Below are 57,671 nucleotides of genomic sequence, written 5' to 3' on the forward strand. Positions count from 1 at the left end.
GCTTTTCGGAATAGAATATTCTTTAATGACTTCATTTTGGGTCATTTCACCGGAAAGAATTCTTTTCATAATAAAATCTTTGATTTCCTGAGTGTAAATGTTTTTCCTGAAATAAGGCGTTTTTTCGGACTTCTGCTGGTTTTTGTTGATGGCAGAAGGAGGTGCATATAAAATTAAATGTGAGCTGTAAAGTCTGAAAAAATCATATTCCAATAATTTGCTCCATCTTAGAAGAAGATCCGTATCCATCGATTTGCTGTCATACATTACCTCGATTGCTCCTTCATCTTTACCTAAAAATTTACATATCCTTTCTATTGTTATTTCATTTTCATCTACCCTTTCCTTAATAAACTTTCCAATATGGATTTCTTTATATAACATTTTATTGAATATTATTCTTTTGTTTAAACTTATGTATCAAAAAAACGAAAATAGGTTTTATATATTATCTTATGTGTTGGGAAATGATTCACTTCAGTTTGAAATTGTTAAGAAATAGAAATTATGATGTAAGAATGTTAAATTGCGTTTAATAAGATGATGAGTCTTAAAAAACGGATATGTAACTTACCAAATAACTTAAAAACAGGTGGGTAGGAGTCACCTTAATGTACTTGGGATATATTCTTTATTTTCAATGGGTTTTCTCTTCTTCTCCTTCAAACTTCTCTTCCTGCCATTTGTGTAAATAATATATGACCTATTAAGGTTTTTATACAATTCTATGAGTTGAAGCTGTAGATAAATTGATATACAGCTTTTTACGCGTTGAATTCTTTAATTAGTACCAAATAATTGCTTATTCGGTTTCAAATGTAAACAAAAATAAGATGTAAAAAGAGATAGAAATGTAAAAATCATACTTTATATGCTTATTTTAATTAAAATTAACATATTATAAGAACTAATGTGTGAATTGCTTACATGTCATAGGTTTCACCATAGAAAAATGATAAAAAGAAAAATTGTATACCATAGGGACAGTCCATACCTTTGCAAATCAATGAAAAATACTATAGGCTTATTCGACTTTTCGAAGAAAATAAATTATAAAAATGAACTGCTGGCCGGTTTTACGGTAGCGATGACGATGATTCCCGAATCTCTTTCATTTGCTATCCTTGCCGGTTTGTCCCCGCTTACAGGGCTTTACGCCGCTTTTATGATGGGACTGGTAACAGCTGTTTTGGGAGGAAGACCGGGAATGGTTTCCGGAGGAGCTGGTGCAACCATTGTTGTATTGATTGCTCTCATAAAGTCTCATGGCATAGAATATCTTTTTGCTACTGTAGCACTGGCCGGAATACTTCAAATGCTCGTAGGTGTATTTAAATTGGGGAAATTTGTGAGACTGATTCCACAACCGGTTATGTATGGATTCCTGAACGGATTGGCCATTATTATCTTTATGGCGCAGGTGGAACAGTTCAAAACTACAGACAGCAGTGGAGCTGTAAACTGGCTGCAGGGAATGTCTTTGTATATAATGGCTGGTTTAACTGTCTTGACGATCGCCGTAGTCTACTTTTTTCCAAAGATAACGAAAGCAGTTCCTGCCTCTCTTGTAGCCATTATTATTGTCTTTGCTGTAGTTCTTGGATTTGATATTCCAACCAAAACAGTAGCAGATATTGCTCATATCAGTGGAAACCTTCCTGGTTTTCACATTCCGCAGATTCCTTTTTCTCTGGAAACTTTACAAATTATTTTTCCATATGCTTTAATTATGGCCGGAGTAGGTCTTATCGAATCTCTTCTGACATTATCCATGGTGGATGAAATCACAAATACAAAAGGAAGTGCAAATAAAGAATCCGTAGCACAGGGATTAGCCAATATTACCAACGGTTTCTTTGGTGGAATGGGTGGTTGTGCAATGGTAGCGCAGACTTTGGTCAATCTTAATGCAGGTTCAAGAGCGAGATTGTCAGGAATAATAGCATCGCTTCTTATTTTAATAATCATTTTGTGTGGAGCACCTGTCATTGAAAAAATTCCCATGGCTGCTTTGGTAGGAGTCATGATGATGGTAGCAATCAGTACTTTTCAATGGGTATCGATCAGGATTGTTAATAAAATGCCGAAATCAGATATTTTTGTTGGGGTTACTGTAGCTTTAATTACTGTGATTTTACATAACCTGGCTTTAGCTGTTTTAATTGGTGTTATCATCTCAGCATTGGTTTTTGCCTGGGATAATGCCAAAAGAATCAGGGCAAGAAAGCATGTAGATGAAAACGGAGTTAAATACTACGAAATATATGGACCTTTGTTTTTTGGTTCAGTGACAGCATTTACAGATAAATTTGATCCAATGAATGATCCAGAGCAAGTGATTGTTGATTTTAAAGAAAGCCGTATTGTGGATATGAGTGCGATAGAAGCGTTAGGTAAGCTATCTAACCGTTATAAAGAACAAAATAAAACATTACACTTAAGGCATCTCAGTGAAGACTGCCGGAAAATATTGAAAAATGCCGAAGCAGTAGTGGAAGTGAATATTCAGGAAGATCCAACTTATAAAGTGATGCCGGAAAAATAGGGCAGGAATCAATAGTGAATTGTTGTAGCATTTAGAAATTGACAAGCACAGCGAATTGACGATTGACCATTCACAATGTCACAGTCAATAGTGAATCTTGCTTCACAAATGAATAGTGAATTATTGTAGTATAAAAAATTGACAAGCGCAGCGGATTGACAATTGATCATTCACAAACAAGACAAGGACTGTAAGAAAAATCTACAGTCCTTGCTTGTTTAGGTGATTAATGTATTCGCGATAAAATCAGGCACTAAAGCATAGTGTGATAATCTCATGCTGATGGAAGCTCTTCCGCTCGTCAATGTTCTCAGATCAGAAATATATCCGAAAGTTGAAGCTAACGGAACTTCTGCTGCAAAAATCTTTCTTCCTGATTTTTCATCAATAGAAGTGATAATTCCTCTTCTTCTGTTGATATCCGCAGTAACAGCACCCGTGTATTCCTCAATACTTTGAATCTCTACCTGCATGATAGGTTCCATCAGTTTGGGATTACATCCTTTTGCTGCCGCTTTGAATCCTTCTCTTGCGGCAATTTCAAAATCAAATGCAGCAGAATCCTGAGCGTGGAAAGAACCATCCAGAAGAGTGACCTTCATGTTTTCCAGAGGATATCCCTTTAAAGGTCCGTTTTCCATAGCTTCTCTGAATCCTTTTTCAACAGAAGGAATAAATTCAGTGGGAATAACTCCTCCTTTGATCATATTGATAAATTCCAATCCATGTTCATGATCATTTCTTGGTCCAATTTCAAAGCTGATATCAGCAAACTGACCACTTCCTCCGTTTTGTTTGGAAAGCTTTTCTCTGTGAACTTTGGTTTCCGTTAAGATCTCACGGTAAGAAACTTTAGGTTTTCCCCGATTAATTTCAATACCATGATTCAGACGGATCTTTTCCAAAGTGACCTCAAGGTGAAGCTCTCCTAATCCACTTAATAAAGTTTCTCCGGTTTGAGCGTCTCTTTCAACCACCAAAGAAGGATCTTCCTCCTGGATTTTTGCCAGTACCAAGCCAAAAGATTTCTCGTCGCCATTGGTTTTCGGTTCAATAGCTATCCTGATAACAGGAGTTGGAATTGTAATCGCTTCCAATAATATCGGTTTATCCGAAGAAGATAAAGAATCTCCGGTTTTGGCATCCTTTATTCCGGTTAAAGCAACAATATCTCCTGCTTTAGCTTCTTCCAACGATAACGTTTTATCCGACTGCATTTGTAAGATTCTTGAAATCCTGAAGGTTTCACCCGTTCTTACATTCAATAAAGTATCCCCTGATTTTATTGTTCCGGAATATACACGAAGCATAGCCAGCCTTCCCATATGTTTATCAATCAATACTTTGAAAACAAGCCCTGAAAAAGCAGCAGCTTCATTTCTTTCCAATGTTATCATTTCCTGTGTGTGAGGGTCTTTTCCCTGCAGGTCAGCAAGCTGATCAGGAGCCGGAAGATAAGTTACGACAGCATCAAGTAGAGGCTGGATTCCTTTATTTTTAAAAGCAGAACCACATAAAACGAGAACAGCCGATCCGGATCTGCAGACTCTTTGTATAGCTTCCGAAATCATTTCAACGGTGATGTTTTGTTCATTATCCATAAAGATTTCAAAGAAAGTCTCATCGTATTCTGCAAGCGTTTCCAGTAAGGTTGTTCTGTACTCATCTGCCTCAGCAATAGAATTGTCAGGGATTTCTTTTTCCACAATGGTTTCTCCGTTTTCATCGGCCCAGTATAAAGCTTTCATTTTGATAAGATCAATAACGCCTTCAAAATGTACTTCAGCTCCAATCGGAATCTGAAGAGCCATAGGAACAGCATTCAGTTTGTTTCTTATATCATTGAGAACCGCAAAAAAGTTTGCCCCAACTCTGTCCATTTTATTGATGAAACAAACTTTGGAGATTCCGTGTTTTTCTGCCTGAAACCAAACATTCTCAGTTTGTGGCTGAACACCGGAAGAGGCACAGAAAACGGCAACAACGCTATCCAGAACCCTTAGAGAACGTTCCACTTCCACCGCAAAATCAATGTGTCCCGGAGTGTCAATAAGGTTGATATTGTACACATTATTATCTTTTTTCCATTGGGTAGAAATTGCAGCAGAAGAAATCGTAATCCCTCTGTTTCTTTCCTGAATATCTTTATCCATGGTGGTATTTCCATCATCTACATTACCGATTTTATGAATGAGTCCTGTGTAATAAAGAATTCGTTCCGATAAAGTTGTTTTTCCCGCATCTACATGTGCTATGATCCCTATATTTCGTGTATTGTATTTCATTTTGTTTGATTTAAGTTGTTGATTTTTAGATCTGTATTTTGAAAAGGGTCTGAAAAAAATGAGCACAAAATACACTCCGGTCTCATAAAGCCGGTAAAACATTTTTTGTATTTTGTATCAAAGAGAAATTTTCAGAGATCTTAACAAATAACAGAAGTTTTTTGAATTGTTAAAGTCTGAAAATAGGGCAGCAAAAAAGACCTATCCGAATAGATAGGTCTTCAATATATTTTTGGGTATAAAAGATCTATAGACTATTCAGATAAATATTCAGTGCTGCCAAAGAACACAGCTCTGACAGGATTGCTTAACGTTATAATATTTATCATTTTTGTTGACATTGTTGATTGTTAATCGGTTGCGAAATTATAATTTTTTTTTGATTTCCAAAGAATTTTTGAAAATATTTTTTTGTGGATTGATATTAAACACTTCGTCAATCATCTTCTGTGAATCTGTCAAAATTGTGAAATTTCATAAAAATATCTTAAAACAGATATCGAAGGTAATGCTTTTATGATAAATATTTTATCTTTGGGAAGAATAGTATTATAAACACTTGTTGATGATTAAAAAAATTTAAATCTTTTTCAAGAAGCTAATAAAAACTTTTAACTTAAAACCTATTGAAAACAGATATCGACATCCATAAACACTGTCATTTTTCCTTTGACCTGTGGCTCACTTTAATAAAATCTCATCCTGAATTTAAAACAAAAAGAGTTGAGCTGTTCTCCTCATTTTTCAATGTAGAAAAACCGATGAATGAAGTTGCGAAAACCGTAAAATATTATGATGATCTTTGCAATACCATTAATGAAGTGACAGGAGGGAATATAGACACTTTTGAGATTTATCTGATGATTCTTGGTTCTCTGGATGTAGATGTAAAACTTTTGACTAAAGAAAAGCTTAATGAGTTTTATAGCAAAAGTGAAGAATTGTTTCTGGAATACAGGCCAGTTGTGATTTTTGAAAATATTCACAATTTTTTTGAGGATATCAAAAATCAGGGGAAGACTATTAATATTCTGAGCAACACAGGGTTCATCAAGGGAAAAACCATGAGGAAATTTCTGATCCATGAAAAGCTGGATCAGTACATAGATTTTCATATCTATTCTGATGAAATTAACTGTTCCAAACCGAATCCGCTCATTTTCCAGGAAGTGAAAAATAACATCAAGGATCAGGATTTGCCGCTGCATCAGATCCTGCATATCGGAGACAATCTGGTAGCAGATTATCAGGGAGCAAAAGACTTCGGTTTCAGTGCACACTTACTTAAACACTAAAAATAAACATGAATAAAAGATACAGCTTACACCACATTCATTCGGCGGATGAGTTTACTTTCTCACCTGCGGAATACAGCTATTTCAAGTATGGCGATAAGTCGTATGCTGAAAAATTTGCAAGAGAATTATTCGACGGATTTATTTCTGAAAATGAGGAGCTTTTTAATACTGATAAAGAGATTGTAGTGCTGCCAAGCCCATATATGGCGATTCCTACAGCTTCCAACTTTTTATGCTTTTACTTTAAGAAACATCTGGATTTTTATCTGTTTCAGAAAGGAAAGAAGTCGAGTATTTTATCTAAGATCAATCGTAATCACACTTATATTACAGATTATGGGAATCTGAATTTTGAAGATCGGAAAAATCTGATCGCAAATGATACTTATTATATTGATAAGGATTTTTTGAGAGGAAAACTTTGTATTTTTATAGACGATATAAAAATCACGGGAAGCCATGAATATACAGTCAACAGAATTCTGAATGAATATAGTGTAGAAGCAGACTTTATATTCATGTATTACGCTGAACTGATGAATTTTGACCTTGATCCTAAAATTGAAAACTTTTTCAATTACTATGCCGTGAAAAATGTAAAACATGTTGCAGAAGTGATGAACAAAGAAAGTTTTCAGTTCAATACAAGGATTGTAAAATATATTTTAGGCCTGGATTCAAGTAATTTTGATTATCTTACGTCTAAAGTAAAAAAAGAACAGATGGATCTGCTTTTGGAGCTGGCTATCAGCAACAATTATCATTTAATAAAAGAATACGAAAATAACATCAATACTTTAACACAAACGGAATTATATTATGGCTATTAACTTACAAAAAGGACAAAGAGAAAATATTAACGCACCTAAATTTACTGTAGGTTTAGGATGGGATATCAATAATACTTCTACAGGAACAGGATTCGACCTTGATGCATCTTTATTTTTGCTGGGGGACGACAAAAAATTAGTTTCAGATAACCACTTTATTTTCTATAACAACCTTGAGTCTCCGGACAAATCTGTAATTCACACAGGAGATAATCTTACAGGAGAAGGGTCAGGTGATGATGAGCAGATCAAAATTGATCTTACAAAAATTGATGATGCGATCAAAGAAATTACAGTAGTGGTAACCATTCACGAAGCAGATTCAAGGAAACAAAATTTTGGACAGGTAAGAAATTCTTTCATCAGAATTTTCAATACAGATACGAATGAAGAGATCTTAAAATATGAATTAGACGAAGATTTCTCAATCGAAACCGCTGTAGAATTCGGAAGAATCTACAACAGAAACGGAGAATGGAAATTTGAGGCTGTAGGTGCAGGACAAAGAGATGGCCTTGACAAATTTGTATCAATTTATCAGAAGTAATCATGGACAATAAGGAAAATCAACCCATAGATCCACTAGGATCAATAGAACCTCTTAAAACCTTTGAACCTACTCCAATGGTTCCGCCAACACCGGCTCAGCCTGTCCAAAACGCAGCGCCGGCGGTTCTTGTAGACAGAGAAGGAAATGTAAATCTGACGCAGCTGCAGTCAGAAGAACGTCAGAAATATGAAGTTCTGGCGAACTCTATTGATGAAGCTAATCCTGGTTCCATCGTGAATTTTGGGGCGGAACTTCAGAAAACATTAACCAACCAGAGTGACAGCTTCTTAGGAAACGTAAGAAGATCCAACTCAGGTGAAGTAGGAGGGCTTATCAATGATCTTTTGGTAGAGCTTAATTATGTGGATGTTGAAGAGCTTAATGGAAATAAAGTGAAAAGTTTCCTAAGTAAATTACCATTCATGAAAAAGGTAATAACTCAGGTAGAGAACTTGTTTACAAAATATGATAAGATCATCAATAATATTGAGCAGATCTCTTATAAAGTAAACGCAGGAATCATTACTTCCACAAAAGATAATGCCGTACTTCAGACTATCTTTGAAAGCAATGTGAATTCTATCAAGCAGATTGAAGATCTTGTGATTGCAGGAAATCTAAGAATGGAAAGAGCTGCAGTAGAACTTGCTCAGATGGAAACTGCCCCTCAGAATTTTCAGGATTATCAGATTGCTGATAAAAGAGATTTTATCGCACGATTAGACAGAAGAATGGCTGATCTTAAGGTGGTGCGTGTGATCATGATGCAGTCGCTTCCACAGATCAGGCTCGTACAGAATAACAACGTTTCTATTGCTGAAAAAGCACAGACTATTCTTACCACTACACTTCCTGTATGGAAAAACCAGCTTTCACTTGCTGTGGCGATGTACAGACAGCAGCAGAATATTGAGATCCAGCAGAAAGTGTCTTCTACTACAGAAGAGATCTTAAGAAAGAATGCGGAACGTCTTGGACAGAATTCTGTGAATGTTGCCAGAGCGAACGAGCAGACTATCGTATCTGTGGAAACATTAAAAGAAACAACATCAATGCTTATCAATACATTGAATGAAGTGAAACAAATCCAGAAACAGGGAGCAGATAACAGAAGAAAACTGGATCAGGATCTTCAGACATTGGAGCATGAACTTAAAGCGAATGTCAGAGGTTAATTTATAGAATACTAAGGTGGGGGATGATGCAGCAACCATATTGTCGCAAAGCAAAAGAAGATTAACAAAGCTTAAGCTTCTTGCTAATTTTTTTGAACATATTGATATCATATCAATCTATATCAAAACAGATATTATCCACAATCTGTTTCAGGAAAATACAGCTTTAGATTACAATAAACTGGAACTTTTTCACCTGCAGTATACAGACAGTCTCATAGAGCTTCTGACTAAAATTAAAAAGCAGAAGGAAAATGATATGCTGGCGGTCATCAATGAAATTAACATCAACAGTAAATATATTTCAGGTTTTGAAGAAAGACGGGTAGATAGCTTTCAGACCGACAGGAAAATGTACAGCGGTGTATTTTCCCAGCATCTGAAAACTTTGTATAAAGATCTTACGGAAGATAGTTTTACGGCCAATTGGGATAATGTATTATACTTTCATAAAAAATATGCTCAGGAATTTTATAGAGCGGAAGCAGATGAAACACTGCTGAAATCCGATTCATTTCCCGCATATCAGTATAAAGATTACTCCATTGAAAGAAAACTGTTGGGAAGGCTTAATATACAAGGGTTTAAAGTCCGTTTTGTATGTGGTTACCTCATAGGAACCCATGATTATGAACTTTTCAAAATCTTTCAGTCTGATGATCATTTTATTTTCAGTGTTGACGAAAAGAAATTGTATCTTTTTGACAAAGAACTGGACAAGCTGGATATTTCTGAAAATCAATCTAATCAGAGTTCCATTATTGATCAGTTGAGAAGCAAAAATGAACAGCTGGAACATAGTATGAACGAAAGAAAACGTACTTTACCGGCAGAAGTGGAAGGTGTTTTGAAAGACTATATCAAAAACCTGGAAAATATAGATATTATGAGCAAAATATTTGATTTTGACGAAGAAACAAATATTCTGCGGGCAATGCTTAATTTGAATTTAAATAATAACTAAGACGAAATTTGAAAAGCAAAGAAGATTCGCTTTTTTGCAAAATGTAAATAACAACTAAACATAAAAAGATGGCTATCAACTTACAAAAAGGTCAGAGAATTAACCTTAAAAAAGAAAATGGAGCTGAGCTTTCCCAAGCTTGTGTAGGAATCAACTGGGGAGCAATTGAAAAGAAAGGATTTTTTGGAACTAAAAAAGAAGCAGTAGACTTAGACGGAAGCTGTATTTTATATGATTCAAACAAAAACGTTACTGAAGTAATCTATTTTGGAAATCTTAAATCCAGAAACGGATCTGTAAAACACAGCGGAGATGATCTTACCGGTGACGTAAACGGAGATGACGGATTGGATAACGAGGTGATCACAGTAGATTTCAGCCAGCTGGAGCCGAATGTAGAGCACGTAGCACTGGTACTGAACAGCTATAGAGGCCAGGACTTCGGAACAATTCCTTTTGCTTCTATCCGTATTTATGAAGGAACACCTACCAATGTGAGAGAAGTGTTTGCAAAATATGATATTGCAAATGATGCTTCTTTCAACGGACATGTTGCCATGGTAATGGGTGTTTTCTATAAGAGAAACGGAGAATGGAAATTCAACGCTATCGGAGATCCTACAGCAGACAAAAAGCTGGAGCAGACGATCCAGACGGTACAGATGAATTATCTATAATCAATTGTAAATCAAAAGATAAATAAAATAGCAATATTTGTACTCTGTACATCTATTGCTTTTATCATATAATAACATAACTCACGTGGAACATCAAAGTATTTTAGAACTGCACCCAGGTCTGGTGTGGGGATTTGCAATAACAGTCGTTATCATGCTGCTCCTGGACTTAGGGGTATTTAATAAAAAAAGTCATGAAGTCTCTTCCAAAGAAGCTACCATATGGTCTATCGTGTGGATTTCGCTTTCAATGGTTTTTTCAGGAGTGGTGTATTGGGTATTCAATACCGATGGAAGCCCTGAAAGCCATGCTTTGGCAATAGAAAAATTTACACAGTATCAGGCCGCCTATTGGATTGAAAAAGCCTTGTCTGTAGATAATTTATTTGTATTTATCCTTGTTTTCGGTTTCTTCAAAGTTCCGAAATACCTTCATCACAAGGTTCTTTTCTGGGGAATCATCGGTGCATTGATCTTCAGGGCTATATTCATCTTTGCAGGAGTAGGATTGATCAATCTGACTTATCTTCCTGAAATGAATATTTTTGGTAAAGCTGTACAAATCAATATCGTTATGGCACTGTTCGGATTATTTCTTGTGTATGCGGGTATCAAATCATGGGGCGACGGTGGCGACGATGACGACGAAGATTACAGCAATACAGCAGGAGCAAGACTGATCAAGAGTTTCTGGAAAGTTTCTGACAACTATGACGGAGATAAATTCTTCACCATTCAGAATGGAATCAAAATGGCAACTCCTCTTTTAGTGGTAGTAGGGGTTATCGAATTTACTGACGTTCTTTTCGCGGTAGACTCTATTCCGGCTATTTTTGCGATTTCTAATGACCCTTTCATCCTTTATACATCGAATATCTTTGCGATTTTAGGATTAAGATCATTATATTTCCTGTTAGCGAACTTTATCCACATGTTCAGCAAACTTCCTTATGGATTGGCGATTATCCTTTCCTTTATTGGAGTTAAAATGCTTATTGCACCATGGATTCATATTACGTCTCCGGTTTCTTTAGGAATTGTAGGAGGAGTATTAGTGATCTCTGTTCTTTTATCCATCATCTTCCCTGAAAAAGAAGAAGAGAAGAAAGAAGAATTAGAAGAAAAATAATTTTATTTAAAAATATATATAAAAAGCCTCCGGAATTCAATTCTGGAGGCTTTTTTGTTGGAAGAACGCAAAGGCGCAAAGAAGATAAAAATTATGCTGCTTTTAAGACGCAAGAAAATCAAAGATTTTCAGCAAGGATAATTACTTATATTAATTATTCGCATTATTCAAAGCCATATTATTAGCGGTATTCAATTTTATCGAAGATAAAATCTTTGCGCCTTGACACATTCTTATAAAAACTTTAGCGCCTTTGCGTTTCCAACAAAATAAAAGAAATATTTAAAAAATAAAAATAGACAGACTGGTCTGTATATTGTTTTTTTTCATACATTTGTTCCAGAAAAGAAAAGCATATGAAATCCCCAAGAGAAAGAATTATAGAAACCACATTTCAATTGTTCGCAAGACAAGGCTATAATTCTACCGGAATCAATCAGATTATTTCAGAAGCAGAAGTTGCCAAGGCAAGCTTTTATCAGTATTTTAAATCCAAAGAAGACCTGTGTGTAGAATTTCTGAAGGTAAGACATGAATATTGGTTCAATGAACTCCATAACTTCTTAGCAAAAGAACAAGATTCAAAATCTAAAACTACCAAAGCTTTCGATTTTCTGGTCTATATGAATAAAAAGGAAAACTTTCGGGGATGCAGTTTCCTGAATATTTTATCAGAAATCCCAATGGATAATATTAAAATTCTGAGTGTCATTCAGTCCCATAAAGTTGATCTCAGAAACTATTTTTCAGAATTGATAGATGATGATGAACTATCCGACCATGTTTATATGCTTTTTGAGAGCAGTATCATAGAAAGCCAGCTTTTCAAATCCAATGAATTAATTGAAAAATCAAAAAAAATAGTTACCAATTTAATACAATAAATCATGGAACAAAAACACCCGCTTCCGCCTTTCACTCTTGAAACGGCATTGGAAAAAATTCAATTGGCTGAAGATGCCTGGAACAGTCAGAACCCTGAAAAAGTTTCCAAAGCATATACTATCAACAGCGAATGGAGAAACAGAGATACCTTTGTGAATGGTAGAGAAGAGATTGTAGCATTTCTTCAAAAGAAATGGGATAAAGAACTTCATTATAAGCTTAAAAAAGAATATTGGGCACACACGGATAATCGCATTGCTGTTCGCTTTGAATATGAATATCAGGCCAAAGATGGAAACTGGTTCAGGGCGTATGGAAACGAGAACTGGGAGTTTGATGAAAATGGGCTGATGGCGAAAAGATATGCAAGTATCAATGATTTGGCTATCAACGAAGAAGATCGAAAGTTCAGATAAAATAATAAGAAATTATCTCAAAACTCAAATTATTTGGTTTTTGTCATTCTGACGAAGGAAGAATCTTAATGATAAACAATGATGTGAGATTCTTCACTACATTTCATTTCGTTCAGAATGACACTTCCAAGAAATGCTCTTTTTTAGATAAAATCTTTGTTTTGCATTCAAAAATTCATAACTCATCATTTATAATTCATCATTATTTTAACTGTTTTTCCCATGCAGCAGTTTGTTAATCTTTCTTCGAGTTTGCAAAGAAATTTTATAAGCCTCATCACGCAGTTTCTGTATTTTCCCTACGGGCTGGAAGAACATTTTACTTTCAAAAGGATTGAATGAAAGAAGCTCATTCGTGCAATTGCGAGAATCCAATAAGGAATCTTTGTTGATTCTGACTTCACCAATTTTAATAAATGGAGAATTTTTCCATTCAACATTCAGTTTGTTGACCGGTTGATCTTTTAAATCATAACAAATCTGTATCATAACATCTGCAGTGAAATCATGAGTTTGAAGATAGTTTGTCAAAGAATCTTTGATCTTCTGCTTCCTGCCTGTATTTTTATCAACAGATTGAGGACTTAACTTTATTTTAATGATCTGATCTCCCAGTCGGTAAGCTCCTACAGAATAATAATCAAAGGACAGGATAAAATCATTTCTTTTCCCAATAAGCATAAGCATATTACGAAGCATATCGCCTGTCAATAAAGAGGGTAGTGTTTTGATCAGCTGAACAAACATAGAAAATAAACTGCTCCATTGCTTCATATAAACCCGATTAATTGCTGTAAACAATTTCAGAAAAGTAGAAACAGAACTGACAGGGAACAAAGGAAAATTCACCAATGGATAATTGGCAAGTAATCCACTGTTCTCATCCTTGATTTGTACAGCAAAGCCATACGCCGGAATATCTTTTTTTGAATTCTTAATTTTCAACTGAGCATTGGAAAATCGTATAGTTAGATCGAATTTTTCCTTATCAAAAAAAGGATGCAGTGATTCCGGGATATCAGGTTCAATCCAGAACGTTCCCTTTGCTACGGCATATGTTTTAGCATGGGCGTTTCGGGTTGCATAATTGACGTCACTGATGGAAGAGGACTGCTCAACAAAATCAGCAATTGTTTTTTTATTGATTTCAAGAAGCTTTTTTTCCTCCTCATTCAGTTCATCAAACTTCTTATTATATTTTAATGGATTTGGCATTTAGTTTTTAAAATCCAATTATAACGCCAAGTTTCGAAATCTGTGTTAAGTAAGTATTACAATTATTTGAACTTTGTTGAAAAGATGCTTTTAAATAAAGAAATGTAAGGCAATATGATTGCTGAATTTCGATCAATATACTATTTAACTTGTTGATTATTAGTGTAAAATTGTTTTAAATAAGAATAAATTAAAACGTATTGTTTGATGTGGAAATACTCAGGATTTTTAATCTTCCATCCTCATGCTTCCCTCTTCCAAGCCTAAAAAAGCCTTATCTTTGTAAAAAATTATAATATGGGAGTAGCAGATATGTTATTTAAACGTAAAAAAGAATTGGCAGAAAAGAACCTGAAAGAGGGTAAAGAATATATGGAAGAATATGGTAAGAGAGAAAGCGTTGTGCAATTACCAAGCGGCTTACAGTATGAAATTATCACAGAAGGAGACGGTCCAAAACCAGGTCCTAAATCTACTGTAAAATGCCACTATCACGGAACCACTATTTCCGGTAAAGTATTCGATAGCTCAGTAAAAAGAGGTACGCCTGCATCTTTCCCTTTAAACAGAGTGATCTCAGGGTGGACAGAAGCACTTCAGCTGATGCCGGTTGGGAGCAAATGGAGACTGATCATTCCACCGCATTTAGCTTATGGAGATCAGGAGATCAGCAAAGAAATCGGACCAAACAGTACGCTTGTTTTTGAAGTTGAATTACTGGATATTAAATAATCCTTCTTAAAAATAAATTAAAAATTTACCTGATTTCAGGTAAATTTTTTTATTTGTGTTATATTCGTATAGATGAATTGTGAAAATGAAGAAATTTATTTTACAATACGTCAGGCAACACAAAAATATGACTGAATGAAAAAACTCTTCTACCTTATTGCTATGGTTAGCTTACTGGTGTCGTGTGTTTCCAAAAAGAACCAGGCAATCCAGCAGAATATTCTTACCCTTAAGGACAGCTACTGTAAGGCACCTTTTAAATACAATTACAATAATAAGCTTCCGTCTTATAATTCGGATTCTATTCTAACTGCCAATAAAGAACTCAGCGGAATGTTTACCGATCAGAGTGTGTTAATATTAAATGCATTGGGAAACCTTGATGATGTACACAAAATCATCGAACTTAAAAAAGATTCTTCCCTCACCTCACAGGTGAAAATATTGCAGCTTAAAACCAAAATCAACAGCAGAATTACCATTGCTTTAACAGAGCTGGATGCTGTAGCTGCAGAATTTGACTGTGAAGGAGAAAGAGTGGCTCAGATTGGAAGCTATGTAGATAATCTGAATGCCTCCAGAAATAATAAACTGATTTTATATTCTATCATTGCCGGAGCAGCTTCATCCATTGCGGGTGGAATTGTAAAAAGTGACGGCTGGGATAATGCAATTGGTATCGGAGGAGGTATTTTAGGAGCAGGGTTTGGTTTGGCAACCCTTAATCCCAAAGGAAAAAAAGTAGAATTTATCCACCAGAGAAATCTTTTGAGGGATATCTGGAAAGAAAAACTGGAATCCCCAAACTTCCCACCTTTCATTTGGTATATGTATACTGAGAAAAAATTTTCCAACAAAGAAGAATACTCTATCATAGGAAATATGAAGTTGAGATGGCTTCATTATCAGTTTGATGATGTAAAAGAAGCTGCGGATAGGTCTGTGATCTTCAGCGATGGAGGATTTTACAGAGCAGATGATCTCAATAACCGTGCTGCCATGCTCAATCAGATGCAGTCAGCCACCCGTACCATCAATCAGAATATCAATTATCTACTGCTTGATTTGGATAAATTAATCCTTTAAGAAAAAATTAACTGTAATGAAATTTGTTACATTTGAAAAAATGTTTACCTTTGCAATGTAATTACAATGAACAATACAAGATTTGCTACGGCAATACATATCATGACATTATTGGCGAAGAGCCCTCAGGAGTGGCTTACTTCCGAGTGGATCGCCGGTAGTATCAATGTGAATCCGGTGATTATCCGAAAGGAGATCAGCGTATTAAGAGAAGCAGGTCTGATGATTAGCAGACAAGGGAAAGAAGGAGGAAGTCAGCTTGGCAAAAATGCGGAACTGATCACCATTTCGGAGATCTATAAAGCAGTAAAAAATACAGAAGTATTGGGTAAAAAAAATCAGAATCCTAATCCGGCCTGCAGTGTTGGAAAGGAAATTAACGTTCATTTAAATACATTATTTGAAGAAACAGATCATTTGGTAGTAAAATTTTTAGGAGACAAGTCATTACAGGAATTCGCTGACCAGTTCGAGTAAAAATTTTTTAACCTTAAATGTAACAAAATTTATTACAATTTAATTTAAAAATAAACATTATGAAAAAAGTAGCAGTAATCGGTGCAACAGGATTTGTAGGTGCACACGTAGTAGCAGAATTAGCAGACAGAGGATATGCTGTAGAAGCATTGGTAAGAGATGCATCTAAGGTAAAATCACAGGCAAATGTAACAGCAAAAAGCGTTGATGTAAACAATGTAGATGACTTGGCTGAAGCACTAAAAGGAAGCGACGCTGTCATCAGTACTTTCAACGCAGGATGGACGAATCCTAATCTTTATAACGATTTTTTGAATGGTTCTGAGAATATTCAAAAAGCAGTAGAACAGTCCGGGGTAAAAAGACTTATCGTAGTAGGGGGAGCAGGTAGCCTTTATACTCCGGATAATATACAAATCGTAGACACACCTGATTTTCCGGATGCTTACAAGCCAGGTGCTACAGCAGCAAGAGATTATCTGAACAAAATCAAAGAAAACAACACGCTGGATTGGACATTCTTCAGCCCTGCAGTAGAAATGAACCAGGCAAATGTAGGAGAAAGAACAGGAAAATACAGAACATCATTAGAAACTCCGGTATTTGATGAAAACGGAAGAAGCCGTCTGTCTGTAGAAGATGTAGCCGTAGTTTTGGTAGATGAACTGGAACAGAACAACCATATCAGAGAACGTTTTACAGCTGCATATTAATACATAAAAGAACAGAAATGATACAAAAGAAATTATTGTCGATATTAACGCTATTGGGATTTATCAGCATATTTGCCGGAAACCTTAAAGTAAAAGTGTATAATCCGGGAACCAAAGCTATTTTCCCGATTACTTCCACCATTATTTATGGAGATAAAGACGCCATACTTGTTGATGCTCAATTTCAGAAGCAATATGCAGAGCAGCTTGTGAAAGAAATAAAAGCAACAGGAAAGAACCTGAAAACAGTTTTTATCTCTCACAGCGACCCTGATTTTTATTTCGGGTTGGATGTCATCAAAAAAGCTTTTCCTAATGCAAAGATTATCTCAACAGCTCAGACAGCCTATTTGATATCAGCTTCAAAAGATGATAAAATGGGAGTATGGAAACCACAGTTGAAAGCAGATGCTCCATCAGAAATTATTGTTCCTGAAGCAGCTGTTTCAATTCCTGATCTTGAAGGAAACAAAATTGAAATCAGACAAAACCCGGAAGATCCGGCACATAGTTTTCTTTGGATTCCTTCCATCAAAACCATTGCGGGTGGTATTTCGGTTTCCATAGGCTCACACCTTTGGATGGCAGATACACAAAATGTGAAAGCAATTGATCAATGGATAGGACAGATTGATGCAATGAAAGCATTGAAGCCGGAGCAGGTTGTTCCTTCTCATTTTGCAGAACTTTCTACCATTCCAAAATCTCTTGATTTTGTGAAAAGCTATTTGGAAAACTATAAACAAGCAGTCACTGAAAACAAAACATCTTCTGCTGTTGTAGATTTTATGGTTAAAAAATATCCTGATCTTCATGGAAAAGATGAGCTGGAAATGGGAGCAAAAGTTTTCTTTGGCGAAATGGCTTGGGATCTGAAATCACCTTATCCGGCAATCAGGAATAAAGTGGAAGTTGATTTTGGAGCGGTGAAATTCCTTCTTGATTTTAAAGATAACAAAACAATGACGTTTACAGGAACAGCCGGAAGTTCAAAAAACAGTACAGATACTGTAGAATATACGGCTGTAGAAGTAGCGAAGAATGTTTTTATGGTGTATTGGCATGAGCCACATCTTGGCTTCAACGTAACCCATATTCAGGATTATAATCAAAATATAGTGTATTCAAATATTGCAGGTCCTGATGGTACATTTACCCATCCGAAAGGAACGCTTAAGATTTTGAAGTAATGATAAGAATCAAAAGTACATGTAAATTTTACATGTACTTTTTGTTATATTTGATTAGCAGAAAACCTTCTTTAAAAAGAGAAGAGAATCTGTAATTTATTTTTAAAATCAAATAATAACCAATGAAATTAATTAAAATTCTGCCTTTTCTGTTATTGCTGTTTTTATTCAACTGTGGTAAACTGGCGACAACCTCCGAAGATAAAAAATCTGTTAATGAAGTTCTTAAGTTTTACGGAGGCTATGTTGAAACGATGAAAGGAGTACAAACACTGAATGGAAAATCCGGTGATTTTTTTGAAGTGGAGATTAAAGACAGTAAACTGATCAATAGCCAGCCTCAAAGAGCTGTATCCAATGCTGCCAATATTGCATTTATAGTTTTTCAGAATCAAAAGCCTGGAGAATATGATGTCATCAAAACAAAATTACTTTTATCAGACGGAGCCAGTTTTACAAAATCATTCACTCGAAAAGAACTGCAGGAAGTAAAAGATATATACCCGGAAATTGATAAGATCAATTCATTTTTGATTAATAAAGATGATAAAGGAATTCTTGAAATGTTTGAGCCAAAATTTAAGCCTAAAAAAGAAGTAGTCAAAGAAACAATTTCAAGAATGGATTCTGAATTAGGCCCGATTACAGAAATACAGTTTCAGGGATTTGAATTTCTGGATAATCCCAATCTGGGACAGATGATCTTAATAAGAGAAGTAAGCAAAAGAGATAAGGTTTTCCCGTTTATCAATGTAGCATTTGACAGAAAGACTAAAAAAATGCTGAACATTGAATTTCCATAAAGAATAAAATACGCATAACGTATCCGGAACCTGGGTAATATCAAAATAAAAAAGGCTGTTCATACTGAGCAGCCTTTCTTTTTATAGATTCATAAACAATTTCGGATTAATCGGAGTATTGTTTTTGTGGACTTCATAATGAAGATGAGGACCTGTAGAACGTCCTGAATTTCCGGATTTAGCAATTACCTGACCTACCTTTACTTTATCATTTACTTTAGATACAAGCTGTGATAAGTGTCCGTAGAGTGTAGCCAATCCATTTCCGTGAGAAACAATCACACAGTTTCCATAGCCCCCTCTCTGTCCGGAAAAAATAATTGTTCCGGCAGCGGCAGCTCTTACATCAGAACCATAGGCAACGGCAATGTCCAGTCCTTTGTGGAACTGCATCTGGTCAGCTTCTGCAGGCGGGTTGTTTTTTTCAGCAGCAGTTTTAGTTGTTGTAGTTCCTGCCACAGCTTTTGTTGTAGAAGGAGCTGATGCTGACGCTACAGGAGCTGCTTTTGGAGTAACCATTACTTTTACTTCCCTTTTATTTCCATAACTGTCTGTAAGTTCTATAATTTTCTCAACAGGTTCAGCTTTTACTTCAGGCTTTGGAGCTGCAGCTACTGCCGGTTTTGCTTCCGTTGCAACACTTGTTTTTACCGACGCAAAAACAGTTTTGAATGGAATCGGATTTTTTCTCACTCCAAAATTAGAGGAAATATACCCGTCTGTAGGCATACCCAACGGAACCTGCATCAGCTTTTTCTGAAGATCCATCAGATATTGGCTGTATCGGTTTGCCTGTTTGGAAAGATAAATAGAATTTGAAATACTGTCCTGGTTGAGCATCATCAGTTTTTCGTTGGTAATGTCTTTGGACTTCAGGAAAGAGTTGAGTTGAGCCACTGTCTGATCTACGAGCGTAAGATCAGTTTTCATTTTTAGATAATCTACACTGTCTTTTTCAGTGTTTATTTTTACAAGATTGACTTCGTAGGTTTTGTCGTCTCTTTCAGAAAAGAGCTTCGCAATGAAGACACCTTGTGCAAAAACTACTAGTAAAAGTCCTCCCAGGAGAATGTTTACGTTCTTCTTGCTGCTTAGAAATTTTTTCATATTTCTTCTCTTAATAAATTTAAAACGGTTTTGAAGCTGCAAATTTAATTAAAAATAAGCTTTGTGGGTTATTTTTAATTAAAATTCAGTTTTTTCTGTATTTAACGGTTAATTAGCTGTTTAATTGTGTTGAAGTGTTAATTTTTTCAGAAAATGGCGTTTATCATAGTTTCAAAGCCTTTGTTACGTCTTTGTTTTAATATCTTTGCAGTTCACATTCCAATTATGGCTAAAAAGAAAATTATTTCAGAATCTTCGAATCCAAAAAAGAATAAAAAGGATATTTCTGTAGGAGTTGTAGGGAGCGGAAGTTTTGCAACCGCTATCGTAAAAATGCTTGTTGAAAACTGTAAGGTTGTACACTGGTGTGTAAGAAGTGAATTTGTAAAAGGAGCCATTGAGCTCCGCGGACATAACCCGACTTATCTTACAGCTGCCCACTTTAATCTGAAAAGCTTAAAATTAACAACAGATATCAATGAACTGGTTTCTGCCTGTGACGTTATTGTGCTGGCAACTCCGTCCATCTACCTGTCTGATACACTGGACAAGATGACCTGTGATTATTCAGATAAGATCTTTATCTCTGCAATTAAAGGGATTATTCCTAAAGTAAATGATGTGGTAGCGCATTATCTGCGTGATGAATTTAAAATCGGGTTCAGAAATCAGGCGGTTATTGCAGGGCCTTGTCATGCAGAAGAGGTAGCGATGGAAAGACTTTCTTATCTTACCATTGCGACAGTAGAAGATGAAACGGCTGAAAAACTTGAAGGTATTTTCAGTTCAGATTTTATCAAAGTACAAACAAGTAAAGATATTTTAGGAAATGAATACAGTGCGATTCTTAAAAATATTTTTGCAATCGGAGCAGGAATCGCAAGTGGTTTAGGATATGGAGATAACTTCACGGCTGTTTTTGTTTCAAATGCAATCCGTGAAATGGAAACATTCCTGGAAGCCATCTATGAAGCACCAAGAGATGTGAATGAAAGTGCTTATCTGGGTGACCTTCTGGTGACTGCTTATTCACTTTTCTCAAGAAACAGAAACCTGGGGAATCTTATCGGAAAAGGATATACCGTGAGATCTGCCATTCAGTCTATGAATATGGTGGCGGAAGGATACTATGCAGCAGATTCTATTTATAAAACAGCAAAACAGAAAAATCTTAAACTTCCAATTATAGATACTGTTTACGCTATTCTTTATGAAGGTAAAAATGCTGAAAAACAGTTTAAAAAACTGACTGCAAAATTGAATTAAAATAACAAGGCTTTATTGCTAAAACCTTGTTTGTAACATAAAATGAACAAAAAAACTTAAGTATTTCAATGCTTAAGTTTTTTTGTTCATTTTGATGATCCAAGAGATTATAATGATCTGATATTATCAATCATTTCAATGATGTTTTATTGAAATTTTCCATAGCTTTTTGTTGCGTACTCAAGAAGTGTTTTTGCTGTAAAAAATAACGTGTTAAAATCGTTAAACGCGGTCCAGTTTTTAAAACTTTTCACGAAATTTGAAGTAAAATTTTAAATTATGTCACAATCGCTTACAAGCAGAACACCGAAACCTAAATATGACGTTGTACTGATAGGCGGCGGAATCATGAGCGCCACTTTAGCAACGCTGCTTCATGAATTTGATCCAAATCTTGAAATTGCAATCTTTGAAAGACTTGGAAGATTTGCCAAAGAAAGTACAGCAGCATGGAACAACGCCGGAACAGGGCACTCCGCATTTTGTGAGCTAAATTATACCCCGGAAAAACCAGACGGGTCTATTGATATCTCCAAAGCAGAGAGCATTGCAGAACAGTTTGAAATTTCAAAACAATTCTGGGCCTATCTGCTCACCAAAGGCTATATTCATGAGCCTAAAGAATTTATCAATTCCTGCCCGCATATGAGTCTGGTATTCGGAGAAAAAGATGCTGAATATCTTAAAAAACGCCACGATAAAATGGCCGAATCTGTTCTTTTCTCAGGAATGGAATTTTCTAAAGATCATGAGAAACTGAGAGAGTGGATTCCTTTGGTAATGAGCAAAAGAAATCAGTCTGAAGTAATGGCTGCAACGAAGATGGATATGGGGACGGATGTGAACTTCGGAACACTGACAAGAAAAATGGGAAGACATCTTCTGGAAGATTCCAATGTTGAGGTTTTCTTATACCACGAAGTGAAAGATATTGATGCAAGAGAAGACGGAAAGTGGGAAATGAAGGTGAAAGACAGAATCAACAGCCACAAACAGGAAGTGGTGGCAGACTTTGTTTTCATTGGTGCCGGAGGGTATGCACTTCCGTTATTAGACAGTTCAGATATTAAAGAAAGTGAAGGTTACGGAGGTTTCCCGGTTTCCGGACAGTGGCTGGTAAGCCATAACCAGGAATTGGTGGAAAAGCACCAGGCTAAAGTATATACTCAGGCTACAGTAGATGCTCCTCCAATGTCTGTTCCACACCTTGATCTTAGAATTATTGATGGTAAGAAAGCTCTTCTTTTCGGACCTTTTGCTGGGTTCTCCACCAAATTCCTGAGAGAAGGAAGCTATCTTGACCTTCCTGAAAGTGTAAACACCAAAAATCTGAAATCCCTTTTTGGAGCATGGTGGCATAATATTCCTCTGACGAAATACCTGATCCAGCAAGTTGCAATGACGAAATCTCAAAGAATGCAGCATTTAAGAGAATTTGTTAAGGATGCCAAAGAAGATGACTGGGAATTGAAAGTAGCAGGTCAGAGAGTTCAGGTCATCAAAAAAGATGAAAAAGAAGGGGGAAAACTGGAATTCGGAACTGAAGTAGTTGTGAATAAGAGCGGGACCATTGCTTCTCTGCTGGGAGCTTCACCAGGTGCGTCTACAGCAGTATATGCCATGTTGAATGTACTGGAAAAATGTTTCCCGGAAAAATTACATGGCGAATGGAAAGGAAAACTGCTTGAAATGGTTCCTTCTTATGGACAAAAACTGGCTGAAAATCCTGACCTGACCAATGAGGTGAGAAATTATACAAAAGAAAAATTAGAATTAGAATATTAACATCAATAATGAACAATGGGAGTAGACACTGCTACCCATTGTTCATCACTCATTATTTATAAAAGGTGGAAGAAGTAATTGTAAAACCTGTTATTGCAAAGGAAATCCTGGAATCTCTTAAGGCAAAAACGGAAGAGGAGAAACAGGTGATTGTACATTGTTGTTTTCCGGCATCACCGTTTTTAGGAAACCTGATCAGAATCTGGCACTCGACCTATCTTTTTGACAACCAGTCTGAGCATAGAAGCAAATTGATTCATGCGGAAAATATTTCAATTTCTCCCTATTGGACAGCGGTTCCTTTTATGAAAGATTTTTGGTTTACGTTGATCTTTTCCGGGCTTCCGAAAGATTGTAAAAGTTTTGATTTAAAAGAAGTAATTCCTGAAGAAGGCGGCTTTTTTGTAGAATCAATCAAAAGAAATTCTTCCGATGTGTATCGGGTAAAAATCTCAGAATCCTAATAAAGATGAAAATAAGGGAAGAAAAATTGAAACAGATTATTCATTGGGCTGAAAACAATCCCGATATCCGTGCTGTTCTTCTGACCAGTTCATTGGTAAACCCTTATGCTCCCGTAGATGATTTAAGTGATCTGGATGTAGAACTTGTTTTTGAAAACAGGGCATCTTATGAATCAGGAAATGAATGGATCAGGCTTTTTGGTGAACCTATTTCTATGATTGAAGAAGCTGACAGTGTTTTTGAGGGAAAACATGCCATGAAAATGGTTTTGTATAAAGACCATGTGAAGGTTGATTTTAAGCTGTATCAGGTGTCAGAATTTAGTAAAGAAATCAATGAAGAAAATCTTCCCGAAGATTGGGATGTAGGGTATAAAGTTTTACTGGATAAAGATAATCTGACTAAAAACCTGAAACCTCCAACCTATCAGTCTGTCATGATCCATAAGCCTACGGAAAAAGAATTTCAACAGCTGTTCAATGATTTCTGGTGGGATACAACTTATGTGGCAAAATGCCTTAAACGCGGTGATATTTTTTATTCCAAATTTATGTCTGAAAATGTCCTGCGTACTGATTATCTTGTTCCTTTGATTGAATGGTATATTGCCGCGAATCATAACTGGAATAATATTACGACCAATAAGCATGGAAGACTTTTCAAACAATATTTATCCCCGGAATTATGGAATAAAGTGGAAGCTACATTCTCAGGAAATGATATTGAAGAAAACTGGAAAGCTTTGCTTGCCTGTGCCGATCTGGTACATGAACTGGGAACTTCTCTGGCAGAAAAACTTCATTTTATCTATCCGGTAAAACTGGAAGATGATATCCGCAATTATCTTACAGAAATACAATCAATGCCCTGATTTCAGGCAAATTCATTTTGTTTGATGAGGTTTTCAATACAGTATTCTGCAATGGCAGTAATGGTTACAAACGGATTGACACCAATGGTTCCGGGAATTAGTGATCCATCCAGAACATACAGGTTTTCATGATTTTTTAATTTTCCAAATTCGTTGGTAGCTTCACCCAAAACACATCCTCCAAGCGGATGATAACAGATATCAGCTCCAAAACCATTATTGAAAAGCAGGTGGCTTCTCGTTCCGCCATTGGCTTTATTTATTTTCCGGATAAAATATTGGGCATTTTCTTTCATTTTGACGGTATTGCTTTCGTCCCAGTTCAAAGTCAGGGATTGGCTGGCTTTATTGTATGCAACTTCTCCTTTTTTATCGACTCTGTTGATGAGCAGATATAAAGCGGTAGCAACATCCATTCCCATCGGTAAGGGGGCAATTTCTGTGAAAAACGGATGTTCCGGATCTTCCCAGTTGTCAATTCCGCCTACCGGAATAGTAGATTGCTTGGCTCCTGTACCGCCAGACAAAGGTTGTACCCAGTTTCTTCCGGTCATAAAATTCCCATTGTTTCCCCATTTTTTTCCGATCTTTTCATGGAGGGGGAAATTATTTTCTGCATGAGATTGTAACAGAAGCTGTAAAGTTCCCATTGTTCCTGCAGAAAGAATCAGCTTTTTACAGTGGAAAACTTTGTCAGCAGCCAGGATACCTGATGTATCAATCTGGCGGACATTTAATGTATAGCTTTTATCATCATTAAGTTGTATCGTTTGGACATGATGAAGGTCGAGGATTTCCAAATTGCCGGTTTCCAGTGCTTTTCTGAGATAGGTTTTATCCAAACTATTTTTCCCATAATTGTTGCCATAGATCACTTCGGTATTAAGAGCAGAACGGGGGACTTCATTCCGGAACTCTTTTTCCATATACTTAAAATCATACACATTCGGAACTCTCATGGTTTTAAAACCTGCTTTATGAGCCTCTTCTTCACCTACCCGCGTGAATTTATAATATGGGCAGTCTTTCAGAAACTGTTCATCAATCACATTTACTTTGAGTTCTTCCCGTACCAGAGGAAAATAATGATTGTAAAACCTTTCAGGATCAAGATCAGGAAAAACTTCTTTGAAATAACTTTCTTTGGGAGTAACAGCCATTCCGCCATTCACCAGAGAACCTCCGCCAACGCCTCTTCCTACCCAGATATTGATATGTTCAAAATCCAGACGGTCCAATATCCCGGTAAAAGGAGTCAGAGAAAAAATATTCATGAAAGGGGCAATGCTTTTCTTTTTCAGCCAGGCCGAACTTTTCCCAGGTTTCAGCAGATTGGAAAACGGAATTCCTGCTTTCTCCCAGTTAAGACCCATTTCAAGCATCACTACTTTTTTTCCGGCTTCACAAAGACGTAATGCAGATACAGCTCCTCCGTACCCGCTGCCAATGATCACAATAGGAACATCAGTATTTTCTTTTATCTGGCTGTTTTTTCTTTCCTCAGCCCGGAATAATTCAGATTGAAGAAAATAGAAACCTGATATAGCCAATGCACTGGTCCTGATGAAATTTTTTCTGTCCATGAGCTTTGCTTTCCAAAAAGTATGCTAGATCAGCTGGTGCTTATTTTATTTAAAACAGATTATGTTTTTTTATCAGAATTTTAACTTTTGTTGTTCCGAAAATTCATAGTTTTGGTTATAATTTTACATACATGAAAAAATATATAGTACTCTTTTTACTCCTTCCATTATGGGCTTTTTCTCAGAAAACAGTTTCAAAGGAAGAGAAAGATGTTCAGAAATTTCAGAAAGAACTCAATGCTGAATATCTGAATCCGAAAGAGACTCCATTAAGGGGAGATAACTTTAAAAACTTTAAAGGTCACCCTTTCTTTCCTTTTGATGCTAAATACAGAGTAACCGCAAAATTTGTTAAATCAAAAGATACTAAACCCTTTGAACTTCCTACTTCTTCAGGAAAAACAAAGACGTATCAGGAATATGGAAAAGCTACATTTATGCTGGATGATAAACCCTATACGGTTACCTTATATCAAAGCCTGGCTTTAATCAAGCAAGATAAATATAAAGACTATCTTTTTCTTCCGTTTCGTGATGCTACCAATGAAAAAGAAACCTATGGAGGAGGAAAATATATGGATTTAAAGATACCGAAACGAAATACGATTGTGCTTGATTTCAATCAGTCCTATCATCCTTTTTGTGCCTATAATGCTTACGATTACAATTGCCCTGTTGTTCCTGAGGAGAATAAACTTCCTGTGGAAATCCGTGCGGGAGTAATGTATGAAGATATTTACCATCATTAAGACTATGATACATTTAGAATTCTTTAAACCAGAAGATCTTTCCGGAGTCAGTTATGCTTTGGATGAAAACCAGATGCAATTTACTGCGACAGCTCAACAGGCTTTGCAAAGTATCAACGAACGGGATGATGACGACGCATTTCCGATAACGATATTTGAAAATGAGCTGCCTGTCGGGTTTTTTGTACTTGATTTCGGGAAAGATAAATTTGAACTTACCGATGATAAAACATCAGTTTTACTGCGTTCTTTATCTGTAAATCCTCAGATGCAGGGGAAAGGAATAGGAAAAATGGCTATGCTGGAAGTAGGAAATTTTGTAAAAACCCACTTTGGAGATTGTAACGAAATTGTACTGGCAGTAAATCAGAAAAATGATTCCGCATACCATATTTATCTTCAGTCAGGATATATTTTTGACGGTAAAACCAGAATAGGAAGAAGCGGTCCTCAATATCTGATGTACAAAAAACTTTAATAAAATTTTAAAATCATAATTTTTTATCTGCTGATATCTTTCCATAACTTTGAGTAACATCAAATTACAAAACATGGAAATATCACTTCAAAATCAGGTAGCTGTGGTTACAGGTGCCTCCAGCGGAATAGGTTCAGGAATTGCAAAATCATTAGCTGCAGCAGGAGCGACAATCATTGTCAACCATTCTTCGGAAAGGTCTGCAGAAGAAGCCAAAGCTGTTTTGAAAGAAATCACTGATGCCGGAGGAAAAGGAGTAACCTATGCATGTGATGTATCCAAAGAAGATCAGGTGGTCAAAATGTTTCAGGATGTTGTTTCTGAATTTCAAACTGTAGATATTCTGGTGAATAATGCGGGTATTCAAAAAGATGCGAAATTCACTGAAATGAACATCGATCAGTGGAATGCTGTCATAGGGGTCAATCTTACGGGACAGTTTCTATGTGCCAGAGAAGCCATTAAAGAGTTTCTAAGGCGGGGAATAGACCCTTCACGTTCCATTGCATGTGGGAAGATTATTCATATCAGTTCTGTACACGAAATTATTCCGTGGGCCGGACATGCCAACTACGCATCAAGCAAAGGAGCCATCAGAATGTTGATGCAAACTCTTGCTCAGGAATATGGTGCAGATAAAATCAGGGTCAATTCTATTTGCCCGGGAGCTATTCAGACTCCTATTAATCAAAATGCCTGGAATACTCCTGAAGCACTGAATTCTCTTCTTACCCTTATTCCTTATAACAGAATCGGACAGCCTCAGGATATTGGAAATTTAGCCGCTTTTCTGGCCAGTGATCTTGCTGATTATATTACCGGAACCAGCATCTTCGTTGATGGTGGAATGACTACGTTTGAGAGTTTTTCTACAGGAGGTTAAGAAGTTCAAGGTTTAAAGTTTATAGTTTTGAGGTTGTTCTCATAGCTTCAAACGAGATCAGATATGACTCATTGCTTATTATTCATTACTCATAATTATCGCTTATGTCAGAAAAACAGAGAATTTCAGATATTTCATGGAAAAAATGGGGTCCTTATGTAAGTAACCGGGAATGGGGGCTTGTTCGTGAAGATTACAGTGAAAACGGAGATGCCTGGAATTATACCAGTCATGATACTGCGGAAGCCAAAACATACCGTTGGGGTGAGGAAGGCATATGCGGAATCTGTGATGACCTTCAGAAGCTTGTATTCTCTGTCGGATTCTGGAATAAAAAAGATAAAATGGTGAAAGAACGGTTCTTTGGATTGACCAACGGACAGGGAAATCACGGTGAAGATGTAAAGGAATATTTTTATTACCTGGATTCTACACCTACCCATTCTTATATGAAAATGCTGTATAAATATCCCCATACTATTTTTCCCTATGAAGATCTCATAAAAACAAATGCTTCAAGAAGTAAGGATGAAACGGAATATGAATTGATTGATACCGGAATTTTTGATAACAATGAATACTTTGACATTTTTATTGAATATGCAAAAGAAAGTCAGAATGATATTCTAGTCAGACTAACGGTTGTCAACAAATCTGAAAAAGAAGCATCCCTTGTAATATTGCCTACGGTTTGGTTCAGAAACACCTGGAAGTGGGGCTATGATGACTATCAACCCAAATTGTATGCTGAAGATGCAGACCGGATTAAAGTAAATCATCAGGATATTGACATCAAAAATGTATATGCAAAACAATCCTTAAAAACACTGTTTTGTAATAATGAAACCAATAATGAAAGACTTTACCAGTCGCAAAATGAATTAAAGTTCTGCAAAGACGGGATCAATAATTTTGTAATGACGGGTAACTCTCAATCTGTGAACCCGAAGAATGTAGGAACCAAAGCTTCTTTTTTTATTGATGAAGATTTCAAAGCTGGGGAATCCAGAATATTTGAATTCAGAATATCGGATAAGGACTTACGAGAGCCGTTCGGTGATTTTGATACTGTTTTTAATCAAAGACAGAAAGAAGCAGATGAATTTTATGCTGAAATCCAGAAAGGAATTGCTTCGGAAGATGAGAGGCTGGTACAAAGACAGGCTTTTGCAGGGATGCTGTGGAATAAAATGTTTTACCACTACAATGTTGAAAAATGGCTGAAAGGTGATCCTGCTGAAATGCCTCCTCCACAGTCGCGGAAAAAAATAAGAAATTACGACTGGAAGCATCTTAATAACGAACATATTATTTCCATGCCGGATAAATGGGAATATCCGTGGTATGCCACCTGGGATCTGGCATTTCATACCATCAGCTTTTCCTTGATAGATCCTGATTTTGCAAAGCATCAGCTGAAACTTTTCCTGTTTGAATGGTATATGCATCCAAACGGACAGCTTCCCGCCTACGAATGGAACTTGAGTGACGTGAATCCTCCGGTACATGCCTGGGCCGTTTTCAGAGTATTTAAAATTGATGAATATTTAAATGACAAACCCGATCTGGAATTTCTGGAAAGTGCTTTTCAGAAACTGTTAATGAACTTTACGTGGTGGGTCAATAAAAAAGATACCAATGGCAATAACATATTTGAAGGAGGTTTCTTAGGACTTGATAATATTGGGGTTTTCGACCGGAATGCTGTTTTGCCAAACGGAGAGCAGCTGGAACAGTCGGACGGGACGAGCTGGATGGCCATGTTTGCCCTGAATATGATGCGGATTGCTTTGGAACTGGCTCTTTACAATAATGTGTATGAAGAAATGGCGATGAAGTTTTTTGAACATTTCCTGGCTATTGCCAATTCACTGGATAATATGGGTGAGGAAGAATTCAGTTTGTGGGATGAACAAGATGAGTTTTTCTATGATGCCATAGCTTCTAATGACGGAACGCATATGTATTTAAGATTAAGAACCATTGTAGGATTGATCCCGATGTTTGCCGTTGAGGTTATAGATGATGAAATGATTGAAAACCTGCCCAATTTTAAGAAAAGAATGAAATGGGTACTGGATAATAAACCGGAACTGGCTTCTCTGGTTTCAAGGTGGGAAGTCAAAGGCCAGGATTCCAAACACCTTTTGTCTTTGCTTCGGGGACACCGTTTGAAAAGATTATTAAACAGAATGCTGAATCCGGATGAATTTTTAAGTGATTATGGAGTAAGAGCGTTATCAAAAGAGTATGAAAATAATCCTTATACTTTAACACTGAATGAAACGGATTATAGTGTGAAATATACTCCCGCAGAAAGTGACAGCGGGCTTTTCGGAGGGAACAGCAATTGGCGCGGTCCGGTGTGGTTTCCTATTAATTTTTTGATTATCGATAGTCTTCAGCGCTTTTTCTTCTACTATAGTCCCGATTTTTTAGTGGAATATCCTACAGGGAGTGGAAACTATTTAAACCTTGATCAGATAGCGGATGCTTTAAACAAACGGCTTGCAAAGATTTTTTTAAAGGATGAAAAAGGGAAAAGACCTGTCCACGGGCAGTATGAAAGATTTCAGACGGATCCGGACTTTAAAGATTATATCCTGTTCTACGAATATTTTCATGGGGACAACGGACGTGGAGTAGGAGCTTCCCACCAGACAGGCTGGACGGGACTTATTGCCAAGATCTTACAGCCAAGATTCTCCAAAAAAGAAATTGCCGAATCTGAAACTGAAATGCCTGCAGATATTGAAAAAACAAAAGAATCATAAAACAATACTACCCATCAGAAATCGGCCTATTCAAATATCTGCTGGATAATTTCCAATGAGGCAGGTGTTTTGAAGTCTGTGATATGATAATGATAATATATCAGAAGGCTGTCCAGAAAATCTTTTCTTAATGAAGAGTGGATTTTTGTAGCATATAGATTTTCAGCACAAAGTGCTTCTTTCCATAATGTAGAAATTTCTTCATTGAATTGCTGATGACAGATTCCTAAGGAAAAAGTTCCGGTTTCCGGATCTAAAAACTTACCGTCACCCAACAGTGGAGCAACTCCCTGAATTTTTAAAACAGCCAGTAAAAAGAGCAGATGTGCCTGATAATTCCTGTTCGTTAGTTCATTGATAAAATGATTTATGCCGGTATAGATAGGAATATTTTTATCCTCATATTTAAGGATATGACTCAGGAAATCTGAAATAAAGAAAATAACGGTATTGACTTTTATATCTGTATAAATGTCATTATTTTTTACCAGTTCAAACTTTGAAACAGTTGGTATACCATTGCCACGGAGAGGTTGTATTGAAAAATTCAGATGGCTCAGGGGCAGCAGCAGGGCTTTCTTTTTGTTCTTTTTAGCATAAATTCCTTTCAGAAAATAGCTTTGAAAACCCTCTTCTTCAGTAAAACAATGCAATACAGCATCATTTTCTCCATATTTTATAAACGAAAGTAAAAAACCGTTTTGTGAATTCATTAATTAATTGACTACTCCTATTTTGGCTGTAGCTTTATCTGACCCATCTTCATTGGTCATCAGGACAAAGTACATTCCTGATGCTACTCTTACCCCTTTCTGATTATTAAGATCCCATTCATAATAACCTCCTCTTGCTACTGCAGAGTGTACAACATTTCCTGCTGCATCTACAATTCTTATATTCGTTTTTTCTGCAAGACCCTTAAGGGTAACTTTTCCTTTAAAATTAGAATATACAACAGGGTTAGGATATACTACAACATCACCGAAATTGGAAGTTACATCAGCAACATCACCCTGATATGTTACAATACCATTATATGTTACAAAATATACTTTCCCGGTTTTCTTATCAACTTTTATATCTGTAACACTGTTTGTAGGAAGAGGTGAATTTTCTTTAGTAAAATGTTTTATTGTTTTCTGGCCGTCAGCAGAAAGGTAATATACACCACCACCATCAATGGAAACCCATTTGTAATTTCCTTCGTCTACTGCGATCTGAAGAATAGCTGATTCCCTGAAAAGCTCTTCACCCAGTCCGTTTTGTTCTATGACTATAGGTTCTACTTCCGGCTGTGCATTTTTTATCTCAGATGCAGCATTAGGCATAATCCTTAAACCTCCGTCTGTACCGATCCATGCATCTCCGGACTTATCAAATGCTACAGATAAGATTCCTCCTGAACTATTAAATCCATTAGAAGAACCCAGAATATAATCTGTATCATCAGAAAGGTTGGTTGCATTTTTATAGTCATATACCCAAAAGTTGTTAGATCTCGGTAGCGGAGTCCACAGCATATTTTCATGGAAAACGGCCTTTTGTATACCATCACTGGCAAGAACTATTTTCTTGATGATAAAATCATCAGCGGCTTTATCATAGATTCCCATGGAAGGGTTTCCGTCATTAAATCCGAAGGAAACAAAAAGATTGTTCTGAGTATCTGTAGTCAATCCTACCGGACGTCTGTAGTAAGGCTGTGCACCGAGATTATAATACTTTACCAGATCAAAATCTTTGCTTGTGGCATTATATTTCATTCTGTAAACCCCATTATCCAACATTGTATAGTTAGTAAAGAGAACTTCATTACTGTTATAAGGACTTATAATAGCATCCAATACGTTGACAAAGACTGGACGATTTGGATTACTTTTATTGAAAAAAGAAGGATAAATCCAATCCGTACCGTTGAAATAATAAAATCCCGGTTCTTGTGGAATAATGGACGGGTGGTTGTAATTATTTGCTCTGGCACCAGAGGAAACCAGAAGCTGATTATTATCGAAAAGATTAATATTATAGGCAAAATTGTAGTAAGGGCCTGATGGTTTGAAAGTATTATTACTTTCATCCTTGATCCCTGATAATACGGTTCCTCCAAAAATTTTTCCACCAGCTGTTATTGCAGTGTTGCATTCTTCTCCAAGGCTTACCGCATTTTGTGATACCCCGTTTATTCCGTAGGTATACACTCTGTTGTCAGTAACTATAATATTATTAGATGTAACAACGATATCACGAATATTATCAAAGTTCGTAGGAAGCTGAGTCGGAGTACCGTTGTTGTAAAAATAGGCCGCTGTAGCTGATGAATATACAAGCTCAGATTCTGAATCTATATGCTTGAATGCTCCGGGAGCTTCCGTTGTCCATGTAGAATATACCGGGAAGGTAGTATTCAACTGATGGCTCTTCAATCCTGTATTGGTTACAGAGTATACCTTATTCCCGAATATGGTTGCTTCATTACTTGCTTCATACACCCCGCCAGTCAGGAAAAACGCAGAATCTCCGAATTCTTTATTGTTCAGATTAAATATGGAAAGTCCATAGCCTACAGAAATGACAGCCTGATTTCCGGTAATGGAAATATGATTGATTTTTTTATTTCCGTTATAGCCGGTAGCAATAGGAATATCAACAATATATTTGATTTCCTGTGGAGTGATAACATCCATGGAGCCGTTTTCATACCCAATAAGTCCTGTTTTAGTCTGTGGGTTGTAATCGAAGGCTGTTATTCCAATATTATGAAGGCCATTGGCCTTGGATAACTTCGTAATTTCTCCTGTTGATATTGTATAATAGAATATTCCGTTTTCTGTAGCTGCAATGATTTTCCCATTGTCTTCTTTCATAGCTAAGACTTTGTTATAGGAAAATACATCAGCCCATTTTTTCGATGAAATGACCTGCGCTTTTGTAAACTGCAGGGATGCTAAAATACCAAGAGAAATTATAGAGAGTTTTTTCATATTATGCGGTTATGCTGCTGTCTATTGCCTGATTGTTCCAGGAAATATGCTGTACGTTTTTGTTTGTATCAAAATAAAAATCTATTCTACCCAAAAGAAGACCTGCCCATCCTACCTGATTGACAAGTACGTTTTTGCCCTGTCTGTTGGTATAAGATTGAGGTTCCGGTAAAAATGTATGAGTATGGCCGCCCAGGATAATATCAATATTCTCTGTATTGGCCGCTAAAATTTTATCACTTATTTTATTCGGTTCATCTTTATAATCATAACCGATGTGTGAAAGACAAATTACCAGGTCACATTTCTGCTCTTTTTTCAGATAATTTGAATAATGCTGTGCTACGTCAATGGGATTGGAATAAACGGTTTCTCCATACTGTTTTTTACCTACAAGGCCGTCCAGTTGAATTCCCACTCCGAAAATTCCTACTTTAATTCCATTCTTGTTGAAGATCTTATACGGAGAAGTTTTCCCGTCAAGAATCGTATTTTTAAAATCATAATTGGAACAAATAAAAGGAAACTTCGCATTGGGAAGTACTTTTAAAAATCCATCAAGGCCATTATCAAAATCATGATTTCCCATGGTAGAGGCATCATATTTCATCATGGACATTAATTTAAACTCCAGTTCTCCTCCGAAGAAATTGAAGTAAGGAGTTCCCTGGAAAATATCTCCTGAATCAAGAAGCAGTACATTGCTTTCCTGATTTCTGATCTGCTGAATTAAGTTTGCCCTTCTTGCAAAACCTCCCTGATTAGGATTTTTTGTATAGCTTGCATCGAAAGGTTCTATTCTGCTATGCTGGTCATTGGTATGAAGAATAGTCAGTTTATTTGCGGATTTTAAATCAAGAATTTTCAACTCTTCCGCCATCATCATATTGGGAGCTAAAGCCATTGCCAAAGATCCGCCTCCTATTGCTTTTAAAAAACTTTTTCTATCCATTACTTCTTCCCGATAAAATTTAAACGAACATCTGAATTTACTACCACTTCAGGAGTCTTCTTAAAATAATCAATAAACAGATCTCTCATTTTAATTCCTGTTGAGATTGATTCTCCTTTTGCAAAGAATTTCATGTTGTCTCCTCCCAGTGCAAGATAGTCTGAAGTAGCAATATAATAGTCTTTAGCCGGATCTACTGCTTTTCCGTTGATCAGGGATTTGATTACCTGTCCGTTATTGGTCTCAATATATAAATGAGAAACAGGATTGTTGACCTGCGTTTTTGCATAATACTCAAAAAGTCCCTGTAAATCGGCTCCTTTCATTTTCACAATAACCACCTCATTTTCGAAAGGCATTACTTCAAATATATTTTTAAGTAAAATATCACCCTTTCCGATAGTGGTACGGATTCCTCCGATATTGATCAATGCAGCATCTACATTCTGCTTAAGATGAGTTTTTATCCATTCATTACCTCCTTCAAACGTATAGTCAGCTAAAAGATTGCCCAGATTGCTGTTGTCGCCCTGCTTTGTAAGATCCGCATTCGTGTGTGAGATCTTCTGGTTCATTTCTTTATCCAGTTTTTGCTTATAAGGCTCAATAAATTTTGCAAACTCCTCATCATTTTTTAGCTCATTATTAATAGAAATATTTTTCTGGGTCTTTACATCCGCAAGTTGCAGCGTAGAAGCTGTTTTGCATGCTGTAAGGGTTACCAGGGCAATTCCTATTAACAAGAATTTATTTTTCATAATATCTTTTAGTATATGCAAATATAACTATATGTATAATAAAACATTATTATTTATTGTAAATTCTTACTGTAAATTATTAAATTTGACAAAAATAATTCTAACAGATGAGCATTTTAAAAGGAGTAGGTGTTGCATTGGTAACGCCCTTTAATGAAGATTTATCCGTTGACTTTGATAGTTTAACAAAACTGGTTGAATACAATATCGAAAACGGAACCAATTATTTGGTAGTATTGGGTACTACGGCAGAAGCCGCAACGCTTTCTGCAGAGGAGAAGAAACAGGTAATTGAGCATATCATTAAGGTGAATAATAAACGTCTTCCTTTAGTTTTGGGAATTGGCGGCAACGATACTCTTGACGTTAAGAAACAGATTGAAGAAGCAGATCTTTCTGCATTTGAAGCAGTACTTTCAGTATCTCCTTATTACAATAAACCGAACCAGGAAGGTCTTTATCAGCACTATAAAGCTTTAGCTTCCACAGGGAAGAATATTATTATTTATAATGTTCCTTCAAGAACCGGTCAGAACGTAGAAGCAGATACTACCCTTCGTCTTGCAAAGGAATTTCCTAATTTATTCCTGATTAAGGAGGCTTCACCTAATATTTTACAGTATTTTGATATTCTGAGAAAGAAACCAGAAGGATTTTCATTGGTTTCCGGAGATGATGAATATACTTTACCCGTAACACTGGCAGGAGGAGATGGTGTGATTTCCGTAATCGGGCAGGCATACCCTAAAGAATTCTCTACCATGGTACAGCTAGCTTTTGAAGGAAAAGTGAAAGAAGCTTATGCAATTCACAATAAGCTGGTAGATATTACCCGTTTGATTTTTGCAGAAGGTAACCCTTGCGGTATTAAAGTAATACTGGCTGAAAAGGGAATCATTAAAAACTTCTTAAGACTTCCTCTGGTTGCTGCTTCAGAAGGTCTTCATGCAAAAATTAAAGCTGAAATGGCAAACATTTAATAATGAATTGAATTTTAATATCACTTTAAAATTCAGCATTTCATTATTGAAAAACATAAAGGGTGAAAAGTTTAGGCTTTTCACTTTTTTTAATCATAATAATACAATAAATCATGAAATTAAGACAGGCAACAGCCGTGGATGTCCCTTTAATTCAAGATCTGGCACGAAGATCGTGGGAAAATGCCTATGCAGACATTCTTTCAAAAGAACAAATGGAATTTATGCTTTCCGAAATGTATTCTGAAACAGAAATTCTGAACCACCTTCAGAATCCTAATTACCATTATTATCTCATTCAGGATGAAAATAATGACTCTTACGAAGGTTTTATCGGATATGAACATCATTATGAAGATAAAACAACCAAGCTGCACCGTATTTATCTTGTTCCGGAGAGTAAGGGTAAAGGATTCGGCAAAAAAGCACTTCAGTTTCTGCATGAAAAAGTTTCTGAAAACGGAAATGAAAGAATTATTTTGAATGTGAATAAAAATAATGCTGCCCGAAGCTTCTATGAGTCTCAAGGATACAGGGTTTATGGGGAAGGTATTTTCGATATAGGGAACGGATTTGTAATGGATGATTACATGATGGAATTTCTAATTCACTTATCATTGACTTAAAATTTTGTAACTTTATCCTGTAATTCTATAACAAGTGACTTCTTATTTTGAATGATCTTTGCTTCAGAACCAAATCACTTATAACAATACATTCATATGCTTGGTTTTGAGCTGACACAGCTTTTTATCAGTATATTTTTTTCATCCTTAGTGTTTAAATTCCTGTATTCTTAAATACAGGAGTTTTTGCGTCTATTTGGTAAAAATAAAAAATTTGCAACTATTTCACTTTTAAATGAAATAAATTATTATATTTACTAAATAAAACAGGCTTATATATACTAGGATGAAAATGTATGTTAAATTTGATTTCAATGCCCTTTGCAAGAAGGTATTGGACGAAAAACTTAAAGAACACGGGCTGAAGTACAGGTTGCTGAACTTCGGTGAAGTGGAATTTTATGAGCCCCTTACACAAGAACAACACAGTCTTTTTAAGAAAAATCTTGAAGATTATGGTATAGAAATCATAGAAAGTCAAAAGACTGCGTTGGTACAGAAAATAAAAGATGCTATCGTAGAACTGGTCTTTTCTGATGAGATTATACCGGTAAAAGCATCCATATATATTGCTGAAAAACTGAATCACAGCTATGGTTATCTTTCCAACCTATTTTCCGAAGTTGCTTATACATCTATTGAGAATTTTATTATTCTGCAAAAGATAGAGCACGCGAAAGCCCTGATCATAAGAAATAAACAAAGCCTTACAGAAATAGCCCATAAGCTGAATTACTCCAGTGTGGCGCATTTGAGCACCCAGTTTAAAAATACAACGGGAATCACTCCCTCCCAGTTTCAAAAGATTATTGGAAAACGAAGAAGAGCTCAAAGCACGGTAATAAACCCTAAAATGCAGTATGAATAAAGAATTTCTGAACGTAATAGTAGCAGATAACGATGAAAACACCTTGATTTTTTTTAAAAATATTTTGAAAGAGTTGAAAATCTCTATAAAAGTTCAATGCTTCTGTAACGGAAAAGATATGATGTTATATCTGAATAATGATGATGCCGTAGTTCCGGAAATTGTTTTCATAAAATACACGATCCCTGGAAAAGACAGCTTGGAATGCCTGGAAGAAATTGGAGCGAATTCAAAATTCAATAATATGGTAACGACCATTTTTTCTGAACCTATTTCGGAAAATGAAATTGAAGATATTTTTGTAAAAGGGGCCAATATTTTCATGAAAAAACCTGAGTCTTTTGAGAGTCTTAAAAAAGTACTTACAGAAATTATTACAATCAATTGGCAGTATCACACTTCAGGATTGAATAAAGATCATTTTATTCTAAAAGTATGATGAATAAAGGGATTTTTAATTTTGTATTAAGAAAGTATTAATCGTATTTGATGCATACTATTCACAAATAAGTGAAAATTTTATAACTAATACTTAAAATAATATAAAAAGGATCTGAATTAATATACTGACATTTGTAAAAGTAATCTGAGACACAAATTTCATTATATAGTAGAAGATACAGATGAATGAGAAGTAATTGTTTCTAAAAACAAAAATTATATAAATCACGATGTTAGTTAACAAAATGGATTATACTAATTTTCCAATTTTAAAGCATAGAAGATCTTTAAACAAAACGGTACAATCATGAAAACTCAAAAGTAGTTGGAGGTATTTTTATTCGTTTCATTCCCTCATCTCCAGCGAAACTCAGTTAGTTTTTATAATAAGCAAGTTGGAAAAAAATAATTCATTTTGTTTTTCATAATTTATTTTAATAGTTAAGGTTTTAGCTTATCTAAATATATATTGTTATATAGATATTTTCACACCACACCACATCACAAAATATTAAGCCTTAACTATTAAATAAATTTTTGAATATATCAAAAGTAATTTCTTCTAAATAACAGTTTTATAAGGGGGCCGCAGGAAGTATTTTCTGCGGTTTTTTTATGAAATTTTACTCCACTTGTTTTTTCCTTTGTAGTATCTGATATAATAGTTTTTAATGATCAGATTATCAGGTCTGGACAGCATCGGATCCGCTTCCAGAATTTTTTCTACCGTATTTTTTGTTGTTTTAATGATCGCCGAATCATTAATCAGGTCCAATCTCTTAAAATCTACCACACCACTTTGCTGGGTACCCAGAATATCTCCCGGACCACGAAGCTGCATATCCACTTCAGAAATTTTAAAGCCGTCATTGGTTTCAGTCATTGTCTTAATACGCGTTCTGCTTTCCTTCGACAATTTGTCTGATGTCATCAGGATACAGTAACTCTGTTCAGCACCTCTTCCTACACGACCTCTTAATTGATGAAGCTGTGAAAGTCCGAATCTTTCTGAACTTTCAATAACCATTACGGAAGCATTAGGGACATTTACTCCAACTTCAATTACTGTAGTTGCCACCATAATTTCAGCTTTTCCCGAAGCAAAATAAGCCATTGCCGCGTCTTTTTCGTCCGGTTTCATTTTCCCATGAAGCATGGTCACGTTGTATTCTGAGAAATAATCCATGACATGTTCCAAACCTTCCACCAGATTTTTGTAATCTAAGGTTTCAGATTCTTCAATAAGCGGATATACAAAATAGACCTGCCGGCCTTTTTTAATCTCATCTTTACAGAAATTATAAACATATAGTCTGTCTTTTTCACGTCTGTGAGCCGTAATGATAGGTTTTCTTCCTACAGGCATTTCATCAATCACAGAAACATCCAGATCTGAGTAAAAACTCATCGCAAGTGTTCTCGGAATAGGAGTAGCGGTCATCACCAGAATATGAGGCGGAATTTTGTTTTTGGCCCAAAGTTTAGCACGCTGAGCAACTCCAAACCTATGCTGTTCATCAATAATTGCTAATCCCAGATTTTTGAATTTAACCTTATCTTCTAAAACTGCATGGGTTCCTACCAGGATTGAAAGTGTACTATTTTCCAATTCTTCATGGATAATTCTCCTTTCCGCTGCTTTGGTAGAACCGGTCAGAATACGGATGTTGATTCCGGTTTTTTCTAGCAGTTCCTTGATACCATTATAATGCTGCTGGGCAAGAATTTCTGTTGGAGCCATCAAGCAACTCTGAAAACCATTGTCCATAGCAATAAGCATGGTTAACAATGCCACCATCGTTTTCCCTGATCCTACATCACCCTGTAAAAGCCTGTTCATCTGAATCGGCCTTTTCATATCAATACGGATTTCCTTTAATACCCTTTTCTGTGCATTGGTAAGCTCAAAAGGAAGGTGGTTTTCGTAGAAATCGTTAAAATGATCCCCAATAATTGGGAAAGGGTTGCCATGAGCCTGTGTTTTATGGTGAAGCTTTTTTAAGCCATATCCTAATTGAAAAAAGAATGATTCTTCAAATTTCAACCTGTAATTAGCCTTATCAAAATGCTCTTTATCTTTCGGAAAATGAACATTCAGAAAAGCATGCTGCCTGGACATGAATTTAAAGGTTTTCATGAGGTATTCCGGAAAATTCTCTTCAATAAGACCCGGAATTTCTTTGCAGATATTTTTCAATGCATTCTGAAAAAATCTTTGACTTAATCCTCTTTTAGTTAGTTTTTCTGAACTCGGATAAATAGGTTTAAGTCTTGTATCTCCTTCTTTACTTTCTTCAGCTTCTATTTCCGGATGCGGCATAGAAAACTGGCGGTTGAAAACATTGATTTTCCCAAAAATATAAACCTCCTTGTTAATAGGAAGCTGTTCTTTCAGCCATTTTGAATACTGGAACCATACCAGATCCATGCTGCCTGTTTCATCATTGAATTTCGCAGATAATCTTTTAGTCTTCCCAGTCTGGATTTCCTGAACATGAGTGATTCTTCCCCTCAATTGTATTTCCTGGCTGCTTTCTTCCCGAAGCTGAGAAACGGTATAAATTTTACTTTTATCCAGATAGCGGATAGGGTAGAAGTTCAGCATATCTTCAACAGTAGTCAGGCCCAATACACTTTTAATAAGTTTGGCTCTTTCCGGGCCTATGCCTTTTACGTATTCTATGGAGGTTTCGAGATTCATTTTTCAGATTTCAGGATGCGGGTTTTTGAATTTTTTGATCCTTATTTTTTGACAAAAGAAATAAAGGTTCGAATTTCGGTAAAATTAAAAAGACTTCCAAAAAATTGGAAGTCTGTATGGTGAATTTTTAAAATTAAATCCGAAAATCCGGATCTCTATATTAATCTTTGATTTTAGATTTAAACTTTTTCTGGTAATCTTCCCATTGTTCTCTGGTTTTAATCTTTTTGAACAAATCTTTTGAGATCAGTTCCAGGTAGGGTTCCAGTTCTTTGGCTGATAATTCTCCCTGAAGAATGGTGATAGGATCTCCATGCTCATCCAGAAATACTGTGCTTGGAACAGCACCTACATTCATATACTGTGTAAACTCATGCAGTGAATTTTTTCCTTTTCTGTGCTCGGTATTAGGGTTTGAAAATGTTCTTCCGAAGATATCAATACTCTTTTTTTCTTCTGCATTAAACTTTACAGGATAATAATTCTCGTTCAGATTCTGAGCAATTACAGGATGTCCGTAAGTTTTTTTGTCCATTATTTTACATGGGCCGCACCAGTCTGCATAAAAATCAATCAGTATTTTTTTAGGATTTTCTTTTTGGGCTTTTAAAGCTTCCTCAATGGTCATCCACTTTACCTGGGCAAAACTGAAATTTAATAAAACTAAGAGAATTATGCTTAAAAATTTCTTCATATTGTGATATTTAGGTAAAAATAAGCATAATTACTTATTCTTTTTATTTTACATCCTGCATTAATTTTTTCACGTACGGAGATATCAAAATTAATACCACTCCGGCAATTATTGCATATAATCCTAATTGTTTATATCCATCAGTATAAGTGATCAATTCATCATAGTTGGTGGAACCTTCTTTTGCCGTAGCAAGACTGGCTCCGATAATCCCTGCAACATACTGTCCATACGCAGAAGCAAGAAACCACATTCCCATCATCATCCCCTGCAGATTCTTGGTAGACAGTTTGGTCATAATAGATAATCCGATAGGAGAGAGGCATAGTTCACCAAGAGTAATGATTAATAATGCCAGGGTAAAGAAATTCAATGAAGTAATTCCCTGAAGGTCTGCGAACAATCGGGTAGCAAATAGGGCATAATATCCTAATCCCAGGAAAATAAATCCTAATCCGAATTTAATAATGGTATTAGGTTCAATTTTTCTCTTATTCAGCCAAATCCAAAGAAGTCCGATAATTGGAGCAAGGAAAATAATAAAGAAAGCTCCTCCAGAGTTATTCACACCATTAGGGTCTAATCCGAAAAGATCCTTGTTCAGGTTCTTAGCTGCAAAAATACTTAAAGAGCCTCCACTTTGTTCGTAAATTCCCCAGAATATGATGGAGAAAATAATGAAAACCAGAGCTGCCCATAACTTTTTACGTTCTGAAGCTGTTACTTTGGACATTTCATAGAATAGATAAATTAAGGTTAATGGCCCAATGGTCCACATGAAATAATCTGTATATTCTGTCTGAGCAACCATGATCATAATAATGGGTACAAAAACCAGTGACAATACATATACTCCGTATTCTTTCCATTTTGGTATAGGAGCTGTTTTTTCTTCTGCCAAAGGATGTCCCGGCTGTAGACCAATAGTGCCCAATGTTCTTTGTGTAAATACAAAATTAATTAAACTTATCACCATTACGATCGAAGCCAGTCCGAAAGCAATATGCCATCTCATTTCTTCTGCAATAATATTACTTAGGAATTCTCCTTTACCAATGGCAATACACAAATAACCACCTAATAATGCCCCAAGATTAATTCCTGCATAGAAAAGCGAAAAGCCTGCATCAGCCCTTGAATCATTAGGTTTATAAAGTTGTCCCACCATGGATGAAATATTAGGTTTAAAGAAACCTGTACCCACTACGGTGAATGCTATTCCGAGGAAAAAGAATTTATGAGGATCTGTAGCAAGAATTAAACTTCCTACAATCATCAGGAGACCTCCCCAGAAGAGGGATTTTCTGAATCCTAAAATTTTATCGGCAAAAAGACCTCCTATAAAAGTAAAGGCATATACGAAAGCCTGAGTGGCGCCATATTGAAGGTTGGCTTCCTTTTCATGGAAATTAAGCTGTGAGATCATAAAGAAGACCAGCATTCCACGCATTCCGTAGAAACAGAAACGTTCCCACATTTCAGAGAAAAAAAGGCTCCAGATCTGTCTGGGATATTTTCCTTTGAAATCTTGTATTTCATCTAAAGTTAAGCTCATAATGATATATGATTAAGTTCTAATTAAGGGTTTTTATCTTTCTGATCCAGTTCAAAACGGATTCTGTCCTGGTCAATAATTTGTTTTAATTCTTCTTCTTTTGGGAGGTACAGCAGGTATTTGCTGGCGAATAAATTGTTTTTATCATTTAGAACGGAATACTTTACAATGGTCTCATCCTTTTCTGAGCATAGTAGAATTCCGATAGTTGGGTTATCAAATCCCTTACATTCCAGTTATTTTGTACTGACTCATTCAGATAATAGTATCTTTTATCTTTATTATCTTGGTTTGAGAGTAATCTGTAATGAGACCAGCTCAATTGTTGAGACAATGTGTCAACAATTGGAAATGCTGTGTAAAACTTCCGCATATTAGATAGGTTGGTGTAGTCAAAGCCTTTTCCAAATTCTAAAGTAAACTTTTGAGAAAGCTTTTTGAGCGTATATTTTCCGTATTCTGCACGTTCTTTTCCCTGTTGCTCATCTTCCACAATAAGTTTTCCGATTTTCCAGTAGGTGAGCAGTAAAGTAGAATTCGCTATCCGAAAAACTTTTTCGCGCGACTGCTTAATGATCTCCTTTACGGATTGGAATAAAAAATCTTCGGAAATTTCCATCGTACGAAAATAAAAAAAACCTCTGACTTAGCAGAGGTTTTATTCATATTTTGTTAATACACTTAGTTTACACCATGCATCATTTTCTTTAAGATAGGTGAAATTAAACCTAAGATTACAGAAGCAATACCACAAAGTACTACGAATACCATGAAGAATTCGAATAAGTTGTGAATCTCAAATCCTACAAAAGTAGGGTTGTGTAATGGTAACTGAGCTTTATCAAAGGCAGCTACCTGGTCAGCTGTTAAGGTTACTTTTTTATCCAAAACATCCTGTAGGTTAACTCCTATTTCCTGTGCTTTTGTAAATTTATCACCTGTTGCAGGGATAAGAGCTCCTAATGAACCTGCCAAAGCGTATCCTGCAGCATTAGAGATAAAGAAAACACCATATAATAATGAGGCAAATCTTTTTGGAGCCAGTTTACCAACCAATGATAAACCAATCGGAGAAAGACAAAGCTCACCACAAGTCTGGATGAAATAGAGTAGCATTAACCATTTGATTGCTAATAATCCTGAGTTTCCAAGATCTTTTACATTGTGTGCAATGATAAAATAAGAAAGAGCTATTAACGCTAATCCCATTGCTTGCTTGAATGGAGATACCGGTTCTTTTCCTTTTGCTCTTAGCTTATCCCAACACAAACTGAAAGGAACTGCCAATAGAACTACGAAAATTCCGTTAAAGATCTGAACCATTGAAGGTGGCATATTCCAACCGAAAATGTTTCTGTCTGTTTGGTTATCTGCGATAAATGTTAAAGAAGAACCTGCCTGTTCGAATGCAGCCCAGAAGAAAATAATAAAGAATGATACGATATAGATTACCCAGATTCTCTGTCTTTCAATTTTGTTTTCAGCAGAACTCATGATCAGGAATGCTAAGGAAATACCGGCTGCATAGATGAATGGATAAATAATTCCTTTGATCAATTGACCCATTTCTACTGCTTTAAAGCCAAATTCTCCTACAAGAAGATATCGGAAAGCAAAGAATAAAATCACAAATATAATTCCAGTAATACCTAAAGACATTCCTGAGAATTTAGCAGTCTGCGTTTCTCCTTCTTCAAAGTCTGCACTTGTATTGTTTTTAGGCAATCCTCCGATAGGTCTTCCTTCAGGGGTTACTACATATTTATTTTTAAGGATAAAGAATGTTATTGTTCCGATTATCATTGCAATAGAAGCAGCTAAGAATCCCCATTTGAAAGCAAAGATATCTCTTACTCCAGTCGCAGCATCTTTTACGTCTCCTACGTATGGACAGATAAACTGACCTAAGAATGCTCCAATGTTGATCCCCATATAGAAAATAGTGAAAGCTGAATCCAGTTTAGACTTTTCCTGTTTTGGATAAAGACTTCCTACCATTGAGGAAATGTTCGGTTTGAAGAATCCGTTACCAAAAATAATAACGAATAAAGCTAACCACATGATCATTTTGGAACTACCCAGATCTGCGGAGAAGGTAGAGGCACTGATGAATAATAGAAACTGGCCAATAGCCATTAATGATCCACCAATAATGATTGCAAATCTGTTTCCGATATACTTATCAGCAATAAACCCTCCTAAAAGAGGTGTTAAATAACATAAAGCTAGAAATCCACCATAGATGATCGCCGCATCAGCTTCTTTTATTAATAAGGAATTTACCATGAAGAGCGTCAAAAGTGCTCTCATCCCATAAAAGTTGAAACGCTCCCACATTTCTGTTCCGAAAAGAACCCATAATCCTTTAGGATGCCTGGAATTCTTATTCTCTACAAATTCATCCGGTTTCGGACTCAATGCTTCAATATTATCCATTTCTATTGTTAATTTTTGTTAAGACTGACAAATATAGTTTATTTTGGGTTTTTGGCAAGGTTTTAATTTTATTTTTAAATAAAAAAGCTGCGGAACTATTCCACAGCTTGCTAATCGTTATAATATCAAGGATTAATGTCCTTTTTCTTTCATAATTTTGTTCAGTCTTTTTAACATAGAAAGACCTAAAAGTGTAGCAAATATTAACAAACCGAAGTTGACAAGGAAGTAATTCGTCTTGTTTTCGTAATTATACCACGTACTTGCCAGGATTCCGGAAAGCTTATTTCCCACAGAGTTGGCAAGGAAGAATCCTCCCATCATCAATGCGGTGATCCTTGCAGGGGAAAGTTTTGAAACAAATGAAAGTCCCATTGGAGACAAACATAATTCCCCGATGGTAATTACTCCATAGCTGGCAACAAGCCATAGAGGAGATACTTTTACAGCTCCGTTATCTCCAGCCATTACTGCTAAAACCATTACCAGACAGGAAAGTCCTGAAATAAATAATCCTAAAACAATCTTGGTAGGAGTCAGGGGTTCTTTTCCTTTTCTTCTCAATAATGCCCAGAATCCAACGATCACTGGAGTCAGAGCAATAACCCAGAATGGATTGATAGACTGGAATAATTCTGTATTGTATAAATATACTTTGTTTTCAGGGTTTTTCTCAAGGGCAACACGCTGTTCAGAAGAAATGTTTTTAAAATAAACATCTTTGCCTGTTTCTTTCTTAGTTTCTCCTTTGTCATCCTTTTGAGATCTGAACTGATTGTCATAAACCGGAGTTTCTTTGTTTTCATAGCTCTTGCCTTCCACCATATAAATACCTTCCAATGGTTTTTCAAGAGAAGCAGGAACACTTCTGTCCGTATAATAATTCGCCCATCTCGTTAAAGCTGTACCATTCTGTTTGAAAACAGCCCAGAAGAACATACTGATCAGGAATACAGAAAGTAATGCTCCGATAGAAGCTTTTTCATCTGGTTTAGCTTTAAAGTAAAGAGATGCATAGAAGTAGATTACAGGTACACATGCAAAAATAAAGGCATCTGTACTGTCACTTCCAAAAATATTGTTAGGAATAAACCAACCTATTGCTCCTGCAATAATAGCAGGAACAAATACTTTAAGCATAATTTCCGAAAGCTTGGTATCTCCTTCCTGTACAGGTTTCATCTGTGCAGCATGGATATAATGCTTTCTTCCGATGGTAAAAATCACCATACCAATAAGCATTCCCACTCCGGCAGTAATGAAAGCCTCACCCCAGCCAAATTTATTACGCATAAATGCCGCAATAATGTTACAGATAAATGCTCCAATATTGATTCCCATATAGAAAATATTATATCCGGAGTCTTTATTAGCTTTATACGGTTCCTCAGAATAAAGGTTTCCTAATAGCGTTGAGATAGTAGGTTTAAAGAAACCATTTCCAATAATAATTAATGCCAGTGAAGCATAAAACAGAGGCAAATCTTTAAACACTCCCATTCCTATATATCCGGCAGCCATTAAAAAGCCTCCCAGATAAATAGATTTAATATATCCTAAAACTCTGTCTGCCAGGAATCCACCAATGAAAGGAGTCAGATAAGTTAAGGCAATATAAGTTCCGAAAATATCATCAGCAGTTTTGTCAGGCAGTCCAAGGCCCCCTTTCATACCGGTAGGCTCAATAACATACAGCACAAAGATTCCAAGAATCAGGTAATACCCGAAACGTTCCCACATCTCCGTAAAAAAGAGGAAGGGCAGGCCTTTAGGATGTTTAGTCTTCATATATTCAATTTTCAAATTTCCCAAAAATAAGTTTTTAATTTTAATTGATAAAATAAATAATACTTGCCTAAATGATTAATGAAATAAATATAAAATCCCTTTCAAGAAAATTGAAAGGGAGGGTGATTATTCATGAATGATTATATTATATATAGAAGATTCTATGAGCTAAAATCATTTTGAGATTTTAGTATTTGATTTTCTTCATTTAATTCACAAATCTTTTGTTTTAGAAAATCAATGTAGTCCTGTAAATTTTCAATGATTGAATAATTGAAATTTTGGATGTACTGATATTGAGCAGAGTCTTTGAATGTGGAATTTTTATTACTGAACACCATTTCTTCCTCTTCTTTAATATCAGAAATAGAAACACTGAGAGATTCAGCTATTTTCTTCCATTCATCTTCATGTATTCTGACCTCGCCCCGTTCTTTCCGGGAATAATTTGAAGGATCAGTAGATAAAATTTTTGCCATCTTCTCTTGAGAGATGCCTTTGAGTTTTCGTAGGTTTTTTAGTTTTTCTTGCTTCATGATTCTTAATGTCTATTGCAAATATGCAAAACATGTACATGTTTTGCAAGAAATTTGCCAAAAAAATACCTGATCTATTTCTCTTACTAGAGATTTTAATTTATAGTTTTGAAAAGTCAATAATGACACAGAATATTTAATTAAAACATTATGAAAAACAATTCTTTGAAAATGAAGAAAGCAAGTCTATCCAGAAATGAATTAAGATCACTTAAAGGAGGGAAAATAGGAAACGGAGGAGGAACTATTATCGGAATCGGTGGTGGAGAAGTAGAGTGCGGATGTGTACAAGCTGGTTGTGCTGGAGATGGTAGTGCAAGATGCGGAGGAGGATGTTGTAACTAAAATTAAAATCGTAATCAGCAATGAAATTTCATTGCTGATTATTTTTAAGTATTTATGAAGAAAAATATTAATATATTAACAAGCTATTTAAATCTTGTCGATATCCATATTGATAAGACTGAGTTTGAATACCAGTTAAATGGACATCCGGAATTTCCTAATATTCTGTCTTTTTCCGATACACTTCATTTTTTTAATATTGATTGTTCAATTTTTGAAATAGATGAAGAAGATGTTGAGCTGCTGCCTAAAAACTTTCTTTCAATCAATGAAGGAAATTTTACATTAGAAGAGAAAAAAAAATATGATATTTCAACTTCTAATGTTGTTTTATTAGTTGACAAGTCAGAGAGTTTTTACAATGAAAAGAAGAAAAATAATCTTTTCTTATGGAGTAGCTTTTTATTGGGAACTCTAGTATTGTCTGTTTTATTATTAGACTTTTCTTTCTTTTATGCGGGAATCGCATTTTTATCGCTTTCATTTTTAGGAATTTTCCTTTCTTATGAAGCCTATAAAAAAACGCATGGTAAAGGAACAATTATACCTTTAGGGGTATGTCAGAATAAGATGTTAAAAACTGACTGTGATTATGTATTTAATTATAAGAAATGGAAGTTTTTGGATATATCTGAAATCTCTTTATTGTTCTTTTTCTCTCAAATTATTAGTTTTATAGTTTTAGCGATATACAAAGATCTGAGTTTTTACTATTTTGTATATAAGTATATATTCTATTTGTTTATACCCGTTTCATTTGTTTCATTGTACTATCAGATCATTATTATTAAAAAGCTGTGTCCGGTTTGTATTGGTATCATACTTTGTGTTTATGCCCAGCTGGTTCTTTTATACTTTTTACCAAATCAATTTGTAAAGATCAATCCATTTTCTATCGTTTTATATGGTTTGTTTGTCTTGGCTTCTGCTTTGTTTCTTCTTTATTTAAAGGAAAAAATTAATTGGAACAATAAATTGAAAGAAGAGATTGTAAAAAGTTCAAGGTTTAAAAAGAACTATACATTTTTCAGAAATAATCTTTCAATTCAAAAGAAAGCTCTTAATGACGATTTTTTAAGTTCTTTTAATTTTGGAACTTCGGATTCTAATTTAACATTAACTTTAGTGACGAATCCTTCTTGTAAATATTGTAAGGAATTCTACCCGACATTTATGAGAATAATAAATAATTACGGTAATAAAATTCATGTCCGCCTTGTATTGGATGCAGATCTGGATAATTTTTCTGAAGAATTACGTTCCACCTACATAAATATGGCCAGCATTTATGAAAATTCGGAAGATAAAACCACATTTTTTGTAGCTTTGGAAGAGTGGTATAAGATAAGAACAGATAAAAATGGAATAGATAAATGGAATAATAAGTATTCTCATTTATTTAAAAATCAAGAAAATGTCATTGCGACCTTAAATAATCAGAAAAAATGGAGAAAGATAAATGATATTAATTTCACACCGGATATTTTTATCAATGGTTATCAATACCCTATCGAATATGACAGAGCAGATTTAGAATATTTCTTATCTGAAATGATTGAGTAAATTAAACTATGAAAAAGCTATTATTTTTATTATTGGGAACATTCACCTGTTTTGCTCAAAGCAACAGATTTGTATATGATGTTGTATCTAAGAAAGATTCCACCTCAAAAAATCTTATTAAAGAAAATTTTAATCTGGATATTTCTAAAGATGAAATGAAATATTATAATAGAATATACTATATCAATGATTCAATATTTGCGACTAAAAATCAATATGGATTTAAAGGGTATAAACAGACTTCATTTCTGATTAAAAAAAATGATAATAATGAATACCAAAACTATGAATATATAGGAGATGTGAATTTTTATAAAATAGATGAAAAGGCGGAACAGAACTGGAAAATTACAGATAGTATCAAGATAGCTGATGAACTTCACCTTCAAAAGGCAACAACACAATTTGGAGGAAGAAGTTGGGTAGCATGGTTTTCTAAAGATATTCCTATTCCTTATGGCCCCTATAAATTTAATGGATTACCAGGGCTCATTGTAGACTTGTATGACACAAAGGAAGATTATCATTTCAAGATCATAAAAAGCGAAAAAATTACAGAGGATTATAAACAGGTTTCATTAGAAAACTCTATTTCCAGAGCAATTCCTGTTAATCAGGTTAAACTGGATAAATTGAAGTTAGAATTGTATGATAGTCCTTTTAAATATATAATGAATGGAAGACTTGTCTTACCTGAAGGAAAGAAGTTGCAACTTGAAGACGGAACCATTCTCACCAAAGAACAGTTGAAACCAGCTGAAGCTAACGAAAGAAAAAAAATAAAATCTTTCAATAATCCAATAGAGCTAGATAAAGCTGTAAAATATCCTTAATAAAAACCCCCTTCAAAAGTTTGAAGGGGGTTTTTATTAAGGATAATGTATTGTTTATAAATTATTCAAAATGAAATCAGTCATTTTCTGATACAGCTGAGGTCTTGTCTGTCCACCATAGATCCCGTGGTTTTTATCCGGGTAAGCCATGAAATCAAACTGTTTTTTGTTTTGAATCAATGCTTCAGAGAATTCCATAGAGTTCTGGAAGTGAACATTGTCATCAGCAGTTCCGTGAATCAGAAGGAATTTACCTTTTAACAGATTTGCATATTCTGTAGGAGAGTTTTTATCATATCCATCAGGGTTTTCCTGAGGAGTTCTCATAAATCTTTCCGTGTATACAGAGTCGTAATATCTCCAGTTGGTTACCGGTGCTACGGCAATTCCCATTTTGAAAACATCTGCACCTTTGGTCATTGCTAAGCTGGTCATATAACCACCGAAGCTCCATCCGAACATTCCGATTCTGCTTTTATCAACATAAGATTGGCTTCCAAACCACTTTGCCGCCGTGATCTGATCTTCAATTTCATATTTCCCTAAATTCATATAGGTTACTTTCTTATATTTTGCTCCCTTGTAACCAGTTCCACGACCGTCTACACAAGCTACAATATAGCCTTTTTGTACAAGGTGGTTGAACCACATTGCATTTCCATTATCCCATGAATTGGCAACCTGCTGAGATCCCGGTCCGGAATACTGGAACATAAATAAAGGATACTTTTTATTCGGATCAAAGTTTTTAGGCTTCATGATCCATGCATTCATCTGATCGCCTACAGCATTTGGAATGGTGATGAACTCTTTTTCAACAAAATTATCCGTTTTTAATTTCTGTAACTGATCATTGTTGTTCTGAAGTTCTTTTACCGCTTTTCCGTTCCCGTCTTTTAAAACATAAGTGTAAGGTTTTGCTGCTGTAGAAGAGGTTTCAATGAAGTAATTATAGTTTTTGCTGAAATTGGCAGAGTTGTTTCCTTCAGCATTGGAGATCAGCTGAGATTTTCCGTTTTCAATATTTACTTTGGAAACAATCTTATTGATACTTCCTTTCTCGGTAGTCTGAACGTAAATTTCTTTCGATTTTGGATTGAATCCATAATAATCAGTTACCTCCCAGTTTCCTTTTGTGATTTGTTTTTTAAGCTTACCATCTTTGTCATACCAGTAAAGGTGGCGGTTTCCATCTCTTTCAGAAGCCCAAAGGAAAGAATCATCCTCAAGGAACTCCAGAGTAGGGCTGTCTGTATCAATCCATTTATCATCAGTTTCAGTAAATAATTTCTGAACTGCCCCTGTTTTGGTATTTACTTTTAAAATATCTGAAGCATTCTGAATTCTCTCAGAAGTAATTAAAACAATTTCATCCGGTTTTGCAGTCTGAAATACATTCGGGATGTAATAATTCTTGAAAGAACCTAAGTTCAGCTGCATTGTTTTTCCATTGTCAAGACGGTACAGCTGTGCGGAAACCACAGAGTTTTTCTCACCTGCTTTTGGATATTTATAACGCATTTCAGCTGGATACAGGCTTTTTCCGTAGATAGGAATATAGATTTCAGGTACTTGCCCTTCGTCAGATTTTACAAATACAATGGCATCAGAATTCCTGGTCCATTCATACTGTCTTGCATGTCCGAATTCCTCTTCATAAACCCAATCTGCCAAACCATTCAGTATGGAATTCTTTTTACCATCAGTAGTAATCTGTGTGATTTTTCCTGAAGCAAGGTCCTGATAGAATAAATTATTATCAGAAATGAAGGCCACTTTTGTCGCATCAGGTGAAAATGTAGGCTCCTGAACTGTTTTTCCCTCATTCAGGCTGGTTACTTTTCCGGATTTTAAATCTTTTACATCAAATTTTCCAAGGAAAGAATGTCTGTAAATAGGCTGGCTGCCTACCTGTAAAAGGATTTTAGACTCATCATCAGAAAAAATATAGCTTTCAAACTTTCCGTCCACAAGATTTCCTTCTTTCTGTGACGTTTTATAAGAATATTTTGCAATTCCTGATGGTTCAATCACAAGATAATTTTCACCGTTTTTCATGGATGTGATTCCTGCGATCCCTTTTCCACGGTAATATCCTGAATATATTTTATCTAAAGTAATTTCCTGTGCTGACACATTTTGGAATACAGCAGCAACAGTAAGAGTTAATAGGAGCTTTTTCATTTCTAATTTTAATGATTCCAAATTTAATAATTCTTACTTATATAACCATATAAAATACAAAATCAAGATATCAAGTCCCGATTTTATAAGCTTCATGCATCGTCCCGGATATTCTGTTTCTGGAGGATAATGTCCTTCAGGAGCGCAGAAAGAACTTCCATTTACTTCCTTTAATTGTAGTCTTGAAATTTTTCAGGGTTAAATATTTTTAGTTTTCAGCTTTAAAATAATAATAAATATTCAGAAATGAAATTTTTAAAAAAGGCAATTTGGCAAAAAAATTGAATATATAATAACTATAAATCAAATCAAATGATAATTATGGAAACGAATGCATATAACCAGAAACTGAACCGTTATGTATTAAACGACCAGATTGTTTATACAGGTTTTTCCAGTTTTAATGACGCCGAAGAATGCGCACATAAAAAAGGAGGAAAATTGGTAGAAGTAGTGTTTAGAGACGGAAATGATAATCCCGAAATTACTGATGAAGCAGGGTTGATAGAGAAAAAAATGCATTACCATGTGTATGCAGGCGATGAATACAAATTTATTCATTCCTCCGATCCGGGATTCAGAAAATATGCGGATGAATTGCAAAAAATTAAAGCAAGACAACAGCAATCACCACCCGATGAAAGATATTTTGCCAATTTTGAAATTGAAAATGCGGAAGATCCGATCATTGTAATCAAAAATGATCATTTTGAATCGGTAACATCGAGAGAGCGTTCAAAGTATTTGAAACATGCCTGCGTTTATGAATTAGGGGTATCCCTGCCAAAATCTTAAAAAAATATGATCATGAGCAAGACTAAATATTCAGAAAAAGCTCAGGACAAAGTAGGAAAAGTAATGCACGAATTCAAAGAAGGAAAACTGAAATCTTCTTCCGGAAAGAAAGTGACAAGCAGAAAGCAAGCCGTAGCCATCGGCATTTCTGAAGCGAAAGAAAAGGGTCTTAAAGTGCCTGCAAAGAAAAATAGTAAATAAACCTATAAAGAAATGCCCGGAAATTTTTCCAGGCATTTTTATGAGATATAAAACTGAGAATTCGTATTTTCTCTATTTCGTTTCATTATAAAGCACTCTATAATATTCATCTGCCATCCTGTCGCTGTTGAAATGATCTTTCACATCATTCATTGCATTGTGCTGGATTTTTCTCCATTCATCAGGATGATCATAATAGGTTGGAAGAATCTCGTTTTCAAGAATTTCATATAATTTGTTTAAATCATAGTTGTCCTGTTCATAGATGCTCATATTCAGATAATCTGCTTTCGGAACAACGAAAGAGTTTTCTCTGTGTTTGGCAAATTCCGGGATCCAGCCGTCATCAGTGGATAAATTCACTGAGCCGTTCATGGCTGCTGTCATACCGGAAGTTCCTGAAGCTTCCCTTGGAACTCTGGGATTATTAAGCCATAGATCCGAACCTTGTTTTAAAGATTTACTTAAGGAAAGTTCATATCCCGTAAGAACAGCTATACTTTTATGATTTTTACTTTCCTCCACCAAAGTATTGAATGTGGAAATGGCGGAATAGTCCATTGGATAAGGTTTTCCTGCCCAGATGATTTGTACCGGATATTTCGGGTTGTTCAGAAGCCTATAGAATCTTTCTTTATCATGTAAAAGAAGTTCTGCTCTTTTATAGCCTGCAAATCTTCTTGCCCAGACAATGGTAAAGATATTAGGGTTGAATAAATTTCCTGTTTGATCTGCAACAATACTGAACAGCTTTTTCTTTAAATACTTTTTACGGTAGTCAAAAACAGTTGCATCATTTTCGTCTTTGGCGTTGTATAAAGGTTTATCAGACCAATATTTAAATTCCTGTGCGTTAGTGATAGACGTAATTTCACAGATGTCAGAATATTTATTCCACATGGCTCTGGAAACCACACCATGAAGCTGGGAAACTCCGTTGGCAATTCTGGCCATCCTCAATGCACAAAGGGAATGATTGAAACGGTCATCATTGGAGCCTTCAATCTTTTTTACTTCTTCCATGCTGTAACCGGAGAAATAGGACATATCATAACATAATCTGAAACTATGTTTTTCATTTCCTGCCTCTTCAGGTGTATGGGTCGTGAAAACCAGTTTTTCCTTAACTTTACTGAGGTCTCCGTTATATTTTTTCAACAGGTAAAAGGCTGCCGGAAGTCCGTGAGCTTCATTAAGATGGTAAACATCTCTTTCAATATTCAATTCATCCAATAGCTTGGCTCCTCCTTTTCCTAATAAAATATATTGGGCAAGCTTGGTAGATTCATTGGCATCATATAATTTGTGACAGATCGTTTTGGAAACGTGGTCATTTTCCGGAACATCTGTGGAAAGAAAAAACATTGGTGCCGTATTGAACGTTTCAGGATCAAGGTACCATACTTTTACCCAAACCGGAGCACTGTGGATTTCGATTTGAAATTTTATTCCGGTATCTTCCAGAAAGCTGTACATTTTTCTCGTCCATACAGGCTGTAAAGTCTGATCATGATTTCTCGCCTGGTCATAATAACCAAACTTCCAAAGAATACCGATTCCTATAAGATCCTGCTTAAGATTGTAGGCACTTCTCATATGAGATCCTGCCAGAAAGCCAAGTCCTCCCGAATATATTTTAAGTACTTGCTCAAGAGCAAATTCCATCGAAAAATAGGCGGTTTTTTTTGAATATTGAGGATTGATATTGTAGGGTATTCTGAAATTCCTAAAATCCATAAATGTGCGTTTGTGTTAGAAAAAGACAAAGGTATTAATTATGAAAATAAACTTTACATTAATTAACAGATAAATTAATTTTAAAACGAAGTGTTGAATTGTTTTTTTACTTACCTTTAAGTGTGTAAAATTTTGATTATCAAAAACTTTTAACGATGAAAGCCCATGGCAGCATGTGTTCTTAATTAAATAAAAAAATCACACATGAAAAAGACGTTTTCTGAGGAAGATCTGATAAAGAATCTAAGTTTATATTATCTGAACAGGCATTTGAAAAAAAAGCCCATAGAGAAGTATCACCGTACCATAGACGAATCTCCGCTTCATGACCGTGAAAAATACAGAAAGAAATCCGAGATTCTACTTCTCAATTCTTTTATGCATCACTTCCCCGAAGTGAAATTTGAAAACCTTACCTGCGAGAGCCCAGACTTTATCGCAAAGCTAAACGACAAAAAAATTGGAATAGAACTGACTGAAGTAATCAATCATCTGGAAATGAAAAAAGTGGAAAGTACTTTGAATAAAATGTTCCGTCAGGCAGAAATATTATTAGAACAGGAAGACACTACGAAATATCGTGGTGTTTATTTTTTAGAATTCCACCAGGAAACTAAATTTGATCATCTTGAAGCACAGCAGGAAAATATTATTAATATCTATAAAAGCATCAAGAAAAATAAAGCCATGGGTTGTGTAAAAAGCATAAGAAAATCTTTTCACCGGAGAAATGTCTTTATCACTCATGAATATAACATGAACCTTTTTGATGAACTCTGCTCGGAAAAAATCCTGGAACTCATTGAAAAGAAAAATGAAAAATTTCCTTACTACGATACCTCAGTGGATGAATGCTGGCTGGTAATTGTTTCAGATATGAATTCTATTGCTTCAAGATATACCTTTATCCAGGATAAAGAACATTTGACGGAAGTAAAGAGTCCTTTCCATAAGATATTCCATCTCGAAAATCTGTGCGGGAATATTACAAGTATAAAATAAAATTTTGTTTATTTGCACATTGGTTATTTCGTGCTTTAATTTGAAATTGTATGAACTATTTTAAATTATTTGCTGTTTTGATTTGAAATAGTTTAAAATTATTTAGATTTTATTGTTTGTAATTAAAATATGGGTATATTTGGTGTACGTTGAATATCAATACGATGTATAACTAATGAACCATAAAAACATGTAATCTATGAGAAAACTTTTACTTTTCATACTTCTGTGCATCTCTCATACTTATTATTCTCAGGCAGATTGTGCCACTGCATTGTCCGTCTGCGGAAACTCAAATATCACTTACAGTCCTACAGGATATGGTAATATAAAAGAATTGGTCAACTCGGGAAGTTGTATAGACTTTACCGGAGAGCATAATTCCATTTGGTATAAAATTACGATTGCTACTGGAGGTACCCTTACTTTTGATCTTGTTCCGAATAATCCGGATGCCGATTATGACTGGGCTATTTTTGGCCCTAATGTAACCTGTGGAAGCTTAGGCTCACCAATACGTTGTAATGCTGCAACAGTTATCGGGCCCGGTCCTGCTACAGGATTAAATATGACAAGTACTCTTTTAAGTGCTGCCGGAGGTTCTCTGACTCCTTATTGCAGATATATGGATGTTTTACCAGGGCAAACGTATTATTTGTTTATTGACAACTGGGTAAGCAGCACCAGTTCTACAACTGCTCCGTTTTCTTTGACATGGGGCGGAACTGCCACACTGGCTTCACCGTTTACAGATCCTAATATCC

54 protein-coding genes (2 of these 54 cut by a window edge) are annotated in these 57,671 nt (G+C 35.5%); 35 read left to right on the forward strand and 19 right to left on the reverse strand.

Translation table 11 applies throughout. The features are described 5' to 3' along the window. Positions 1 to 384, reverse strand: partial view of a helix-turn-helix domain-containing protein gene (locus KYG33_RS18905; protein ID WP_077413933.1) — the 5' portion only. 45 nt of this gene lie to the left of the window's left edge; 384 of the gene's 429 nt are visible here — the first part of the coding sequence; its start codon is at positions 382 to 384; its stop codon lies off the left edge, out of view. A gap of 622 nt (positions 385 to 1,006) precedes the next feature. On the opposite strand from KYG33_RS18905, the gene KYG33_RS18910 reads away from it, so the two are divergent. Continuing rightward, a complete protein-coding gene (locus KYG33_RS18910) occupies positions 1,007 to 2,545 on the forward strand; it encodes a SulP family inorganic anion transporter (RefSeq protein WP_180565183.1) in 1,539 nt (512 codons plus the stop codon). A gap of 218 nt (positions 2,546 to 2,763) precedes the next feature. On the opposite strand, the gene fusA is transcribed toward KYG33_RS18910, so the two are convergent. Next, positions 2,764 to 4,830, reverse strand: a complete 2,067-nt coding sequence (gene fusA / locus KYG33_RS18915; protein ID WP_219072238.1) for an elongation factor G — start codon at positions 4,828 to 4,830, stop codon at positions 2,764 to 2,766. 626 nt (positions 4,831 to 5,456) lie between these two features. On the opposite strand from fusA, the gene KYG33_RS18920 reads away from it, so the two are divergent. The 9 genes from KYG33_RS18920 to KYG33_RS18960 all read left to right on the forward strand — a co-directional run bounded on the left by KYG33_RS18920 (position 5,457) and on the right by KYG33_RS18960 (position 12,754). Beyond that, on the forward strand, positions 5,457 to 6,125 hold the full coding sequence (locus tag KYG33_RS18920) for an HAD family hydrolase (protein ID WP_077413935.1): 669 nt from the start codon (positions 5,457 to 5,459) through the stop codon (positions 6,123 to 6,125). Between the two features lie 8 nt (positions 6,126 to 6,133). Beyond that, on the forward strand, positions 6,134 to 6,958 hold the full coding sequence (locus KYG33_RS18925; protein WP_077413936.1) for a phosphoribosyltransferase family protein: 825 nt from the start codon (positions 6,134 to 6,136) through the stop codon (positions 6,956 to 6,958). Continuing rightward, positions 6,948 to 7,505, forward strand: a complete 558-nt coding sequence (locus KYG33_RS18930) for a TerD family protein (protein WP_077413937.1) — start codon at positions 6,948 to 6,950, stop codon at positions 7,503 to 7,505. The genes KYG33_RS18925 and KYG33_RS18930 overlap by 11 nt, the downstream gene beginning before the upstream one ends. A 2-nt stretch (positions 7,506 to 7,507) precedes the next feature. Then, entirely contained in the window at positions 7,508 to 8,683 is a 1,176-nt protein-coding gene (locus tag KYG33_RS18935; RefSeq protein WP_180565185.1) for a toxic anion resistance protein, read from the forward strand. 16 nt (positions 8,684 to 8,699) lie between these two features. Beyond that, a complete protein-coding gene (locus tag KYG33_RS18940) occupies positions 8,700 to 9,647 on the forward strand; it encodes a hypothetical protein (RefSeq protein WP_077413938.1) in 948 nt (315 codons plus the stop codon). 68 nt (positions 9,648 to 9,715) lie between these two features. Next, the gene (locus tag KYG33_RS18945) at positions 9,716 to 10,324 is read left to right on the forward strand and encodes a TerD family protein (RefSeq protein ID WP_077413939.1); all 609 of its coding nucleotides are present in this window, start codon (positions 9,716 to 9,718) and stop codon (positions 10,322 to 10,324) included. Positions 10,325 to 10,409: 85 nt separating this feature from the next. Continuing rightward, the gene (locus KYG33_RS18950) at positions 10,410 to 11,453 is read left to right on the forward strand and encodes a TerC/Alx family metal homeostasis membrane protein (RefSeq protein ID WP_047382297.1); all 1,044 of its coding nucleotides are present in this window, start codon (positions 10,410 to 10,412) and stop codon (positions 11,451 to 11,453) included. Positions 11,454 to 11,809: 356 nt separating this feature from the next. Continuing rightward, a complete protein-coding gene (locus KYG33_RS18955) occupies positions 11,810 to 12,337 on the forward strand; it encodes a TetR/AcrR family transcriptional regulator (RefSeq protein WP_219072239.1) in 528 nt (175 codons plus the stop codon). Between the two features lie 3 nt (positions 12,338 to 12,340). Then, entirely contained in the window at positions 12,341 to 12,754 is a 414-nt protein-coding gene (locus tag KYG33_RS18960; RefSeq protein ID WP_219072240.1) for a nuclear transport factor 2 family protein, read from the forward strand. Between the two features lie 207 nt (positions 12,755 to 12,961). Here KYG33_RS18960 and KYG33_RS18965 read toward each other — a convergent pair whose 3' ends face one another. Then, positions 12,962 to 13,969, reverse strand: a complete 1,008-nt coding sequence (locus KYG33_RS18965) for a catalase (protein WP_180565189.1) — start codon at positions 13,967 to 13,969, stop codon at positions 12,962 to 12,964. 297 nt (positions 13,970 to 14,266) lie between these two features. On the opposite strand from KYG33_RS18965, the gene KYG33_RS18970 reads away from it, so the two are divergent. From KYG33_RS18970 to KYG33_RS18995, 6 genes are all read left to right on the forward strand, one after another. Then, complete coding sequence (locus KYG33_RS18970) at positions 14,267 to 14,701, forward strand: FKBP-type peptidyl-prolyl cis-trans isomerase (RefSeq protein WP_077413943.1); 435 nt, start codon at positions 14,267 to 14,269, stop codon at positions 14,699 to 14,701. Positions 14,702 to 14,836: 135 nt separating this feature from the next. After that, positions 14,837 to 15,787, forward strand: coding sequence for a hypothetical protein (locus tag KYG33_RS18975; protein WP_180565190.1), 951 nt, complete (start codon positions 14,837 to 14,839; stop codon positions 15,785 to 15,787). A gap of 66 nt (positions 15,788 to 15,853) precedes the next feature. Continuing rightward, positions 15,854 to 16,264, forward strand: a complete 411-nt coding sequence (locus KYG33_RS18980) for an Rrf2 family transcriptional regulator (protein ID WP_077413945.1) — start codon at positions 15,854 to 15,856, stop codon at positions 16,262 to 16,264. A 59-nt stretch (positions 16,265 to 16,323) separates the two neighbouring features. Then, positions 16,324 to 16,977, forward strand: coding sequence for an NAD(P)-dependent oxidoreductase (locus KYG33_RS18985; protein WP_219072241.1), 654 nt, complete (start codon positions 16,324 to 16,326; stop codon positions 16,975 to 16,977). Positions 16,978 to 16,994: 17 nt separating this feature from the next. Beyond that, on the forward strand, positions 16,995 to 18,167 hold the full coding sequence (locus tag KYG33_RS18990; protein ID WP_219072242.1) for an MBL fold metallo-hydrolase: 1,173 nt from the start codon (positions 16,995 to 16,997) through the stop codon (positions 18,165 to 18,167). A gap of 122 nt (positions 18,168 to 18,289) precedes the next feature. Then, positions 18,290 to 18,970: a hypothetical protein gene (locus tag KYG33_RS18995; protein WP_180565193.1), complete on the forward strand. Its 681-nt coding sequence runs from the start codon at positions 18,290 to 18,292 to the stop codon at positions 18,968 to 18,970. 81 nt (positions 18,971 to 19,051) lie between these two features. On the opposite strand, the gene KYG33_RS19000 is transcribed toward KYG33_RS18995, so the two are convergent. Further along, positions 19,052 to 20,077 carry a M23 family metallopeptidase gene (locus tag KYG33_RS19000; protein ID WP_180565194.1) on the reverse strand — a complete coding sequence of 342 codons (1,026 nt, stop codon included), beginning with the start codon at positions 20,075 to 20,077 and terminating at the stop codon, positions 19,052 to 19,054. 225 nt (positions 20,078 to 20,302) lie between these two features. On the opposite strand from KYG33_RS19000, the gene KYG33_RS19005 reads away from it, so the two are divergent. The 4 genes from KYG33_RS19005 (at position 20,303) to KYG33_RS19020 (ending at position 24,464) form a co-directional block, all read left to right on the forward strand. Beyond that, positions 20,303 to 21,343 (forward strand): NAD(P)H-dependent glycerol-3-phosphate dehydrogenase, encoded by a 1,041-nt coding sequence (locus KYG33_RS19005; protein WP_180565195.1) that lies wholly within the window; start codon positions 20,303 to 20,305, stop codon positions 21,341 to 21,343. Between the two features lie 279 nt (positions 21,344 to 21,622). Further along, positions 21,623 to 23,128, forward strand: a complete 1,506-nt coding sequence (gene mqo, locus KYG33_RS19010; RefSeq protein ID WP_077413949.1) for a malate dehydrogenase (quinone) — start codon at positions 21,623 to 21,625, stop codon at positions 23,126 to 23,128. Positions 23,129 to 23,193: 65 nt separating this feature from the next. Further along, positions 23,194 to 23,592, forward strand: coding sequence for a hypothetical protein (locus KYG33_RS19015; RefSeq protein ID WP_047382319.1), 399 nt, complete (start codon positions 23,194 to 23,196; stop codon positions 23,590 to 23,592). Positions 23,593 to 23,597: 5 nt separating this feature from the next. Next, complete coding sequence (locus KYG33_RS19020; protein WP_219072243.1) at positions 23,598 to 24,464, forward strand: AadS family aminoglycoside 6-adenylyltransferase; 867 nt, start codon at positions 23,598 to 23,600, stop codon at positions 24,462 to 24,464. A gap of 2 nt (positions 24,465 to 24,466) precedes the next feature. Here the strand turns inward: KYG33_RS19020 and KYG33_RS19025 are convergent, their stop codons facing one another. After that, positions 24,467 to 26,047 carry a GMC family oxidoreductase N-terminal domain-containing protein gene (locus KYG33_RS19025; protein WP_219072244.1) on the reverse strand — a complete coding sequence of 527 codons (1,581 nt, stop codon included), beginning with the start codon at positions 26,045 to 26,047 and terminating at the stop codon, positions 24,467 to 24,469. 131 nt (positions 26,048 to 26,178) lie between these two features. Between KYG33_RS19025 and KYG33_RS19030 the strand changes: the two genes are divergently transcribed. The 4 genes from KYG33_RS19030 (at position 26,179) to KYG33_RS19045 (ending at position 30,931) form a co-directional block, all read left to right on the forward strand. Continuing rightward, positions 26,179 to 26,796 carry a DUF1684 domain-containing protein gene (locus KYG33_RS19030; RefSeq protein WP_077413952.1) on the forward strand — a complete coding sequence of 206 codons (618 nt, stop codon included), beginning with the start codon at positions 26,179 to 26,181 and terminating at the stop codon, positions 26,794 to 26,796. A gap of 4 nt (positions 26,797 to 26,800) precedes the next feature. After that, the gene (locus tag KYG33_RS19035; RefSeq protein WP_232539058.1) at positions 26,801 to 27,274 is read left to right on the forward strand and encodes a GNAT family N-acetyltransferase; all 474 of its coding nucleotides are present in this window, start codon (positions 26,801 to 26,803) and stop codon (positions 27,272 to 27,274) included. 73 nt (positions 27,275 to 27,347) lie between these two features. Continuing rightward, positions 27,348 to 28,157, forward strand: a complete 810-nt coding sequence (locus tag KYG33_RS19040; protein ID WP_077413954.1) for a glucose 1-dehydrogenase — start codon at positions 27,348 to 27,350, stop codon at positions 28,155 to 28,157. Positions 28,158 to 28,261: 104 nt separating this feature from the next. Then, a complete protein-coding gene (locus tag KYG33_RS19045; protein ID WP_077413955.1) occupies positions 28,262 to 30,931 on the forward strand; it encodes an MGH1-like glycoside hydrolase domain-containing protein in 2,670 nt (889 codons plus the stop codon). Positions 30,932 to 30,957: 26 nt separating this feature from the next. Here the strand turns inward: KYG33_RS19045 and recO are convergent, their stop codons facing one another. Genes recO through KYG33_RS19065 form a run of 4 tightly spaced genes read right to left on the reverse strand, consistent with a single transcriptional unit; the run spans position 30,958 to position 35,622 of the window. Beyond that, positions 30,958 to 31,644, reverse strand: a complete 687-nt coding sequence (gene recO / locus KYG33_RS19050) for a DNA repair protein RecO (protein WP_077413956.1) — start codon at positions 31,642 to 31,644, stop codon at positions 30,958 to 30,960. 3 nt (positions 31,645 to 31,647) lie between these two features. Next, positions 31,648 to 33,912: a hypothetical protein gene (locus tag KYG33_RS19055; protein WP_077413957.1), complete on the reverse strand. Its 2,265-nt coding sequence runs from the start codon at positions 33,910 to 33,912 to the stop codon at positions 31,648 to 31,650. Position 33,913: 1 nt separating this feature from the next. Next, complete coding sequence (locus tag KYG33_RS19060) at positions 33,914 to 34,864, reverse strand: bifunctional metallophosphatase/5'-nucleotidase (protein WP_077413958.1); 951 nt, start codon at positions 34,862 to 34,864, stop codon at positions 33,914 to 33,916. Further along, complete coding sequence (locus tag KYG33_RS19065; RefSeq protein ID WP_219072245.1) at positions 34,864 to 35,622, reverse strand: 5'-nucleotidase C-terminal domain-containing protein; 759 nt, start codon at positions 35,620 to 35,622, stop codon at positions 34,864 to 34,866. The genes KYG33_RS19060 and KYG33_RS19065 overlap by 1 nt, the downstream gene beginning before the upstream one ends. 107 nt (positions 35,623 to 35,729) lie before the next feature. Here KYG33_RS19065 and dapA point away from each other — a divergent pair, with 107 nt between their 5' ends. From dapA to KYG33_RS19085, 4 genes are all read left to right on the forward strand, one after another. Continuing rightward, a complete protein-coding gene (dapA, locus tag KYG33_RS19070; RefSeq protein WP_077413960.1) occupies positions 35,730 to 36,602 on the forward strand; it encodes a 4-hydroxy-tetrahydrodipicolinate synthase in 873 nt (290 codons plus the stop codon). Positions 36,603 to 36,715: 113 nt separating this feature from the next. Next, a complete protein-coding gene (locus tag KYG33_RS19075) occupies positions 36,716 to 37,228 on the forward strand; it encodes a GNAT family N-acetyltransferase (protein WP_077413961.1) in 513 nt (170 codons plus the stop codon). A gap of 286 nt (positions 37,229 to 37,514) precedes the next feature. Next, positions 37,515 to 38,096: a helix-turn-helix domain-containing protein gene (locus KYG33_RS19080; RefSeq protein WP_077413962.1), complete on the forward strand. Its 582-nt coding sequence runs from the start codon at positions 37,515 to 37,517 to the stop codon at positions 38,094 to 38,096. Continuing rightward, positions 38,089 to 38,535, forward strand: a complete 447-nt coding sequence (locus KYG33_RS19085) for a response regulator (protein ID WP_077413963.1) — start codon at positions 38,089 to 38,091, stop codon at positions 38,533 to 38,535. The genes KYG33_RS19080 and KYG33_RS19085 overlap by 8 nt, the downstream gene beginning before the upstream one ends. A gap of 615 nt (positions 38,536 to 39,150) precedes the next feature. Here the strand turns inward: KYG33_RS19085 and recG are convergent. The 8 genes from recG to KYG33_RS19125 all read right to left on the reverse strand — a co-directional run bounded on the left by recG (position 39,151) and on the right by KYG33_RS19125 (position 48,247). After that, a complete protein-coding gene (gene recG / locus KYG33_RS19090) occupies positions 39,151 to 41,238 on the reverse strand; it encodes an ATP-dependent DNA helicase RecG (protein WP_219072246.1) in 2,088 nt (695 codons plus the stop codon). A gap of 160 nt (positions 41,239 to 41,398) precedes the next feature. Further along, on the reverse strand, positions 41,399 to 41,932 hold the full coding sequence (locus tag KYG33_RS19095) for a thioredoxin family protein (protein ID WP_077413965.1): 534 nt from the start codon (positions 41,930 to 41,932) through the stop codon (positions 41,399 to 41,401). A 43-nt stretch (positions 41,933 to 41,975) separates the two neighbouring features. Continuing rightward, a complete protein-coding gene (locus KYG33_RS19100; RefSeq protein ID WP_077413966.1) occupies positions 41,976 to 43,487 on the reverse strand; it encodes a peptide MFS transporter in 1,512 nt (503 codons plus the stop codon). Between the two features lie 23 nt (positions 43,488 to 43,510). Continuing rightward, the gene (locus tag KYG33_RS22640) at positions 43,511 to 43,723 is read right to left on the reverse strand and encodes a PDDEXK nuclease domain-containing protein (protein WP_219073272.1); all 213 of its coding nucleotides are present in this window, start codon (positions 43,721 to 43,723) and stop codon (positions 43,511 to 43,513) included. Further along, a complete protein-coding gene (locus KYG33_RS19110) occupies positions 43,651 to 44,106 on the reverse strand; it encodes a DUF1016 N-terminal domain-containing protein (RefSeq protein ID WP_077413967.1) in 456 nt (151 codons plus the stop codon). The genes KYG33_RS22640 and KYG33_RS19110 overlap by 73 nt, the downstream gene beginning before the upstream one ends. Before the next feature lie 62 nt (positions 44,107 to 44,168). After that, a complete protein-coding gene (locus KYG33_RS19115) occupies positions 44,169 to 45,923 on the reverse strand; it encodes a peptide MFS transporter (protein WP_180565202.1) in 1,755 nt (584 codons plus the stop codon). Positions 45,924 to 46,055: 132 nt separating this feature from the next. Further along, positions 46,056 to 47,711: a peptide MFS transporter gene (locus tag KYG33_RS19120; protein ID WP_077413969.1), complete on the reverse strand. Its 1,656-nt coding sequence runs from the start codon at positions 47,709 to 47,711 to the stop codon at positions 46,056 to 46,058. A gap of 161 nt (positions 47,712 to 47,872) precedes the next feature. Further along, positions 47,873 to 48,247 carry a helix-turn-helix domain-containing protein gene (locus tag KYG33_RS19125; protein ID WP_077413970.1) on the reverse strand — a complete coding sequence of 125 codons (375 nt, stop codon included), beginning with the start codon at positions 48,245 to 48,247 and terminating at the stop codon, positions 47,873 to 47,875. A gap of 150 nt (positions 48,248 to 48,397) precedes the next feature. Here KYG33_RS19125 and KYG33_RS19130 point away from each other — a divergent pair, with 150 nt between their 5' ends. From KYG33_RS19130 to KYG33_RS19140, 3 genes are read left to right on the forward strand one after another with little or no spacing between them, the layout of a single operon-like run. Next, complete coding sequence (locus KYG33_RS19130; protein WP_047382371.1) at positions 48,398 to 48,592, forward strand: hypothetical protein; 195 nt, start codon at positions 48,398 to 48,400, stop codon at positions 48,590 to 48,592. A gap of 54 nt (positions 48,593 to 48,646) precedes the next feature. Beyond that, complete coding sequence (locus KYG33_RS19135) at positions 48,647 to 50,155, forward strand: thioredoxin domain-containing protein (RefSeq protein WP_219072247.1); 1,509 nt, start codon at positions 48,647 to 48,649, stop codon at positions 50,153 to 50,155. A gap of 8 nt (positions 50,156 to 50,163) precedes the next feature. After that, entirely contained in the window at positions 50,164 to 50,988 is an 825-nt protein-coding gene (locus KYG33_RS19140; RefSeq protein WP_180565204.1) for a GLPGLI family protein, read from the forward strand. Positions 50,989 to 51,042: 54 nt separating this feature from the next. Here the strand turns inward: KYG33_RS19140 and KYG33_RS19145 are convergent, their stop codons facing one another. Continuing rightward, positions 51,043 to 53,172, reverse strand: coding sequence for a S9 family peptidase (locus tag KYG33_RS19145; RefSeq protein WP_077413973.1), 2,130 nt, complete (start codon positions 53,170 to 53,172; stop codon positions 51,043 to 51,045). Between the two features lie 321 nt (positions 53,173 to 53,493). Between KYG33_RS19145 and KYG33_RS19150 the strand changes: the two genes are divergently transcribed. Further along, the gene (locus KYG33_RS19150) at positions 53,494 to 53,967 is read left to right on the forward strand and encodes a hypothetical protein (RefSeq protein ID WP_077414246.1); all 474 of its coding nucleotides are present in this window, start codon (positions 53,494 to 53,496) and stop codon (positions 53,965 to 53,967) included. Between the two features lie 12 nt (positions 53,968 to 53,979). Beyond that, entirely contained in the window at positions 53,980 to 54,168 is a 189-nt protein-coding gene (locus KYG33_RS19155; protein ID WP_077413974.1) for a DUF6496 domain-containing protein, read from the forward strand. A 72-nt stretch (positions 54,169 to 54,240) separates the two neighbouring features. On the opposite strand, the gene glgP is transcribed toward KYG33_RS19155, so the two are convergent. Next, on the reverse strand, positions 54,241 to 55,905 hold the full coding sequence (gene glgP, locus KYG33_RS19160; protein WP_077413975.1) for an alpha-glucan family phosphorylase: 1,665 nt from the start codon (positions 55,903 to 55,905) through the stop codon (positions 54,241 to 54,243). Positions 55,906 to 56,109: 204 nt separating this feature from the next. Here glgP and KYG33_RS19165 point away from each other — a divergent pair, with 204 nt between their 5' ends. Together KYG33_RS19165 and KYG33_RS19170 are read left to right on the forward strand one after the other, a co-directional pair. After that, positions 56,110 to 56,907, forward strand: a complete 798-nt coding sequence (locus KYG33_RS19165; RefSeq protein ID WP_077413976.1) for a hypothetical protein — start codon at positions 56,110 to 56,112, stop codon at positions 56,905 to 56,907. A 199-nt stretch (positions 56,908 to 57,106) separates the two neighbouring features. Beyond that, a protein-coding gene (locus tag KYG33_RS19170) for a T9SS type B sorting domain-containing protein (RefSeq protein WP_077413977.1) crosses the window boundary here: on the forward strand, positions 57,107 to 57,671 show its beginning. It continues 1,538 nt past the right edge of the window; the window shows 565 of its 2,103 coding nt (coding positions 1-565); it begins with the start codon at positions 57,107 to 57,109; its stop codon lies beyond the right edge, outside the window.

The organism is Chryseobacterium sp. D764 (assembly GCF_019317325.1).
Taxonomy (GTDB): Bacteria; Bacteroidota; Bacteroidia; order Flavobacteriales; family Weeksellaceae; genus Chryseobacterium.

Excerpts from the sequence above, each read along its gene's own strand:
- KYG33_RS18910 (WP_180565183.1), top strand. The coding sequence starts at position 1,007 with ATGAAAAATACTATAGGCTTATTCGACTTTTCGAAGAAAATAAATTAT.
- fusA (WP_219072238.1), bottom strand. The coding sequence starts at position 4,830 with ATGAAATACAATACACGAAATATAGGGATCATAGCACATGTAGATGCG.
- KYG33_RS18925 (WP_077413936.1), top strand. The coding sequence starts at position 6,134 with ATGAATAAAAGATACAGCTTACACCACATTCATTCGGCGGATGAGTTT.
- KYG33_RS18930 (WP_077413937.1), top strand. The coding sequence starts at position 6,948 with ATGGCTATTAACTTACAAAAAGGACAAAGAGAAAATATTAACGCACCT.
- KYG33_RS18935 (WP_180565185.1), top strand. The coding sequence starts at position 7,508 with ATGGACAATAAGGAAAATCAACCCATAGATCCACTAGGATCAATAGAA.
- KYG33_RS18945 (WP_077413939.1), top strand. The coding sequence starts at position 9,716 with ATGGCTATCAACTTACAAAAAGGTCAGAGAATTAACCTTAAAAAAGAA.
- KYG33_RS18955 (WP_219072239.1), top strand. The coding sequence starts at position 11,810 with ATGAAATCCCCAAGAGAAAGAATTATAGAAACCACATTTCAATTGTTC.
- KYG33_RS18960 (WP_219072240.1), top strand. The coding sequence starts at position 12,341 with ATGGAACAAAAACACCCGCTTCCGCCTTTCACTCTTGAAACGGCATTG.
- KYG33_RS18965 (WP_180565189.1), bottom strand. The coding sequence starts at position 13,969 with ATGCCAAATCCATTAAAATATAATAAGAAGTTTGATGAACTGAATGAG.
- KYG33_RS18970 (WP_077413943.1), top strand. The coding sequence starts at position 14,267 with ATGGGAGTAGCAGATATGTTATTTAAACGTAAAAAAGAATTGGCAGAA.
- KYG33_RS18975 (WP_180565190.1), top strand. The coding sequence starts at position 14,837 with ATGAAAAAACTCTTCTACCTTATTGCTATGGTTAGCTTACTGGTGTCG.
- KYG33_RS18980 (WP_077413945.1), top strand. The coding sequence starts at position 15,854 with ATGAACAATACAAGATTTGCTACGGCAATACATATCATGACATTATTG.
- KYG33_RS18985 (WP_219072241.1), top strand. The coding sequence starts at position 16,324 with ATGAAAAAAGTAGCAGTAATCGGTGCAACAGGATTTGTAGGTGCACAC.
- KYG33_RS18990 (WP_219072242.1), top strand. The coding sequence starts at position 16,995 with ATGATACAAAAGAAATTATTGTCGATATTAACGCTATTGGGATTTATC.
- KYG33_RS18995 (WP_180565193.1), top strand. The coding sequence starts at position 18,290 with ATGAAATTAATTAAAATTCTGCCTTTTCTGTTATTGCTGTTTTTATTC.
- KYG33_RS19000 (WP_180565194.1), bottom strand. The coding sequence starts at position 20,077 with ATGAAAAAATTTCTAAGCAGCAAGAAGAACGTAAACATTCTCCTGGGA.
- KYG33_RS19005 (WP_180565195.1), top strand. The coding sequence starts at position 20,303 with ATGGCTAAAAAGAAAATTATTTCAGAATCTTCGAATCCAAAAAAGAAT.
- mqo (WP_077413949.1), top strand. The coding sequence starts at position 21,623 with ATGTCACAATCGCTTACAAGCAGAACACCGAAACCTAAATATGACGTT.
- KYG33_RS19020 (WP_219072243.1), top strand. The coding sequence starts at position 23,598 with ATGAAAATAAGGGAAGAAAAATTGAAACAGATTATTCATTGGGCTGAA.
- KYG33_RS19025 (WP_219072244.1), bottom strand. The coding sequence starts at position 26,047 with ATGGACAGAAAAAATTTCATCAGGACCAGTGCATTGGCTATATCAGGT.
- KYG33_RS19030 (WP_077413952.1), top strand. The coding sequence starts at position 26,179 with ATGAAAAAATATATAGTACTCTTTTTACTCCTTCCATTATGGGCTTTT.
- KYG33_RS19035 (WP_232539058.1), top strand. The coding sequence starts at position 26,801 with ATGATACATTTAGAATTCTTTAAACCAGAAGATCTTTCCGGAGTCAGT.
- KYG33_RS19040 (WP_077413954.1), top strand. The coding sequence starts at position 27,348 with ATGGAAATATCACTTCAAAATCAGGTAGCTGTGGTTACAGGTGCCTCC.
- KYG33_RS19045 (WP_077413955.1), top strand. The coding sequence starts at position 28,262 with ATGTCAGAAAAACAGAGAATTTCAGATATTTCATGGAAAAAATGGGGT.
- recO (WP_077413956.1), bottom strand. The coding sequence starts at position 31,644 with ATGAATTCACAAAACGGTTTTTTACTTTCGTTTATAAAATATGGAGAA.
- KYG33_RS19055 (WP_077413957.1), bottom strand. The coding sequence starts at position 33,912 with ATGAAAAAACTCTCTATAATTTCTCTTGGTATTTTAGCATCCCTGCAG.
- KYG33_RS19060 (WP_077413958.1), bottom strand. The coding sequence starts at position 34,864 with ATGGATAGAAAAAGTTTTTTAAAAGCAATAGGAGGCGGATCTTTGGCA.
- KYG33_RS19065 (WP_219072245.1), bottom strand. The coding sequence starts at position 35,622 with ATGAAAAATAAATTCTTGTTAATAGGAATTGCCCTGGTAACCCTTACA.
- dapA (WP_077413960.1), top strand. The coding sequence starts at position 35,730 with ATGAGCATTTTAAAAGGAGTAGGTGTTGCATTGGTAACGCCCTTTAAT.
- KYG33_RS19075 (WP_077413961.1), top strand. The coding sequence starts at position 36,716 with ATGAAATTAAGACAGGCAACAGCCGTGGATGTCCCTTTAATTCAAGAT.
- KYG33_RS19080 (WP_077413962.1), top strand. The coding sequence starts at position 37,515 with ATGAAAATGTATGTTAAATTTGATTTCAATGCCCTTTGCAAGAAGGTA.
- KYG33_RS19085 (WP_077413963.1), top strand. The coding sequence starts at position 38,089 with ATGAATAAAGAATTTCTGAACGTAATAGTAGCAGATAACGATGAAAAC.
- recG (WP_219072246.1), bottom strand. The coding sequence starts at position 41,238 with ATGAATCTCGAAACCTCCATAGAATACGTAAAAGGCATAGGCCCGGAA.
- KYG33_RS19095 (WP_077413965.1), bottom strand. The coding sequence starts at position 41,932 with ATGAAGAAATTTTTAAGCATAATTCTCTTAGTTTTATTAAATTTCAGT.
- KYG33_RS19100 (WP_077413966.1), bottom strand. The coding sequence starts at position 43,487 with ATGAGCTTAACTTTAGATGAAATACAAGATTTCAAAGGAAAATATCCC.
- KYG33_RS19110 (WP_077413967.1), bottom strand. The coding sequence starts at position 44,106 with ATGGAAATTTCCGAAGATTTTTTATTCCAATCCGTAAAGGAGATCATT.
- KYG33_RS19115 (WP_180565202.1), bottom strand. The coding sequence starts at position 45,923 with ATGGATAATATTGAAGCATTGAGTCCGAAACCGGATGAATTTGTAGAG.
- KYG33_RS19120 (WP_077413969.1), bottom strand. The coding sequence starts at position 47,711 with ATGAAGACTAAACATCCTAAAGGCCTGCCCTTCCTCTTTTTTACGGAG.
- KYG33_RS19125 (WP_077413970.1), bottom strand. The coding sequence starts at position 48,247 with ATGAAGCAAGAAAAACTAAAAAACCTACGAAAACTCAAAGGCATCTCT.
- KYG33_RS19130 (WP_047382371.1), top strand. The coding sequence starts at position 48,398 with ATGAAAAACAATTCTTTGAAAATGAAGAAAGCAAGTCTATCCAGAAAT.
- KYG33_RS19135 (WP_219072247.1), top strand. The coding sequence starts at position 48,647 with ATGAAGAAAAATATTAATATATTAACAAGCTATTTAAATCTTGTCGAT.
- KYG33_RS19140 (WP_180565204.1), top strand. The coding sequence starts at position 50,164 with ATGAAAAAGCTATTATTTTTATTATTGGGAACATTCACCTGTTTTGCT.
- KYG33_RS19145 (WP_077413973.1), bottom strand. The coding sequence starts at position 53,172 with ATGAAAAAGCTCCTATTAACTCTTACTGTTGCTGCTGTATTCCAAAAT.
- KYG33_RS19150 (WP_077414246.1), top strand. The coding sequence starts at position 53,494 with ATGGAAACGAATGCATATAACCAGAAACTGAACCGTTATGTATTAAAC.
- KYG33_RS19155 (WP_077413974.1), top strand. The coding sequence starts at position 53,980 with ATGAGCAAGACTAAATATTCAGAAAAAGCTCAGGACAAAGTAGGAAAA.
- glgP (WP_077413975.1), bottom strand. The coding sequence starts at position 55,905 with ATGGATTTTAGGAATTTCAGAATACCCTACAATATCAATCCTCAATAT.
- KYG33_RS19165 (WP_077413976.1), top strand. The coding sequence starts at position 56,110 with ATGAAAAAGACGTTTTCTGAGGAAGATCTGATAAAGAATCTAAGTTTA.